51 protein-coding genes and 1 pseudogene are annotated in these 56015 nt (G+C 72.5%); 29 read left to right on the plus strand and 23 right to left on the minus strand.

Features of this window, described 5'->3' with window-relative positions; all coding sequences use genetic code 11:
* The first annotated feature begins 267 nt into the window (after nucleotides 1-267).
* The 4 genes from ABD126_RS35020 to ABD126_RS35035 all read left to right on the plus strand — a co-directional run bounded on the left by ABD126_RS35020 (nucleotide 268) and on the right by ABD126_RS35035 (nucleotide 4610).
* Nucleotides 268-2154, plus strand: a complete 1887-nt coding sequence (locus ABD126_RS35020; protein ID WP_343939237.1) for a primary-amine oxidase — start codon at nucleotides 268-270, stop codon at nucleotides 2152-2154.
* 129 nt (nucleotides 2155-2283) lie between these two features.
* Entirely contained in the window at nucleotides 2284-3177 is an 894-nt protein-coding gene (locus ABD126_RS35025; RefSeq protein WP_343939239.1) for a bile acid:sodium symporter family protein, read from the plus strand.
* A gap of 42 nt (nucleotides 3178-3219) precedes the next feature.
* Nucleotides 3220-4062, plus strand: coding sequence for an NAD(P)-dependent oxidoreductase (locus ABD126_RS35030; RefSeq protein WP_343939241.1), 843 nt, complete (start codon nucleotides 3220-3222; stop codon nucleotides 4060-4062).
* Nucleotides 4063-4100: 38 nt separating this feature from the next.
* Nucleotides 4101-4610 (plus strand): SMI1/KNR4 family protein, encoded by a 510-nt coding sequence (locus ABD126_RS35035; protein ID WP_343939243.1) that lies wholly within the window; start codon nucleotides 4101-4103, stop codon nucleotides 4608-4610.
* On the opposite strand, the gene ABD126_RS35040 is transcribed toward ABD126_RS35035, so the two are convergent.
* Both ABD126_RS35040 and ABD126_RS35045 read right to left on the minus strand, forming a co-directional pair.
* Nucleotides 4591-5625, minus strand: a complete 1035-nt coding sequence (locus ABD126_RS35040) for a medium chain dehydrogenase/reductase family protein (RefSeq protein WP_343939245.1) — start codon at nucleotides 5623-5625, stop codon at nucleotides 4591-4593. The genes ABD126_RS35035 and ABD126_RS35040 overlap by 20 nt on opposite strands.
* 122 nt (nucleotides 5626-5747) lie before the next feature.
* Entirely contained in the window at nucleotides 5748-6254 is a 507-nt protein-coding gene (locus tag ABD126_RS35045) for a DoxX family protein (protein ID WP_343939247.1), read from the minus strand.
* Nucleotides 6255-6353: 99 nt separating this feature from the next.
* Here ABD126_RS35045 and ABD126_RS35050 point away from each other — a divergent pair, with 99 nt between their 5' ends.
* Nucleotides 6354-6923, plus strand: coding sequence for a TetR/AcrR family transcriptional regulator (locus ABD126_RS35050; protein ID WP_343939249.1), 570 nt, complete (start codon nucleotides 6354-6356; stop codon nucleotides 6921-6923).
* Here the strand turns inward: ABD126_RS35050 and ABD126_RS35055 are convergent.
* Entirely contained in the window at nucleotides 6908-9286 is a 2379-nt protein-coding gene (locus ABD126_RS35055; RefSeq protein WP_343939251.1) for an ATP-binding cassette domain-containing protein, read from the minus strand. The genes ABD126_RS35050 and ABD126_RS35055 overlap by 16 nt on opposite strands.
* Before the next feature lie 120 nt (nucleotides 9287-9406).
* Entirely contained in the window at nucleotides 9407-10432 is a 1026-nt protein-coding gene (locus ABD126_RS35060) for an LLM class flavin-dependent oxidoreductase (RefSeq protein WP_343939400.1), read from the minus strand.
* Between the two features lie 130 nt (nucleotides 10433-10562).
* On the opposite strand from ABD126_RS35060, the gene ABD126_RS35065 reads away from it, so the two are divergent.
* Both ABD126_RS35065 and ABD126_RS35070 read left to right on the plus strand, forming a co-directional pair.
* Nucleotides 10563-10979 carry a DUF3995 domain-containing protein gene (locus ABD126_RS35065; protein ID WP_343939253.1) on the plus strand — a complete coding sequence of 139 codons (417 nt, stop codon included), beginning with the start codon at nucleotides 10563-10565 and terminating at the stop codon, nucleotides 10977-10979.
* Between the two features lie 10 nt (nucleotides 10980-10989).
* Entirely contained in the window at nucleotides 10990-11463 is a 474-nt protein-coding gene (locus ABD126_RS35070) for a GNAT family N-acetyltransferase (RefSeq protein WP_343939255.1), read from the plus strand.
* Here the strand turns inward: ABD126_RS35070 and ABD126_RS35075 are convergent.
* Both ABD126_RS35075 and ABD126_RS35080 read right to left on the minus strand, forming a co-directional pair.
* The gene (locus ABD126_RS35075; protein ID WP_343939257.1) at nucleotides 11438-12292 is read right to left on the minus strand and encodes a class I SAM-dependent methyltransferase; all 855 of its coding nucleotides are present in this window, start codon (nucleotides 12290-12292) and stop codon (nucleotides 11438-11440) included. The genes ABD126_RS35070 and ABD126_RS35075 overlap by 26 nt on opposite strands.
* Nucleotides 12293-12723: 431 nt before the next feature.
* Entirely contained in the window at nucleotides 12724-15768 is a 3045-nt protein-coding gene (locus tag ABD126_RS35080) for a discoidin domain-containing protein (RefSeq protein ID WP_343939259.1), read from the minus strand.
* A gap of 388 nt (nucleotides 15769-16156) precedes the next feature.
* Between ABD126_RS35080 and ABD126_RS35085 the strand changes: the two genes are divergently transcribed.
* Nucleotides 16157-18919, plus strand: a complete 2763-nt coding sequence (locus ABD126_RS35085) for a DUF4082 domain-containing protein (protein WP_343939261.1) — start codon at nucleotides 16157-16159, stop codon at nucleotides 18917-18919.
* On the opposite strand, the gene ABD126_RS35090 is transcribed toward ABD126_RS35085, so the two are convergent.
* A complete protein-coding gene (locus ABD126_RS35090; RefSeq protein WP_343939263.1) occupies nucleotides 18916-20130 on the minus strand; it encodes an MFS transporter in 1215 nt (404 codons plus the stop codon). The genes ABD126_RS35085 and ABD126_RS35090 overlap by 4 nt on opposite strands.
* Before the next feature lie 169 nt (nucleotides 20131-20299).
* On the opposite strand from ABD126_RS35090, the gene ABD126_RS35095 reads away from it, so the two are divergent.
* Together ABD126_RS35095 and ABD126_RS35100 are read left to right on the plus strand one after the other, a co-directional pair.
* The gene (locus ABD126_RS35095; protein ID WP_343939265.1) at nucleotides 20300-21910 is read left to right on the plus strand and encodes a hypothetical protein; all 1611 of its coding nucleotides are present in this window, start codon (nucleotides 20300-20302) and stop codon (nucleotides 21908-21910) included.
* A gap of 158 nt (nucleotides 21911-22068) precedes the next feature.
* A complete protein-coding gene (locus ABD126_RS35100; protein WP_343939402.1) occupies nucleotides 22069-22440 on the plus strand; it encodes a PGPGW domain-containing protein in 372 nt (123 codons plus the stop codon).
* On the opposite strand, the gene ABD126_RS35105 is transcribed toward ABD126_RS35100, so the two are convergent.
* The gene (locus tag ABD126_RS35105; RefSeq protein ID WP_343939267.1) at nucleotides 22418-23389 is read right to left on the minus strand and encodes a magnesium transporter CorA family protein; all 972 of its coding nucleotides are present in this window, start codon (nucleotides 23387-23389) and stop codon (nucleotides 22418-22420) included. The two genes, ABD126_RS35100 and ABD126_RS35105, sit on opposite strands and share 23 nt — an antisense overlap.
* A gap of 257 nt (nucleotides 23390-23646) precedes the next feature.
* Here ABD126_RS35105 and ABD126_RS35110 point away from each other — a divergent pair, with 257 nt between their 5' ends.
* Entirely contained in the window at nucleotides 23647-26178 is a 2532-nt protein-coding gene (locus tag ABD126_RS35110) for a phosphocholine-specific phospholipase C (RefSeq protein WP_343939269.1), read from the plus strand.
* Nucleotides 26179-26220: 42 nt separating this feature from the next.
* On the opposite strand, the gene ABD126_RS35115 is transcribed toward ABD126_RS35110, so the two are convergent.
* On the minus strand, nucleotides 26221-26763 hold the full coding sequence (locus ABD126_RS35115; protein ID WP_343939271.1) for a carboxymuconolactone decarboxylase family protein: 543 nt from the start codon (nucleotides 26761-26763) through the stop codon (nucleotides 26221-26223).
* Nucleotides 26764-26851: 88 nt separating this feature from the next.
* Between ABD126_RS35115 and ABD126_RS35120 the strand changes: the two genes are divergently transcribed.
* Both ABD126_RS35120 and ABD126_RS35125 read left to right on the plus strand, forming a co-directional pair.
* Nucleotides 26852-27448 carry a TetR/AcrR family transcriptional regulator gene (locus tag ABD126_RS35120; RefSeq protein WP_343939273.1) on the plus strand — a complete coding sequence of 199 codons (597 nt, stop codon included), beginning with the start codon at nucleotides 26852-26854 and terminating at the stop codon, nucleotides 27446-27448.
* Nucleotides 27449-27511: 63 nt separating this feature from the next.
* Nucleotides 27512-28687, plus strand: coding sequence for an MFS transporter (locus tag ABD126_RS35125; protein ID WP_343939274.1), 1176 nt, complete (start codon nucleotides 27512-27514; stop codon nucleotides 28685-28687).
* Here the strand turns inward: ABD126_RS35125 and ABD126_RS35130 are convergent.
* The gene (locus ABD126_RS35130) at nucleotides 28677-30326 is read right to left on the minus strand and encodes a cellulose binding domain-containing protein (protein ID WP_343939276.1); all 1650 of its coding nucleotides are present in this window, start codon (nucleotides 30324-30326) and stop codon (nucleotides 28677-28679) included. The two genes, ABD126_RS35125 and ABD126_RS35130, sit on opposite strands and share 11 nt — an antisense overlap.
* Nucleotides 30327-30369: 43 nt before the next feature.
* Nucleotides 30370-31302 carry a DMT family transporter gene (locus ABD126_RS35135; RefSeq protein WP_343939278.1) on the minus strand — a complete coding sequence of 311 codons (933 nt, stop codon included), beginning with the start codon at nucleotides 31300-31302 and terminating at the stop codon, nucleotides 30370-30372.
* 39 nt (nucleotides 31303-31341) lie between these two features.
* Between ABD126_RS35135 and ABD126_RS35140 the strand changes: the two genes are divergently transcribed.
* Nucleotides 31342-31830, plus strand: a complete 489-nt coding sequence (locus ABD126_RS35140) for a MarR family winged helix-turn-helix transcriptional regulator (RefSeq protein WP_343939280.1) — start codon at nucleotides 31342-31344, stop codon at nucleotides 31828-31830.
* A gap of 123 nt (nucleotides 31831-31953) precedes the next feature.
* Nucleotides 31954-33135, plus strand: coding sequence for an MFS transporter (locus ABD126_RS35145; RefSeq protein ID WP_343939282.1), 1182 nt, complete (start codon nucleotides 31954-31956; stop codon nucleotides 33133-33135).
* On the opposite strand, the gene ABD126_RS35150 is transcribed toward ABD126_RS35145, so the two are convergent.
* On the minus strand, nucleotides 33132-33740 hold the full coding sequence (locus ABD126_RS35150) for a mycothiol-dependent nitroreductase Rv2466c family protein (RefSeq protein WP_343939284.1): 609 nt from the start codon (nucleotides 33738-33740) through the stop codon (nucleotides 33132-33134). The two genes, ABD126_RS35145 and ABD126_RS35150, sit on opposite strands and share 4 nt — an antisense overlap.
* An 89-nt stretch (nucleotides 33741-33829) precedes the next feature.
* Nucleotides 33830-34720, minus strand: coding sequence for a LysR family transcriptional regulator (locus ABD126_RS35155; protein ID WP_343939286.1), 891 nt, complete (start codon nucleotides 34718-34720; stop codon nucleotides 33830-33832).
* Between the two features lie 99 nt (nucleotides 34721-34819).
* Between ABD126_RS35155 and ABD126_RS35160 the strand changes: the two genes are divergently transcribed.
* The 3 genes from ABD126_RS35160 to ABD126_RS35170 are packed head-to-tail and all read left to right on the plus strand — an operon-like array spanning nucleotide 34820 to nucleotide 36767.
* Nucleotides 34820-35140 (plus strand): DoxX family protein, encoded by a 321-nt coding sequence (locus tag ABD126_RS35160; RefSeq protein WP_343939288.1) that lies wholly within the window; start codon nucleotides 34820-34822, stop codon nucleotides 35138-35140.
* 23 nt (nucleotides 35141-35163) lie between these two features.
* A complete protein-coding gene (locus tag ABD126_RS35165; RefSeq protein WP_343939290.1) occupies nucleotides 35164-35652 on the plus strand; it encodes a hypothetical protein in 489 nt (162 codons plus the stop codon).
* Nucleotides 35653-35696: 44 nt separating this feature from the next.
* A complete protein-coding gene (locus ABD126_RS35170) occupies nucleotides 35697-36767 on the plus strand; it encodes a sigma-70 family RNA polymerase sigma factor (RefSeq protein WP_343939292.1) in 1071 nt (356 codons plus the stop codon).
* 1 nt (nucleotide 36768) lies between these two features.
* On the opposite strand, the gene ABD126_RS35175 is transcribed toward ABD126_RS35170, so the two are convergent.
* Nucleotides 36769-37713, minus strand: coding sequence for a S41 family peptidase (locus ABD126_RS35175; protein ID WP_343939295.1), 945 nt, complete (start codon nucleotides 37711-37713; stop codon nucleotides 36769-36771).
* A gap of 58 nt (nucleotides 37714-37771) precedes the next feature.
* Between ABD126_RS35175 and ABD126_RS35180 the strand changes: the two genes are divergently transcribed.
* On the plus strand, nucleotides 37772-38275 hold the full coding sequence (locus ABD126_RS35180; RefSeq protein WP_343939297.1) for an ArsR/SmtB family transcription factor: 504 nt from the start codon (nucleotides 37772-37774) through the stop codon (nucleotides 38273-38275).
* Here ABD126_RS35180 and rho read toward each other — a convergent pair.
* A pseudogene (gene rho / locus ABD126_RS35185) lies at nucleotides 38259-39377 on the minus strand (transcription termination factor Rho); the annotation flags it as partial. The gene ABD126_RS35180 and the pseudogene rho overlap by 17 nt on opposite strands.
* A gap of 256 nt (nucleotides 39378-39633) precedes the next feature.
* On the opposite strand from rho, the gene ABD126_RS35190 reads away from it, so the two are divergent.
* The 4 genes from ABD126_RS35190 (at nucleotide 39634) to ABD126_RS35205 (ending at nucleotide 43604) form a co-directional block, all read left to right on the plus strand.
* The gene (locus ABD126_RS35190) at nucleotides 39634-40908 is read left to right on the plus strand and encodes a sensor histidine kinase (RefSeq protein ID WP_343939301.1); all 1275 of its coding nucleotides are present in this window, start codon (nucleotides 39634-39636) and stop codon (nucleotides 40906-40908) included.
* Nucleotides 40905-41570, plus strand: a complete 666-nt coding sequence (locus tag ABD126_RS35195; RefSeq protein WP_343939303.1) for a response regulator — start codon at nucleotides 40905-40907, stop codon at nucleotides 41568-41570. The genes ABD126_RS35190 and ABD126_RS35195 overlap by 4 nt, the downstream gene beginning before the upstream one ends.
* Nucleotides 41571-41652: 82 nt before the next feature.
* Complete coding sequence (locus tag ABD126_RS35200) at nucleotides 41653-42534, plus strand: ABC transporter ATP-binding protein (protein ID WP_343939305.1); 882 nt, start codon at nucleotides 41653-41655, stop codon at nucleotides 42532-42534.
* Nucleotides 42534-43604, plus strand: coding sequence for an ABC transporter permease (locus ABD126_RS35205; RefSeq protein ID WP_343939307.1), 1071 nt, complete (start codon nucleotides 42534-42536; stop codon nucleotides 43602-43604). The genes ABD126_RS35200 and ABD126_RS35205 overlap by 1 nt, the downstream gene beginning before the upstream one ends.
* Before the next feature lie 60 nt (nucleotides 43605-43664).
* On the opposite strand, the gene ABD126_RS35210 is transcribed toward ABD126_RS35205, so the two are convergent.
* Nucleotides 43665-44144 carry an RrF2 family transcriptional regulator gene (locus ABD126_RS35210; protein WP_343939309.1) on the minus strand — a complete coding sequence of 160 codons (480 nt, stop codon included), beginning with the start codon at nucleotides 44142-44144 and terminating at the stop codon, nucleotides 43665-43667.
* A gap of 78 nt (nucleotides 44145-44222) precedes the next feature.
* Between ABD126_RS35210 and ABD126_RS35215 the strand changes: the two genes are divergently transcribed.
* A complete protein-coding gene (locus ABD126_RS35215; protein WP_343939312.1) occupies nucleotides 44223-44978 on the plus strand; it encodes an SDR family oxidoreductase in 756 nt (251 codons plus the stop codon).
* 345 nt (nucleotides 44979-45323) lie between these two features.
* On the opposite strand, the gene ABD126_RS35220 is transcribed toward ABD126_RS35215, so the two are convergent.
* On the minus strand, nucleotides 45324-46694 hold the full coding sequence (locus ABD126_RS35220) for a flavin monoamine oxidase family protein (RefSeq protein ID WP_343939314.1): 1371 nt from the start codon (nucleotides 46692-46694) through the stop codon (nucleotides 45324-45326).
* A 20-nt stretch (nucleotides 46695-46714) separates the two neighbouring features.
* On the opposite strand from ABD126_RS35220, the gene ABD126_RS35225 reads away from it, so the two are divergent.
* Nucleotides 46715-47272 carry a TetR/AcrR family transcriptional regulator gene (locus ABD126_RS35225; protein WP_343939316.1) on the plus strand — a complete coding sequence of 186 codons (558 nt, stop codon included), beginning with the start codon at nucleotides 46715-46717 and terminating at the stop codon, nucleotides 47270-47272.
* 129 nt (nucleotides 47273-47401) lie between these two features.
* The gene (locus tag ABD126_RS35230) at nucleotides 47402-48364 is read left to right on the plus strand and encodes a DMT family transporter (RefSeq protein WP_343939318.1); all 963 of its coding nucleotides are present in this window, start codon (nucleotides 47402-47404) and stop codon (nucleotides 48362-48364) included.
* Nucleotides 48365-48370: 6 nt separating this feature from the next.
* Here ABD126_RS35230 and ABD126_RS35235 read toward each other — a convergent pair whose 3' ends face one another.
* Nucleotides 48371-48925: a TetR-like C-terminal domain-containing protein gene (locus tag ABD126_RS35235; protein ID WP_343939320.1), complete on the minus strand. Its 555-nt coding sequence runs from the start codon at nucleotides 48923-48925 to the stop codon at nucleotides 48371-48373.
* On the opposite strand from ABD126_RS35235, the gene ABD126_RS35240 reads away from it, so the two are divergent.
* Together ABD126_RS35240 and ABD126_RS35245 are read left to right on the plus strand one after the other, a co-directional pair.
* A complete protein-coding gene (locus ABD126_RS35240) occupies nucleotides 48924-49169 on the plus strand; it encodes an FBP domain-containing protein (protein ID WP_343939322.1) in 246 nt (81 codons plus the stop codon). The genes ABD126_RS35235 and ABD126_RS35240 overlap by 2 nt on opposite strands.
* A gap of 68 nt (nucleotides 49170-49237) precedes the next feature.
* Nucleotides 49238-50098: an AfsR/SARP family transcriptional regulator gene (locus ABD126_RS35245; RefSeq protein ID WP_343939324.1), complete on the plus strand. Its 861-nt coding sequence runs from the start codon at nucleotides 49238-49240 to the stop codon at nucleotides 50096-50098.
* Here the strand turns inward: ABD126_RS35245 and ABD126_RS35250 are convergent.
* Nucleotides 49987-50394 carry a peptidase inhibitor family I36 protein gene (locus ABD126_RS35250; RefSeq protein WP_343939326.1) on the minus strand — a complete coding sequence of 136 codons (408 nt, stop codon included), beginning with the start codon at nucleotides 50392-50394 and terminating at the stop codon, nucleotides 49987-49989. The genes ABD126_RS35245 and ABD126_RS35250 overlap by 112 nt on opposite strands.
* A 74-nt stretch (nucleotides 50395-50468) precedes the next feature.
* Nucleotides 50469-51383, minus strand: coding sequence for a LysR family transcriptional regulator (locus tag ABD126_RS35255; RefSeq protein ID WP_343939328.1), 915 nt, complete (start codon nucleotides 51381-51383; stop codon nucleotides 50469-50471).
* Nucleotides 51384-51476: 93 nt separating this feature from the next.
* Here ABD126_RS35255 and ABD126_RS35260 point away from each other — a divergent pair, with 93 nt between their 5' ends.
* Nucleotides 51477-52400 (plus strand): NHL repeat-containing protein, encoded by a 924-nt coding sequence (locus tag ABD126_RS35260; protein WP_343939331.1) that lies wholly within the window; start codon nucleotides 51477-51479, stop codon nucleotides 52398-52400.
* 84 nt (nucleotides 52401-52484) lie between these two features.
* Here ABD126_RS35260 and yjfF read toward each other — a convergent pair whose 3' ends face one another.
* From yjfF to ABD126_RS35275, 3 genes are read right to left on the minus strand one after another with little or no spacing between them, the layout of a single operon-like run.
* On the minus strand, nucleotides 52485-53477 hold the full coding sequence (gene yjfF, locus ABD126_RS35265; RefSeq protein WP_343939333.1) for a galactofuranose ABC transporter, permease protein YjfF: 993 nt from the start codon (nucleotides 53475-53477) through the stop codon (nucleotides 52485-52487).
* Nucleotides 53477-54496 (minus strand): ABC transporter permease, encoded by a 1020-nt coding sequence (locus tag ABD126_RS35270; RefSeq protein ID WP_343939335.1) that lies wholly within the window; start codon nucleotides 54494-54496, stop codon nucleotides 53477-53479. Before ABD126_RS35270 ends, yjfF begins: the two co-directional genes overlap by 1 nt.
* The gene (locus ABD126_RS35275; protein ID WP_343939337.1) at nucleotides 54493-55992 is read right to left on the minus strand and encodes a sugar ABC transporter ATP-binding protein; all 1500 of its coding nucleotides are present in this window, start codon (nucleotides 55990-55992) and stop codon (nucleotides 54493-54495) included. The genes ABD126_RS35270 and ABD126_RS35275 overlap by 4 nt, the downstream gene beginning before the upstream one ends.
* Nucleotides 55993-56015 lie beyond the last annotated feature (23 nt).

Consider the following 56015-nt stretch of genomic DNA (forward strand, 5'->3'; position numbering starts at 1 on the left):
CGTATGGCCTGGCGGAGCCGACCACACTTTCCCGGGGTTGGTCGAAAAACTTTTGCTCGTTCCTCGCAAAACTTTTTGGCCCAACCCCGGGAAAGTGCGGTAGCCCTGCGGGCAGGCCATACGGGGAGGACGGAAAAGCCCAAAAGCAGGGCGCTGCGCGCCTGAAGGGCCTGGCGCTGCGCGCCATGCGGAGCCGTGCGCTGATACCCAAGTCCGGTACACGGCAACGCAAGACCGCGCGACCGCCGCTTCGAATACTCGGGGACCATGACCACACACCCCCTCGACCCCTTGACCGCGCCCGAGATCGCTCGGGTGCGCGCGGTGCTCGTCGCCGCCGGGCGGGTCGGTGCCACGACCCGGTTCCCGAGCGTGCTGCCGGTCGAACCGCCCAAGGACGCCGTGCGGCTGGGGTTGCCGGTGCCGCGGCGGGTGCGGGCGGTGCTGTTGGACACCGCCACCGGGGCGGTCGCCGAGGCCGTGGTGGACGTGACGGCGGGGGTGGAGGAGTCCTACCGGCCGCTGGACCCGGAGAAGCACGGGCAGCCGGCCGTGCTGTTCGAGGAGTACGACCGCAGCGCCGAGCTGGTCCGCGCCGACTCGCGGTGGCAGGCCGCGATGCGGCGGCGCGGGATCGAGGACTGGTCGTTGGCGTTCGTCGCGCCGCTGTCGCCCGGGTACTTCGACGAGCCGCTGCTGCGCGGGCGGCGGGTTCTCCGGGCGTTGACGTTCCTGCGCGACCACGTGGACGACAGCCCGTGGGCGCACCCCGTCGAGGGGCTGCTGTGCGAGGTCGACCTGATCGCGGGCGAGGTGCTCGCGGTGACCGACTCCGGTGACGTGCCGGTGCCCGTCGAGCACGGCAACTACACCGGCGTGGAGCCGCGCACGACGCTCAAGCCGATCTCCATCACCCAGCCCGAGGGCGTGAGCTTCACCGTCTCCGGCAGCGAGGTCACCTGGGAGGGCTGGACGTTCCGGATCGGGTTCAACGCCCGGGAAGGCCTGACGCTGCACCGGATCGCGTTCGGCGGCGACCCCGTGGTGTACCGGGCGTCGGTGGCCGAGATGGTCGTCCCGTACGGCGACCCCGAGCCGTGGCGCAACTGGATCAGCTACTTCGACGCGGGCGAGTACCTGCTGGGCAAGAACGCCAACTCGCTGCGGCTGGGCTGCGACTGCCTGGGCGTGATCCACTACTTCGACGCCGTCCTGGCCGACGACCACGGCCACCCGCTGTCCATCCCGCAGGCCATCTGCATGCACGAGGAGGACTACGGGGTGCTGTGGAAGCACACCAACATCCTCACCGGGGCGTCGGACGTGCGGCGGTCGCGGCGGCTGGTGGTGTCGTTCTTCAGCACGATCGGCAACTACGACTACGGCTTCTTCTGGTACTTCTACCTCGACGGGACGATCGAGCTGGAGGCCAAGGCCACCGGCGTCGTGTTCTGCGGGGCGGGCTCGGCCGGGCCGTTCGGGGAGCTGGTCGCGCCCGGTCTCGTGGCTCCCGTGCACCAGCACCTGTTCTGCGCGCGGCTGGACACCGAGGTCGCCGGTCCGCGCAACACCGTCGAGGAGGTCGACTTCGTCGGCGTCCCGACCGGCCCGGACAACCCGCGCGGCAACGCCTTCACCACCGAGACCACCGTCCTGGACCGCGAGTCCGCGGCGGCCCGCCTGGCCGACCCGCTGCGCGGCCGGACGTGGCTGGTGCGCGGCACGGCGGAGAACCGCCTCGGTCAGCGCCGCTCCTACCAGTTGGTGCCGAGGCCCGGTCCGGTGCTGCTGGCCCAGCCGGACGCCACGGTCGCGGCGCGGGCGGCGTTCGCGGCCAAGCACCTGTGGGTGACGCGGTTCCACGAGGACGAGCGCTACCCGGCGGGGGAGTACCCGAACCAGCACCCGGGCGGCGCGGGCCTGCCCCTGTGGAGCGCCCAGGACCGGCCGCTGGTGGACGAGGACGTGGTGCTCTGGCACGTGTTCGGTCCGACCCACCTGCCGCGGCCGGAGGACTGGCCGGTGATGCCGGTGGACTACAGCGGCTTCCTGTTCCGCCCGGTGGGCTTCCACGACCGCAACCCGACCCTGGACGTGCCCGACCTGTCCGGGTGCGCCCACTGCCCGCCGGGGGCGTGCCACTGCGGCCACTGACGGGTGCGGCCACTGACGGGTGCGGCTGTTGACGGGTGCGGCCGTTGACGGCTGTTCGGTAACGACCACTGTTCGGCGGACCGGACATGGAGGAGGATTCGCCCACTCGCTGCCGGAAAGGTGGTTCAGATGGGCACTGCGTTGACGAGTGTCGGACTCCCCGTCGCGCTCGCGGTGGTGATGTTCGGACTGGGGCTGTCGCTCACCGTCGCCGACTTCGCCCGCGTGCTGCGCGAACCGCGGGCCGTCGCGGTGGCGTTGGCGACCCAGTTGGTGCTGCTGCCGGCGCTGTGCTTCGGGTTGGTGTCGGTGTTCGACCTGGACCCGGTGCTCGCGGTCGGGATGCTGCTGCTCGCGGCCTCGCCCGGCGGCACCACGGCCAACCTGTTCAGCCACCTGTTCCGCGGCGACGTGGCGCTCAACATCACGCTCACCGCGGTCAACTCGGTGCTCGCCGTGCTGACCCTGCCGGTCGTGGTGAACCTGGCGCTGGCGGTGTACGCGCCGGCGGTCGGCGACGGTTCGGTGGGGCTGGAGTTCGGCAAGGTCGCGCAGGTGTTCGCGATCGTGCTGGTCCCCGTCGTGCTGGGCATGCTGGTGCGCCGCTGGTCACCCGCGTTCGCCGACCGCGCCGACCGGCCGGTGCGGATCGTGTCGGCCGTGGTGCTGGTAGCGGTGATCGCGGGCGCGCTGCTGGCCGAGCGGGAGAACCTGGGCGGCTACCTGGCCGACGTGGGCCTGATCGCGGCGCTGTTCTGCGCGGGCAGCCTGACCGCGGGGTACCTCCTGCCGCGGTTGGCCCGGGTGTCCTACCGGCAGGCGGTGGCGTCGGCGTTCGAGGTCGGCATCCACAACAGCACGCTGGCGATCACCATCGCGGTGACCGTGATGGGCAGCGAGCGGCTGGCCGTGCCGGCGGCGGTGTACGGGGTGATCATGTTCCCGATCGCGGCCGTGGCGGGTTGGCTGTTCACCCGGGCGCACGCCCCGGCACCCGCGAAAGATGCGGGTTCCGTGTCCTGATGGCAGATTCGTCGTTGCCGGACAAGGGATTGGGGTTCCACGGTGACGAAGTCTGTGGCGGTGCTGGGCACGGGGATCATGGGCGCGGGCATGGCGCGCAGCCTCCTGCGGGCGGGGCTGGACGTGGCGGTGTGGAACCGCAGCGCCGACAAGGCCCGGCCGCTGGGGGAGGAGGGCGCGCGGGTCGCCGACACGCCGGCGGAGGCGGTGGCGGGCGCGGACGTCGTGCTGACCGTGCTGTTCGACGCCGACTCGACCGCCGAGGTGGTGCGCGGGCTGGACCTGGCCGGCGCGGTGTGGGTGCAGTCGGGCACGGTGGGGCTGGAGGGCACCGAGCGGTTGGTGGAGCTGGCCGGCTCGACGCCGTTCGTGGACGCGCCCGTGCTCGGCACCCGCAAGCCCGCCGAGGAGGGCAAGCTGACCGTGCTGGCGGCCGGGCCGCGGGAGGTGCGCGACCGGGTCGCGCCGGTGTTCGAGGCGATCGGGTCGCGGACGGTGTGGGCGGGGGAGCGGCCCGGCGACGGCCACCGGCTCAAGCTGGCGGCCAACTCGTGGGTCCTGTCGATCACGGCGGCGACCGCGCAGGCCGTGGCGTTGACGCGCGGGTTGGGGTTGGCGCCGGAGGCGTTCCTGGACGTCATCGCGGGCGGTCCGACCGACAGCGGGTACGCGCAGGCGAAGGGTCGGGCGATGATCGCCGGCGACTTCACGCCGTCGTTCGGGATCGGCGGCGCGGTCAAGGACGCGGACCTGATCATGGAGGCCATGCGGGCGGCGGGCACCGACGACCGGCTGATGCGGGCGCTGCACGAGCAGTACCGCGTCGCCGCCGACCACCGGGGCGCCGAGGACATGGCCGCCGTGGTCCGCGCGTTCGGCACCTGATCGCGGGCGGCGGCGGCGCGGGCGGTTAACCTTCCCCGGTGACGGAAGACCGCCGGTTGCCACCCGCCCTCGCCGCCGTGGCGGAGTGCGCCTTCGACTACGACGACGGCATCGACTTCGAGCCGTACACCGAGTTCTCCTCCGTCGAGGACACCCGGTCGTGGATCCGGTCGTGGACCGGCAACCAGGAGCTGGACGGGTCCGAGTTCCGCGTGTTCGGGCAGGACGGCACCGGCGGCCTGGCCATGTTCTGGACGGTTCGCGAGGGTGCCGACCTGGTCGACCAGCCGGTGGTGTTCTTCGGGTCCGAGGGCGCGGTGGGCGTCGTCGCGCGGGACCTGGCCGCGTTCCTGTGGTTGCTGGCCGACGGGCTCGGGCCGATGGAGGTCGTCGAGCACGCCGACGCCGACCCGAACCCGAACGAGGAACTGCGGGACGTCGCGGAGAAGTTCGCGGCCGACCGCCGGCAGTCCGGGGTGGACGTGCTGGCCGACGTGCGCCGCGAGTTCCCGGACTTCGAGGCCACCGTCACCGCGTGGTGCCGGTAGGCGGGACGAGCACGACCTTCCCGGTGACCGTGCCGGACTCGGCGAGCGCGACCGCGCGGGCGACGTCGTCCAGCGGCACGCGCGCCGCGACCCGGGCGCGCAGCTTCCCCCGCGCCAGCAGGCCGAACACCTCGGTGAGGTCACGCCGCAGGGCCGCGCGGAAGGCGGCCTGGCGGCGCTTGCCCGCCCAGATGTTGAAGAACGTGGCGCGGTGGCCGTTGGGCAGGGCGTTCCACAGGAGCAGGCGGGCGAACAGCTTGAGCACCGGCAGGCGTGCCGAGCCCGGTTCGTCGCGGGTGGACGCCGTGCCGTAGGCGACGAGCGTGCCGCGCGGGGCGAGCAGCCGGAAGGAGTCGACGATGCCGGGCCCGCCGACGTGGTCGAACACCGCGTCCACGCCGTGGGGCGCGAGGTCTTCGATGCGCGCGGCGAGGTCGGGCGCGCGGTAGTCGACCGGGATCGCGCCGAGGTCGCGGACGGCGTCGTGGTGGCGGGGCGAGGCGGTGCCGATGACGGTGGCCCCGGCCAGGCGCGCGAGCTGGACGAGGGTCGAGCCGACGCCGACGTTCGCGCCGTGGACGAGGACGGTCTGGTCGGGGCGGACGCGGGCGACGTGGTGCAGCATCCGCCAGGCCGTGATCCCGTTGACCACGAACGCTTCGGCCTCGGCCGGGTCGACGCCGTCGGGGACGGGCACGAGGTCGGCGGCGTCGAGCAGCACGTGGTCCGCCCAACCGCCGACCTTGGTCAAGGCGGCGAACCGGCCGCCGGCGAGGTGTCCGGCGCCGGCCCCGGTCCGGACGACGGTGCCGACCAGATCGTACCCGGGCACGAACGGGAACGGCGGCTGGTCGTAGTACTTGCCCCGCCGCATCTGCTGCTCGGCGAACGACACCCCGCTCGCCTCGACCCGCACCACGACCTGCCCGGCGGCGGGGGAGGGCAGGTCGCGGTGGCGCAACTCCAGCCCGTCCGGTTCGACGGCTCCGGGCAGAACGACTTCAAGGGCACGCATCAGCTCTCCTAGTGTGTGGTCAGTCAATCACACTTCCCGCCGTGGCCGGGCGCAAGCGACCGGTTGAGGGGAAGGTATGAGTGATTGAACACTCACAGCCTGACGCGAGTCAAGCGATGGGGTCAGGCGGGCTGGTGGTCTGGGTTCGGGGAGGCCGCGGGTGTCGGGTGAGCGGCTGCTCGGCGGGCCTTGGCGAAGTGGATCACGATGCTCAGCGTGGCCGCCAGGAAGACCACCTGCATGAGCGTCCGAGGCAGCAGCGCATCCCCGAACGACGGCGAGATCCCCTTCATCGCCGCATACACATTCGCCGGGAACATCCCCACCAGCATCGCCGTCAGCCCGGCCGCCGCCCACAACGCGGTCCGTCGCCACAGGACCCCCACCGCCCCGGCCAACTCCAACACCCCGGTCACCGTCACCATCAACCCGGGCGCGGGAACCACCGGCGGCACCATCGCGATCAGCTGCTCCCGCATCCCGATGAAGTGCGCCAACCCGGTCGCCACGAACATCGCCGCCACCCCGCACTGCACCGCGAACGGCCAGGCGGGCACCCGCAGCCACCCCACCGCGCGCAAGCCGGCAAGCACGGCGGTAACCAGCACAAGGATCACGAACGGGGCCATGACGAACTCCTCCGACGTCCGGGCAACACGAACTAGACACTGACAAGATTGCCGCCGGCCAGCGAACTTGTCAATGTCTAGATCCGCTACGCTGCCCACGTGACCACGGACCGCCCCTACCACCACGGCGACCTCCGCCGCGCCGTCCTCGACGCCGCCCTCGACGTGATCGCCGAACACGGCCCCGCCGGCATCGGGCTGCGCGACCTCGCCCGTCGGGTCGGCGTCTCCCACGCCGGACCGGTCCACCACTTCAAGGACAAGGCCGGCCTGCTCACCGCCATCGCCGCCGAGGGCTTCACCCTCCTCGCCGACCGGCTGGAGGAGACCAAGGCCTCCGGCGGCGACTTCGTGGACCTCGGCACGACCTACGTGCGCTTCGCCATCGAGCACCGCGCGCACTTCGAGGTGATGTTCCGCCCCGACCTCTACCACGCCGACGACCCGACGGTCACCGCGGCGAACACGCGCGCCGGGGACGCGTTGCGGCACGGCGCCTCGGGCCACCCCGACCCGGAGACGGCGCTGGTCGCGGCCTGGTCGTTCGTGCACGGCTTCGCGACCCTGTGGAACACCGGCGCGCTCGACCGGCCCGGTGTCGAGCCGGTCGAGCTGGCCGGGTCGGTCGCCCGGTCGCTCTTCCGGACGACCCGTCAGGCGCCCACGTAGTCCGCCAGGTGCTCGCCGGTCAGCGTCGCGCGCCCGGCGACCAGCTCCGCCGGCGTCCCCTCGAACACGACCTTCCCGCCGTCGTGGCCCGCGCCCGGACCGAGGTCGATGATCCAGTCGGCGTGCGCCATGACCGCCTGGTGGTGCTCGATGACGATGACCGACTTGCCCGCGTCCACCAACCGGTCCAGCAGTGCCAGCAGCTGCTCGACGTCGGCCAGGTGCAGGCCGGTCGTCGGCTCGTCCAGGACGTAGACGCCGCCCTTGTCGCCCAGGTGCGTGGCCAGCTTGAGCCGCTGCCGCTCACCGCCGGACAGCGTGGTCAGCGGCTGCCCCAGCGACAGGTACCCGAGCCCGACGTCGGCCAGCCGCCGCAGGACCGCGTGCGCCGCCGGGGTCTGCGCCTCGCCGGACCCGAAGAACTCCTCCGCCTCGGTCACCGACATCGCCAGCACCTCGCTGATGTCGCGCCCGCCCAGGTGGTACCGCAGCACCGACGCCTGGAAGCGCTTGCCCTCGCACTCCTCGCACGTCACCGCGACCCCGGCCATGATCCCCAGGTCGGTGTAGGTGACGCCGGCGCCGTTGCAGGTCGGGCACGCGCCCTCGGAGTTGGCGCTGAACAGGGCCGGCTTCACGCCGTTGGCCTTGGCGAACGCCTTCCGGATCGGCTCCAGCAGCCCGGTGTAGGTGGCGGGGTTGCTGCGCCGCGAGCCGCGGATCGGGGTCTGGTCCACCGACACCACGCCGTGCCCGGCCGGGATCGACCCGTGCACCAGCGAACTCTTGCCCGAGCCCGCCACTCCGGTCACCACGACGAGCACGCCCAGCGGGATGTCGACGTCCACGTCGCGCAGGTTGTGCCGGGTCGCGCCGCGGATCTCCAGCACGCCGGTGCGCTCCCGGACGGTGTCCTTGAGCTTGGCGCGGTCGTCCAGGTGCCGGCCGGTGATGGTGTCGCTGGCCCGCAGGCCCTCCACGGTGCCCTCGAAGCACACCGTGCCGCCCGCCGCGCCCGCGCCCGGCCCGAGGTCCACGACGTGGTCGGCGATCGCGATGGCGTCCGGCTTGTGCTCCACGACCAGCACGGTGTTGCCCTTGTCCCGCAGGCGCAGCAGCAGGTCGTTCATCCGCTGGATGTCGTGCGGGTGCAGGCCGATGGTCGGCTCGTCGAACACGTAGGTGACGTCGGTGAGCGACGACCCGAGGTGCCGGATCATCTTGACCCGCTGCGCCTCGCCGCCCGACAGCGTCCCCGCCGGCCGGTCCAGCGACAGGTAGCCCAGCCCGATCTCGGCGAACGAGTCGAGCGTGTGCCGCAGCGCCGCCAGCAGCGGAGCGACCGACGGCTCGGACAGCCCGTTGACCCACTTGGCCAGGTCGGTGATCTGCATGGCGCACGCGTCGGCGATGCTGATCCCGGCGATCTTGGACCCGCGGGCGGCCTCGCTCAGCCGCGTGCCGTCGCACTCGGGGCAGGTGGCGAAGGTGATGGCCCGGTCCACGAACGCGCGGATGTGGGACTGCATCGCCTCCTTGTCCTTGGCCAGCATCGACTTCTGGATCTTGGGGATCAGGCCCTCGTAGGTCAGGTTGATCCCGTCGACCTTGATCTTCGTGGGCTCCTTGTAGAGCAGGTCGTGCAGTTCGCGCTTGGTGTACTTGCGGATCGGCTTGTCCGGGTCGAAGAACCCGCAGCCGCGGAAGATGCGGCCGTACCAGCCGTCCATGCTGTAGCCGGGGATGGTCAGCGCGCCGTCGTTGAGCGACTTGGTGTCGTCGTAGAGCGCGGTCAGGTCGAAGTCGGTGACCGACCCCATGCCCTCGCAGCGCGGGCACATGCCGCCCAGCCGGGAGAACGTCGCCTTCTCCGCCTTGGTCTTCGCGCCGCGCTCGACCGTGATCGCGCCGCTGCCCTTCACCGACGCGACGTTGAACGAGTACGCGGCGGGCGAGCCGATGTGCGGCTTGGCCAGCCGGCTGAACAGGATGCGCAGCATGGCGTTGGCGTCGGTGGCGGTGCCGACGGTGGAGCGCGGGTCGGCCCCCAGCCGCTGCTGGTCCACGATGATCGCGGTGGTCAGGCCGTCGAGCACGTCCACCTCGGGCCGCGCGAGCGTCGGCATGAACGTCTGCACGAACGTGCTGTAGGTCTCGTTGATCAGCCGCTGCGACTCGGCGGCGATGGTGTCGAAGACCAGCGAGGACTTGCCCGAGCCGGAGACGCCGGTGAACACGGTCAGCCGGCGCTTGGGGATCTCCAGGCTCACGTCCTTGAGGTTGTTCACACGCGCGCCGTGCACGCGGATCAGGTCGTGCCCGTCGGCGGGGTGCGGCGTGGTCTTCCCCTTGGACTTGCTCATCGTCTCTCCATCTGCTCCGGCTCGCGTCAAGCTCGCGGACGCCAGGCTATATATGCGCAGATGGCGACGCTTCTCGAATCCTGACCGGCTCGGACCCCGGCCGGCTCGGACCCGGGCCGGTCAGCCCAGTTCGGCGCGCACGAGCGGCAACACCTCGGTGCCGAGCAGTTCGATGGCCTCCATGACCAGCTTGTGCGGCACGCCCGACCAGTCCATCTGCATGGCGTACCGGTTCGCGCCGACCAGCCTGCCGACGGTGATCAGCCGCTCGGCGACCTCCTGCGGGCTGCCCGCGAAGATGGACCGCGCGCCGGCGGTCCACGCGTCGTACTCGGCCCGCGACGGCACGGCCCAGCCGCGCGCCCGCGCCCCGTACTTCATGGTCTCCAGCCAGTACGGGTAGAAGGAGTCCTTGGCGTCCTGCGAGCGGCGCGCGATCAGCCCGATGGCGCTCATGGTGACTTCGAGGTCGGTGTGGCCACCGGCCTCGCCCGCCCGGCGGTAGAGGTCCACCAGCGGCGCGAACCGCTCGGGCTCACCGCCGATGACCGCGTACACCACGGGCAGCCCGAGCAGGCCGGCGCGCACCGACGACTCGGGGTTGCCGCCGGTGCCGACGGAGATCCGCAGCCGCTCGCCGTACGGGCGCGGGAAGACGTGGGCGTTCTCCAGGGGCGCGCGGAAACGGCCCGCCCAGGTGATCGGGTTCTCCCGGTCCAGCCGGAGCAGGAGGGCGAGCTTCTCCTCGTACAGCTCGTCGTAGTCCTCCAGGTTCGCGCCGAACAGCGGGAAGGACTCGGTGAACGACCCGCGCCCGGCGAGCAGTTCGGCGCGGCCCCGGCTGAGCTGGTCGAGGGTGGTGAACTGCTGGTAGACCCGCACCGGGTCCTCGGTGCTGAGCACGGTGACCGCGCTGCTGAGCGTGATGTCGGAGGTCACGCTCGCGGCGGCGGCCAGGACCGTGCCGGGGTTGGAGATGGCGTACTGCTCCAGGTGGTGCTCGCCCAGGCCGTAGAAGCCCAGGCCCAGCTCGTCGGCGAGCTTGATCCGCTCCAGTTGGTGGGCCAGGGCGTCGGCGACGGGCACCTGCGTGCCGGTGGCCGGGTCCGGGTTGCGGTCGGCGAAGCTGTAGACCCCGAGCTGCATGCTGGTTGACACGGGAACATTCTATCACCGGATAGTTGAGAGTTCAGCTAAGACGCCTCTCAGGAACCGTACGCTAGCGTATGGCCAGTTTCCGTACGGTGGCGTACGGAATGGTTCTGTGAGGTGTGGCATGACGGTGTTGGCCCTGGTCACGGCGCTGGTGCTGGTCGCGGTCGGCGTTCTGCACGTGCTGTGGATGTTCTCCACGTGGCCGTTGAAGACGCGGGAGGAGTTCGCCGCGCGGGTGGTGAACGTGCCGGTGGAGCGGTTGCCGTCCGCGCCGTTGACCGGCGCCGTGGCCGCCGCTCTCGGGCTGGCGGCCTACCTGGTCGCCGGGCGGGCGGGCCTGCTGGGCGTGCCGGGGCCGGGGTGGGTGCCGGTGGTCGGCACGGTCGTGGTGGCGGCGGTGTTGCTGCTGCGCGGCGCGGCCGGGTTGGTGTCGTCGTTGCGCGAGGACAGCGCGTACGCCCGGCTCGACGTCCGCGTCTACTCGCCGCTGTGCCTGGCTTTGGCCGCTTCCACCGCGCTGGTCGCCGTCAGCGGCTAGGGTCGCCCGCGTGGTGGAGCTGCGACCCGCGACGGCCTCGGACGCGCCCGCGGTGGCCGGCATCTGGCACCGCGGGTGGGCCGACGGGCACCTGGGCCACGTGCCGGACGAGCTGGTGGCGGCGCGCACCGAGCAGTCGTTCGCCGACCGCGCCGCAGCCCTGGTGGACCGCACCGTCGTGGCCACTGTGGACGGTGCGGTGGCCGGTTTCGCGATGGTGCACGGGGACGAGGTCGAGCAGGTCTACGTGTCCGCCGACCACCGGGGCGGCGGCGTGGCCCACGTGCTCCTGGCCGAGGCCGAACGCCTGGTGTCCGCCCACCACGACACGGCGTGGCTCGCCGTGGTCGCCGGCAACACCCGCGCCCGCCGCTTCTACGAGCGCCGGGGCTGGACCGACGAGGGCCCGTTCACCCACCGGGCCCCGGGCGGCGTCGACGTCCCCGCCCACCGCTACGTCAAGCGGCTGCGCCCGACGCCGTGAGCAGGAACGCCGGCGACGACCAGTAGTCGAACAGGGGCGTCAACCGGACGTCGGTGAACCCGGCCCGCCCGACCTGCGCGGCCCACGAGGTGGCCGGCTGCTCCCAGGTGGACCTCTTGGCCCCGGGCAACAACTGCCCGGTCAACACCGGCATCAGGAAACCCTGGGCCACCAGCTCGCGGTCGTCGCCGTACTCGGCCAGCCCCCGCTCGTAGGTCTCGGCGAGGAAGGCCAACCGCTCCTCGTCGTCGAGGTCCGGGACGTCGAACTCCACCACCGCCAACGCCTTCACCCGAGGCGCGAGCCCCTTCAACACCCCGTCCCGCTCCTCGTGCGGCAGGGCGTGCAGGGCGAACGTCGACTGCGCCAGGTCGAACTCGGCCCGCTCGCGCTCCAGGAACTCCTGGACGCCGAGGTTCCGAGCCTCCACCGAGACGTTCTTGACGCCTTGAAGCCCCCGAACCGCCCCGCTCAACAGGGCCTCCGACGGCTCGACCAAGGTGACCTGCCGAGGCAGCTCGCGAGCAGCGTGCAGCGAGGGCACCAACGCCCGCCCGTCCCCGCAACCCACGTCGAGCAACCGAACGGGCCGCTCCTCGTCGTAGACCCGGCCCAGCGCCCGACCGACCGCTTTGTAGAGGCCGACGTTGCCGCCGCCGTCGATGAACGCCTTGAACGCGGCGGGCTGGTCGTACACGGTGCCGTCGGCATCACTGGCGAGGTAGGCCGCCAGGGCCCGATCCAACTCCCCCTGCCCTCCGGCAGCCACCTCCCGCGCCCGCTCCCGTTCCCCCCGGGTCAGCGCGCGCAACGCGTCGATGATCGTCACGCGTCCAGCTTGACACGCACACCCGAACTTGTCGTACCCAAGTGAGACAATGGAACCGGGGGCCGGAGGCCACACCCGCGCAACAGGACCACTGCCATCACCAAGCCACCACCGGCCGCCCCACCGCGCACCCCCACCCACCGCCGCCACCCACCCACCGCCGCCACCCACCCGCCGCGCAAACCCGCCCGCCGCCCGCCCGCCCGCCGCGCAAACCCGCCCGCCGCCCGCCGCCGCCCGCCCGCCCGCCGCCCGCCCGCCGCGCAAACCCGCCCGCCGCCCGCCCAGCCCGCGCCGCACGATCCCACCCGCCGCCGCGACCCGCGCGAGCCCGCCCGCCCCCGCATTCGGCGCGAACCAGCCGGCCGAGCCCGCGCGAGCCCCACCACCCCCGGCAGGACCCGCGCGAGCCCGTCACCAGCCCAACCCCCTCACCACCCGCTCAACCCGGCCCCGTACGGGTACAACGGACTCCCATACCCCGTGGGCACCGACCGCCCGGCCTCGATGTGCCCCCGGATCTCCGCCCGCTGCCCCGCCGTGGCCCCGAGGTCGTACGGCAGGTCCCAGTGCTCGACGGTGTCGGCCGGAACATCCGTCCCACCCGGCCGCAGAACATCCGACAACGCCCGCGGCAACTGCCAAGGCAACTTCCCGCTCGGCGCGTAATCCCCGAACAACAGCGAAGCGGTCGCCGGCCCCATCTCCTCACCACCCCGGTACGGCACCACGATCGCACTCGCCAACTCGTGCCACTCGGTGATCACATAAGGCCGCGGCATCACCAGCACGACGACCACCGGCACCCCCTGCGCCCGGAACCCCCGGATCAGCGCCAACTGGTCCGCCGGCAGGTAAGGCTGCTCCTTCACCCAATCGGTCGCGTGCGTGTACGACGCCTCCCCGACCGCCACCACCGCCAACTTCGGTGAAGGCCCGCTGTCCCGGTACACGTTCACCCCGACCCGGGCCGCCCGCGACCGCACCGCGTCCAGGATCGTCTGCGACCCGTACTCCTGGTGGAAGTAGCTGGTCCAGATGCAGCACCCGGCGGTGTCCGCCGCCCGCGGCCCGGCGACCACGACGTTGTCCCCGGCGTTCAGCCGCACCGGCAGCACCCCGTCGTTGCGCAGCACCGTCATCGCCTCGCGCGACGCCTGGTTCGCCAGCGCCGCGTACTCCGGCTTGTGGAACCGGTACGGCCCGTTCACCGGGTCCCCGTACGGGTTCTCGAAGATCCCGAGCTTGAACTTCAGCCGCAGCACCCGCCGCACGGCATCGTCGATCCGCGCCGCCGGCACCTCGGCGGTGAACCGCGCCAGCGAGAACCCGGCCGCGCCGGGGTCCGCCCCGCCCAGCACGTCCGACCCGGCGTTCGCCGCGCCGATCCACGACCCCGACGGCAGCCAGTCGGTCGTGATCAGCCCGGTGTACCCGAGGTTCTGCCGCAGGTAGGCCAGGATCTTCGCGCTGTCGCCCGCGCCCGGACCGCCCGGGTCCAGCAGCGAACTGCCCGCGTACCCGGGCATGATGTTCACCGCGCCGGCCTCCATCGCCGCCCGGAACGGCAGCAGGTGGTACTTGATCGTCACCTCGTCGAACACGATCAGCGCCTCGCCGCCCGCGCCCTCGCCGGGCCAGTGCTTCACCGTCGCCAGCACCGACGCCGGGTTCAGCTCCGGACCGCCCTGCAACCCGGCGACCAGCGCCCGCACCTGCGCCGCCGCCACGTCGGCGTTCTCGCCGTTGCCCTCCTGGATGCGCGGGTAGATCACCTTCGTGCCGACCTCGGCCAACGGCCCGAGCACGCCGCGCGTCCCGACCTCCAGCTGCTCGCGGCGCTGCATGTCGCCCAACCGGTAGTCCAGCGGGTAGTTCCTGGCCGCCGCCAGCGCGCTCTGCAACGGGTAGGTGGTCTTGTACCCGGCGATGGTGTCGCCCGCCGACACGAACGGGATGCCCAGCCTGGTCCCCGACGACGCCAGCAGCGCGTTGTGCAGGTCCTGCGCCTCGGCGGGCCCGAAGTGCCACCCCGCCCCGGGGAACGCCTGCGCGTTGTAGAACAGCTGGAAGGCCTTCTCCTCGGCCGTCATGCGCCCGAGCAGGTCCTCCACCCGCGCCTCGACCGGCCGCCGCCAGTCCTCGTACGGCTCGATCGCGCCGTTCTTGTTCAGGTCACGGCTGCCGTTGACGATCCGGATGCCGTCCTCGACCGTGGACAGTTGCGGCAGGTACAAGCTGAACGTGCGGATCACGGACGCCTGTGTGCCGCCGGACCCGTCCACGGCCACGACGAACCACTTGTAGGTCCACCGGTCGGCGATGTCCCAGGTCGGGGTATAAGTGGTGCCAGTGGGTTCCGCGACCTTCGTGTAGAGGTCGATCAGGTTGCCCGACGCGGTGAAGTCGTAGTCGGTGCGGCTGAGGTTGAGCCACACCTGGTACCGCGTCGCGCCCGGCACCGCGGCCCACGAGAACGCCGGGCGGCGCGTCGAGGTGACCATGGCGTTGTCGGCCGGGGCGGTCAGCGTGAACCGGCCGGTGCCGGCGGGGGCCTTGGTCGGCGGCGACAGCAGCGGGGGAGTGGTGGCAGAGGTGTCCACCGTGCCGAAGACCTGCAACTCCCACAACGAGATCCCGTACCCGGTCGCCCGCGTGACGCCGAACAGCCGGAGGTAACGGCCCGTGCCCTGGACGGTCAGCCGTTCCGTGCCGCCCCTCGCCGTGGTCGTGCTGTAGGCCGTGGTCCAGGTGGTGCCGTCACCGCTCAGCTCGACCCGGTAGGCCGACGCGTACGCGCCCTCCCACACCAGCACCACCTCGCGGACCGTCGCGACACCGCCGAAGTCCACCCGCAGCCACTGGTTGTCGGCGAACTGGCTGGACCAGCGGGTCGTGGTCCGGCCGTCCAGCGCGGCGGCGGGGGCGTTGCCGCCCTCCCACGTCGACGCGGTGACCTGCTTGTACCGCGAGATCGGGGTGCCGGCGTCCGGCGTGGTGGTCCCGTAGACGCGGAATTCCCACAGCGAGTAACCCCAACCGGTGGCCCGCGTGGTGCCGACCAGGCGGACGTGCCGGCCGGCGCCCGACACGGCGACGTCCTGGCTGCCGCCCGTGCCGCCGGTCGTCGTGTGGATGGTGGTCCACGTGGCCGCGTCCGGCGAGATCTCGATCCGGAACGCGCTGGCGTAAGCGCTCTCCCACTGCAACGCCACGCGGCTGAGCACGGCCGGCGCGCCGAGGTCCACCTGCAACCACTGGGGATCGCTGAACGCGCTGGACCACCGCGTCCCGGTGTTGCCGTCGGTGGCCGCGGACGCGGGCGTGCCGGCGTTCTCCACGGATGACGCCGTGGTCGGTTTCCCTTGCGAGAGCAGCGCTTCCGCCTGCGCCCGCGCGCCGGTGGCGGTGCACAGCGTGGTGAGCAGGAGTGCGGCGAGGAGAGCGGTCAGGAGTGATCTCGGGCGCGCGGCCATGGCGACTCCAGGCGGGACGGGCGGATGGGAGAGCGCTCCCACTCAGCGAACCGCCGTCCACCCGGCCCCGTCAAGGTCGCGCGGAACCGGTTTCGGGACGGCGTGGACGCTGTCCCGGCCCGGGTCGCCGGTTACCGCAATTCGGCGCTCCCCGCACTCCTCGGGGCGCGGGGCGCGGACCAGCGCGAATCCCGGTAAGCCCTCACCCGCACGGCGGCGCCGCACGGCCGTACGGCCGACGCCGGGGTGGGACGTGCGGGCGCGGACGGATGGCGCAATTCCTTGTAGGACAACGGTTTTCCGGCAGTAGGCCGGTAACGGGGGCCGGGCGGCGGCCGATGGGCGGCGTGGAACAGCCGGGGGAATCCCGGCGGGAAGGCGGGAAACCATGGCGCTGTCCGGTGCGGCCCGGCGCGGGACCACGTGGCTGCCGGTCCTGCTGCTGCTGACCGCCCTCCTGGTCGGGCACCCCGCGCCGGCCGTGGCCGCGCCGGCGGTCGCGTTCACCGACGTCCCGGGCGGCGCGGTGGTCGGCACGAGCTACGAGTTCGGCGGCACGGCGGACGCGACCGCGGTCGAGGTCTCCACCGACGGCGGCGCGCGCTGGCACTCCGCGCCGCTGCGCGCGGGGGAGTGGCGGCACGCGTTCACCCCGACCGCGTCCGGCCCGGCCGAACTGCGCGTCCGCGCCTACGACGCCACCGGCGCCGTCTCCACCGCCTCGGCGACCGCCGCCGTCGCCCCGCGCGCGTGCCCGTGCGGCCTGTGGACCGACGCGGACCGGCCGCGCGTCCCGGACGTGTCCGACGGCGCGGCCGTGGAGCTGGGCGTGCGGTGGCGGGCCGCGTCGGACGGTTACGTGCGCGGCGTCCGCTTCTACAAGGGCGTCGACAACACCGGCACCCACACCGGCAGCCTGTGGACGGCGTCGGGCGGCCTGCTCGCGACCGGCACGTTCCGCGACGAGACCGCCGAAGGCTGGCAGACGCTCGTGTTCGCGCAGCCGGTCGCCGTCCCGGCGGACACCACGCACGTCGTGTCCTACCTGTCGCCCACCGGCCACTTCTCCGCCGACACCGACTACTTCACCGACTCCGCGCGCCACCTCGAACCGCTGACCGGCCCGCGCGGCGGCGTGGAGGGCGCCAACGGCGTGTTCCGCACCGGTCCCGGCTTCCCGAGCCGGGGCTCGCGCAACACGAACTACTGGGTGGACGTCCTGTGGGCGCCCGAGCCCGGCGCGGACACCCGCGCCCCCGAGGCGACCACGACCGACCCGGCCGCCGGCGCCGGCAGCGTCCCGCTCGGCCAGGTCGTCAGCGCCACGTTCGACGAGGTCGTGGACCCGGCCACGGCGACGGTGACCGTGACCGGCCCGACCGGCGCCGTGCCCGGCACCACCTCCGTCACCGGCACGACCGTCCGCTTCGTCCCCGCGACCGCCCTGGCCCCGGGCGCCGCCTACACCGCCACGGCCCACGCCGTCGACGCCTCCGGCAACCAGGCCCCGCCGCACAACTGGGTGTTCACCACGGGCCGCCCGCGCGCGGCGACGTGCCCGTGCACCGTGTGGGACGACTTCGCCCGCCCCGCCGAACCCGCCACCGCCGACACCGCTCCGGTCGAGCTGGGCGCCAAGGTCCGGTTCGCCGGCCGGGGCGAGGTGCTGGGCGTGCGCTTCTACAAGGGGCCGGGCAACACCGGCACGCACACCGGTTCGTTCTGGTCGTCCACGGGCCTGTTGCTGGCGACCGGCACTTTCACCGACGAGACGACGACCGGGTGGCAGACGCTGACGTTCCTGAACCCGGTGAGCGTGCAGGCGAACACCACCTACGTCGTGTCGTACTTCGCGCCGAACGGCCGCTACGCCGTCACGCCCGACTTCTTCGCCCGGGAAGCCGGTTACGGCCCGATCCGCGCCCTGTCGTACGGGACGGACGGCCCCAACGGCGTGTACCGGTACGGCGGCGGTTTCCCGTCGGACACCTACCACCGCTCGAACTACTGGGTGGACGTGGTCTACCGCAACGGCCTCAACGGCGACACCACCGCGCCCGTCCTGGAGTCCCGCGCGCCCGAGTCCGCGACCGTCCCGCAGTCCGGCGTGGTTTCCCTGACCTACAACGAACCCATGGACCCGGCGTCCCCACGGGTGTGGCTGACCGACCCGGCCGGCGCGACCCTGCACGGCACGACGACCCTGTCGGACGACCAGAGGACCATAACGTGGCGTCCGACGGCACTCCTGTCGCCAGGCACCCGCTACACCGTCACCGCCATCGCCGCCGACGTGAACGGCAACGCCTCGCCCACGACCACGTGGTCCATCAATACCGACTCGACGCCCGTGTGCCCGTGCTCGCTCTTCAGCGCGGCCACGGTTCCCACGGTCACTTCGGCCGCCGACAACGGTTCTTATGAGCTGGGTGTCCGGCTCAAGGTCGCGTACAACGGTCACATCACCGGCGTGAAGTTCTACAAGGGTGCCGGGAACACGGGCACACACACCGGTTCGCTGTGGTCGTCGTCCGGCGCCCTCCTGGCCACTGGCACGTTCACCGACGAGACCGCGGCCGGTTGGCAGACGCTTTCCTTCGCCACCCCCGTCCCGGTCCGAGCCGGCACCACGTATGTCGCCTCGTACACCGCGCCCCACGGGCACTACTCGGTGGACCACGAGTACTTCCAGTCCCAGGCCGTGACATCGCTGCCGCTGACCGCGCCGCGCAACGCGTGGGACACGCCGAACGGCGTCTACGCGGTGGGCGGCGGCTTCCCGACCACGGTGCACCAGGGCAACAACTACTGGGTGGACGTGACCTACACGTTCAGCGGCGACCGGACCGCGCCGAGCGTCCAGGGCCACACCCCGCTGTCGGAGGCCCAGGAGGTGGACCCGTCGGCCCCGCTGACCGCCACCTACGACGAGCCGATGGACACGAGCGCGACGACCTTCACCGTGCTGGACGCCGCCGGAACGCCCGTCCCCGGCACCCTGACCCGCACGCCGGACGGTCACACGGTGGTCTGGACCCCCACGGCTCCTCTGGCCGGGAACACCAGACACACCGCCACCGCCGCCGCCCACGACGAGACCGGCAACCCGGCGCCGACGTTGACCTGGACCTTCACCACCGCGTCGAGCTAGGCCCCGCCTGGCCGGGTCCGGGTCGGCTCGGCGTTGGTCGGCACCAGTGTCGACAGCGCCGCCACCCCGAGCCCGGCCAGGCTCAACGCCACCCCGACCCACGCCGTGGCGGTGTACCCCCAGCCCCACGCGATCGCCAGACCGCCCAACCAGGCCCCGGCCCCGTTCGCGATGTTCAGCGCCGAGTGGTTGGAGGAGGAGGCCAGCGAGGGCGCGTCGGGCGAGGCGTCCATCAACCGCACCTGCAACGCCGACGCCAGCACCTGCGTCACGAACCCGAGGAGCAGCACCGTCCCGAACGCCGCCGCGGGCACGTGCGCGGTCAGCCCGAACAGCCCCAGCACCGCCGTCACCGCGATCAACGAGCCGAACACCGACCCGGACACCGAGCGGTCCACGAACCGGCCGCCCAGCGTCGCGCCGAGCGTCATGCCCAGGCCGAACGCGGCGAGCACCCACGGCACCGCCGCGTCCGGCAGCCCGGCGACCTCGGTGGTGAGGGGGGAGATGTACGAATAGACGGCGAACATGCCGCCGAACCCGATCATGCCCGTGACCAGCGTGAACCACACCTGGGGACGTCGGAACGCCCGCAGTTCCGCTCGGATGGTCGCATCATGTGGCGCGGGCATGTGCGGCAACCACTTGGCCAGGGCGAGGGCCGTGACGGCTGCGATCACCGCGACCGCGAGGTACGCCGCGCGCCACCCGATCTGTTGCCCGGCGGCGGTGGCCAGCGGCACGCCGACCAGGTTCGCCACCGTCAGGCCGACCATCACGCGGGCGACGGCGGTGCCCCGCCGCTCCGGCGGGACGAGCGCCGCGGCCACCACGGCGGCGATGCCGAAGTACGCGCCGTGCGGCAGCCCGGCGACGAACCGGGCGACCAGCAGGGCCGTCGTCGAGGGTGCGAGCGCCGACAGGGCGTTGCCGACGGCCAGGGCGATGGTGAGCCCGATGAGCAGGCCCTTGCGGGGCAGGCGGGCGGCCAGGCCGGCGATCAGCGGCGCGCCGACGACGACGCCGAGCGCGTACAGGCTGATGGCGTGGCCGGCGGTGGGGATGGAGATGTCGAAGGTGTCCGCCACCTGCGGCAGCAGGCCCATCGTGGCGAACTCGGTGGTGCCGATGCCGAAGCCGCCGAGCGCCAACGCGCCCATCGCGGCGGTGGTGCCCCTGGTGCGGGCGGGCGGCGTCGCCGTGACCGTCATCGCGGTTGCGCTCCTCGTCAGGTGTCCCGCGTCCACGCTGACCGCGACCGGTGGTTGGCTGCTGAAACGATTCTATCGGCCGTTCGGGCGCGTCCCGACGTGCGGTCACTCACAGCCGCGTGCCCGTCAATCCACGCTTGGAGCGGGCGAGGGCAATAGGGTTTGCGCCGTGCCCATCGCATTCGACACGACCGGCTTCCGGCAGCACGACCAGAGCACGTGGTTCCACCCGGCGACGGGGGACCAGGTGAGCCTGACGTACTTCGACGTGGTGCCGGACCTGCCCGCGCCGTTGGAGGACCCGGCGCGGTTGCGGCACGACCTGGCCGTGATGACCGGTGAGGTGGGGTGCCTGGTGGAGGCGCACGTCGTGCCGCTGGGCGGGGTGCCGGCGGTGTTCCAGGTGGTGAAGGTTCCGCTGCCGAACCAGCCGACCGGTCAGGTCTTCATCGCGTCCCTGACCGTGCCGCGGGCGACGTGCAGCGCCGTGTTGAAGTTGCGGGCCGCAGAGCGGGGCGTGACCGGAACCCGCGAGGCCGTCCTGATGGCCCGCCTGGGCTTCGACCGCTGGGTGCAACCACATCCCTACGCACCGCAGTCGCAAGGCCGCCTCCCGTACCACGCCGGCGACGACCCCCGCTGGGACGCGGAGTTCCCGGACCACCCGCTGACCCGGGTCCGGGCGTGGGCGCACCACATCATCCGCACCGCCCAGGTGGACCCCCGCTTCGCCGCCCTACCCCCCTTCCACCCGGCCCCGCCCGCCGCTCCCGCTCCGCCCGCCGCTCCCACTCCTCCATCGGCGGAAGCCCCCACGGCCCGAACCTCGGAAGGCCCGACGAGGGTGATCACAACCCGCCCGGCCGAGTCCCCGACGGTGCACCTCAAGGACGCTCCAGTCGGCTCCGCCCCGGCCGGCTCGGCCCCAGCCGCGACCGCCCCGGCCGGCTCCGACCCGGCTGGCTCCGGCCCAGTCGGCTCCGGCCCAGTCGGCTCCGGCCCGGCCGGCTCCGCCCCGGCCGGTTTCGCGCCCTCCGGCCCGGACGCGCGCCCGGCGACCCCGGTGCCCACCGCGGACCAGTCCGTCACCACGGTGCTCTCCAAGCCGGTCCCCGCCGTCGGGTCCACCATCACCACCGTCGTGCCCGGCATCCCGATGGCCGGCTACCTGCCGCTGTGGATCGACGGCGAGTGCACGTTCTGGCGGATGCCCGACCCGAACGCGGTGCTGGGCAGGCTGGGCCACGGCGTCCTCGCCCGGACCCCGTTGGCGGAGAACAGGTTCCGCGACGTCGTGGGCCTGGACCGGGAGTCCGGGACGCTGACCCTGTTCTCGCGGTTCCGCGGTGAGGACGGCGGTGTCCCGGCGGAGATCGTCCGGCTGGAGCCGGTCGGCGGGCAGGAGGCGCACGAGGCGTTGACGGCGGAGACGTTGGCCGAGGCGTTCAGGTGGGTCGGCCGGGTGAACGCGGCGGCGGCGGAGCGCGGCGAGTACGTGGCTGTCGAGCGGGCGGCGAACACGGACGTCCTCAGTGAGCCGTACGTCCTCATGGTGGTCCAGGAGTTCGAGGGCCGGCGCATCTCGGTGGTGCAGACCGCGCCCGTGCCGGGTCCGGAAGTGCCGGTCTGGCAAGGGAACCCGTCGATGAACAGCCCTGCGTCCCCCGAAACGATCGAGGCCGGCGGTCTGCTGGCGATGTACGCGATGGACCACTGGGGCGTGCACCCCCTGCACCTGTCCCTGACCTTCGGCCCGACCCCCAAACTGGTCTGCGATTAGCCCCCTCGCCAACGGGGGAACGTGGCCGAACCGGGCCTTGATCGCCGGGGACTCCGCAGTGCGCGCCGTGGTCGCGGGCTCGTGCGTCCCGACGGATACTGGGCCGAGGACGGCGAGGGGAGTGGTCTGGCGTGGCCGGCTCGGTCAAGCGGGTGACGATGGCGATCGTCGGCGCGGTGGTGCTGCTGGTCGGCCTCGCGTTGCTGGTCCTGCCCGGTCCCGGCCTGCTGCTGGTGCTCGCCGGTCTGCTCGTCCTGGCGGCCGAGTTCCCCGCGTTGGAGCGTTACGTCGATCCCGTCCGCGACCGGGCGATGAAGACCGCCGAGGAGAGCGTCTCGTCGCCGTGGCGGATCGTCGCGACCGTCCTGGGTGGCGCGGTGCTGGTCGGGCTGGGCGTGCTCTGGGGAGTGCGCGACGACCTGCCGCTGGGTGGCTGGAGCACCGGGTCGAGCCTGATCCTCTCCGGGGTGGTCATCTGGGGCCTGGTGGTGTGGAGCTACCTCCGGGTCAGAGCCAATCGCGGCGCTTGAACAACGCGTAGAGCCAGCCGGAGAGCAACACGATCGCCGCGGTGGACACCCAGAACCCCCACGACTGCTCCGACCCCGGGTACGGCACGTTCTGGCCGTAGAAGCCGGTGATGGCGGTCGGGACGGCGATGATCGCGGCCCACCCGGTGACCTTCTTCATGATCAGGTTCAGCCGGTTGCCCTGGATGTTGAGCTGGGTCTCGCGGATCGTGGCGACCATCTCGCGCAGGGACTCGGTCCACTCCGACGCGCGCAGCACGTGGTCGTAGACGTCCTGGTAGTACGGGAACATCGACTCGTCCACCACCGAGTGGTCGCGGCGCATGAGGGCGTTGACGACCTCGCGCATCGGCAGCACGACCCGGCGCAGCGTCACCAGGGACTTGCGCAGGGCCAGGGCGCGGCGCTGCACCTCGCGCTCGTTCGGGTGGTCGGCGAAGACCAGGTCCTCCAGCGCCTCGATCTGCTCGTCCAGCGCCTGCACGGCCTCGAAGTGGCTGTCCACGACGCTGTCGAGCAGGCCGTGGGCGAGGTACCCGACGCCGTTGCCGGCCAGGTGCGCCGACCGGTCCCAGCGGGCGGTGAGGGCGTCCACGTCGAAGCTGTCGTCGGGCCGCACGGTCACCAGCGCGCGTTCGGTGAGGAACGCCGCCAGCTCCGAGGTGACCAGCCGCCCGGACCGCTCGTCCAGCCGGACGGCGTAGGCGGACAGGAAGCAGTGGGTGTCGTATTCGTGCAGCTTGGGGCGTTCGTGCGGGTGGAGGGCGTCCTCGACGGCGAGTTCGTGCAGGTCCAGCTCGTCGGCGAGGGCGGCCAGCTCGCGCTGCGACGGGCCGGCCAGGTCCAGCCACACGACCGCGTCCGGGTCCCGCAGGTGGGCGGCGGACTCGGTGATCGGGAAGTCCTCGGCGGTCAGGACGCCGTGGCGGTACAGGCGGGTGCGTGCCATGCGTCCCACGGTAGCGGCGCGGCGAGCCTGGTCCACAGTGGACACGGTGCTCCGCGCCCGTTCAGGAGGTGGGAGCGGTGGAACTTCCGGTTGCGCCGCTGGTCGCGGTTCCTGTCGCTGCGGGTGCCGCTCGCGGAGGTCGCCTGACCGGTAATTGACACCTGCTTGTCCACTATTGCTCGCTAAACGTCACCTCTGCTTAACTTCGCGCATCCAGCATCGCCCGCACCGCCCTGCGCTTGGCCGAGGAGATGTGCATGAAGCGTCGTGACCTGCTCAAGGCGGCGGCTGCCGGTTCCGGGCTCGCCCTGCTGCCCGAGAGCCTGCGCCGCGCCCTCGCCGCCGAAGCGCCGACCGGCGGGCTGGAGACCATCGGCCACGTCGTGGTCTTCATGCAGGAGAACCGGTCCCTGGACCACTACTTCGGCACCCTGCGCGGCGTGCGCGGGTTCAACGACCCCACCGCGATCCGCCTCCCCAACGGCAACCCCGTGTTCCGCCAGCCCAACGGCGCCGGGCACGTGCTGCCCTACCGCGTGGACGACGAGTTCATGGCCGGCACCCCGCACGGCTGGTCGGACGGCCACGCCGCCTGGAACAACGGCCGCCACGACCAGTGGGTCCCGCAGAAGGGCGTGCGGACCATGACCTACCTGGACCGCGCCGCGCTGCCGTTCTACCACGCCCTGGCCGACGCCTTCACCATCTGCGACGCCTACCACTGCTCGGAGGCGGGCCCCACCAACCCCAACCGGTTCTACCTGTTCTCCGGCACGATCGGCTACGAACCCGGCACCACCAAACGGGCCATCGGCAACGACAGCTGGCAGAACCCCGGCCACACCGGCTACACGTGGACCAGCTACGCCGAACGCCTCCAGGCCGCCGGCAAGTCGTGGCGGGTCTACCAGGAGTGGGACAACTACGGCGACAACTCGCTCGACTACTTCGCGTCCTTCCTCGCCGTGGGCCGCAAGGCGTTGGCGCCGACCAAGGACTCGGCGGGCAAGCCGTACACCAAGCTGGAGTACTTCTACTACGCGCTGGCCTCGGCGTCGGCGGCCCGGCAGGCCGAGCTGCTCGCCCAGTTGGACCAGGGCCTGGCGACCCTGACCGCCGCCGAGCGCTCCCTCTACGACCGGGGCCTGGCGCGGGAACGGCCGGGGCGGCTGGCGGCGGCGTTCAAGGCCGACGTGGACGCGGGCCGGCTGCCGGCCGTGTCGTGGGTGGTCGCGCCCGAGTCGCAGAGCGAGCACCCCGACTGGGGACCCAACACCGGCGCGGAGCTGGTCAAGCAGGTGCTCGACGCGCTGGCGTCCAAGCCCGAGGTGTGGAACAGGACGGTGTTCCTGCTCAACTACGACGAGAACGACGGGTTCTTCGACCACGTCCCGCAGCCCGCGCCGCCGGTGTCCACTTCGGACGGCCTGTCCACGGTGGCCACCACCGACGAGATCTACCTCAGCGCGCCGATCGGGCTGGGCCAGCGGGTGCCGATGCTGGTCGTGTCGCCGTGGAGCCGTGGCGGCAAGGTGTGCTCGGAGGTGTTCGACCACACGTCGGTGCTGCGGCTGCTGGAGAAGTGGACCGGCGTGGCCGAGCCGAACATCTCGCCGTGGCGGCGGGCGGTGTGCGGGGACCTGACCTCGGCGCTGGACACCACCACGGCCACCGCGCCCTACCCGTCCCTGCCGACGCCCGTGCCCACCGACGGTCCGCGCCCGACCTCGCCGACGCCCCCGGCGGTGCAGGTGATGCCCGTGCAGGAGGCGGGCGTGAAGGTGGCGCGTCCGCTGCCTTACCGCCTGACCGCGTCGGGCCGGGTCACGGCGGACAAGTTCTGGATCGACTTCGCCAACACCGGCACCGCCGGCGCGCACTTCTACGTCTACGCCAACGCTTTCCGCACCGACGGCCCCTGGCGGTACACGGTGGAGGCGGGCAAGACCCTGTCGGACTACTGGCAGGCCGGCACGCCCACCGGCGCCTACGACCTCAACGTGGTCGGGCCGAACGGTTTCCTGCGCCGCTTCGCCGGCAACCGCGCCGCCGCGACCACGGCCGGCAACCCGAACCCCGAGGTGGGGCTGCGCGAGGACGGCGGCCAGGTGTGGCTGACCATGACCAACACCGGCGGCAAGGCGTGCACGCTGACCGTGACCACGGTCAACCGCGGCGGCGGCCCGTGGACCTACACCGTGGACCCCGGCGCGACCAAGGAGGACTGGTTCTCCGTCGGCGGCGGCATGAACGGCTGGTACGACCTCGCGGTGACCGGCCCGGACGGGTTCGCCCGCCGCTTCGCGGGCCACGTCGAGACCGGCGCGGAGAGCACCACCGACCCGGTGCTGGGCTCCGCCCCGCTGCCGCGCACGGTGAGGTTCGTGGACAGCCAGGAGACCTCCGGGGAGAACGGCGCCGGCGCCAACGCCGCCGACGGCAAGCCGAACACCCACTGGCACACCAAGTGGACCGGCACCCCGGACCCGTTGCCGCACGAGATCCACCTCGACCTGGGCACGACGCGCACCCTGACCGGCGTCACGTACCTGCCCCGCCAGGACGGTGGCGCGAACGGCCGGATCGGCCGCTACGAGCTGCACGTCAGCGCGGACGGCGCGAACTGGGGGACGCCGGTGGCGACGGGCGCGTTCGCCGACGACGCCACCCCCAAGACGGTCCGCCTGTGGCCGACCACGACCCGCCACGTCCGCCTGCGCGCCCTGACCGAAGCCGGCGGCCGGGGCCCGTGGACGTCGGCCGCCGAGGTGGTCCCGCTGGGCTGGTGACCGGGCCGGCCGGCCCACCGGGACCGGCCGGCCCGCGGTGCCTCAGCCGACGTAGCCCTGGGTCAGGATGCGGGTCACCGAAGCCTGGTAGGCCGACCGGTCCTCGGGCGCGAGCGTGCCCAGGCCGTCCACGTACCGGTTGAACATGCAGAACGCCGCCGCGATGAGGACCGTGTCGTGGATCTCCACGTCGGTCGCCCCCTCGGCGCGGGCGGCGTCGACCAGCTCGCCGGTCACCTTGCGCCCCGACTCCTGGACCGCTTCGGCGATCCGCAGCAACGCCCGCAGCTTGGCCGGGATGGGGGCCGTCGCCGGGTTCGCGCACACCTGTTCCACCAGGTCCATGCCCTCGTCCAGCTGGGCGGCGGCGAAGGCGGCGTGGGAGTTGTGGCAGAACGTGCACTCGTTCAGGCCCGACACGTGCGCCGCGATCAGCTCGCGCTCGCCCGGCGACAGGCTGTTCGGGGCGCGCAGCAGCACCTCGGCCAGCGCGCCGAGCGCCGCGCCGGTCTCCGGTCGGTACGCCATGAGGCCGATGATGCCCGGCTGCCGGGTCTCGTCCAGACCCAAGTCGATGTGTGCCATGGGGCAACGGTAACGGCGTTCCGGTGCTGAATTGGTGCTCAACCTCCGGTATTGGACCGAACGTTTCAGAACTGCTAGCGTCACGGGCGTGGCCCGACCGAAGAACTTCGACGAGGAGCGCGCCCTGGACGCCGCCATGCGCGCGTTCTGGGTCAACGGCTACCACGCCACCTCCACCCAGGACCTGTGCGACGCCACGGGTTTGGGCCGCAGCAGCATCTACAACACCTTCACCAGCAAGCACGAGCTGTTCACCCGCGCGCTCACCCGCTACCTGGAGGCGATGACCGCCCGTCAGCTCGAAGTCCTGGAGGACTCCGCGAAGTCGCCGCTGGAGCGCATCCGCGCGTTGTTCGACCTGCTCCTGGCCGGGGAGGAGGAGAACCGGCGCGGCGACCGGGGCATCGGCTGCCTGACCGTGAACACGGTCGTGGAGCTGGGCGGCGCCGACCCCGCGACCGCCCGCCTGATCGAGCGCGACCAGGACCGCCGGATGACCGCGCTGCGGGCCGTGATCGCCCGGGGCCAGCGCGACGGCGAGATCCGCGCGACCCGCGACGCCGACCAGTTGGCCCGCTTCCTCAACTCGGTGGTCGCCGGGATCCGGGTCGCGGGGCAGTCCGGCGCGGACCGGGACGTGCTGGCGGGCATCGCCGCGACCGCGCTGGACGCCCTGGTCGCCTGACCGCACACCGACTCCTTCGCGCTGCCCGAATTGTGTACTGATCAATCCAAAATGGGGGACACCGTGCCACGTGCCGTGTACGTCGTCGCCATCGGCGTCTTCGCCATGGTGACCAGCGAGTTCGTCGTCGCCGGCCTGATGCCGCAGATGGCCGCCGGGCTCGACGCCACCATCCCGCAGATCGGCTACCTGATCACCGCGTTCGCCGTCGCGATGACCTTCGGCGGCCCGGTGCTGGCCGTCGCCCTGATGCGGCTGCGCCCGAAGCGGGCGCTCATGGTGCTGTTCGCGGTCTTCGTGCTGGGCAACGCCCTGGCCGCCGCCGCGCCCACCTACGCCGTCATGGTGGTCGCCCGGGTGCTCACCGGCGTCACCACGCAGGCGTTCTTCGGCGTCGCGATCACGTTGTGCTTCCAGCTCACGCGGCCGGAGGTGAGCGGTCGGGCGGTCGCCGTCGCGCTCAACGGCCTGATGCTGGGCACCCTGCTCGGCCTGCCGTTCTCCACCCTGATCGGCGAGCACCACGGCTGGCGCGCCGCGTTCTGGGTGATCACCGGCATCGCCGTGCTGGCGGCGGTCGCGACCGCGCTCGGCGTGCCGGACGTGGACCGCGCCCACGACAGCGGCAACCTCAAGGAGGAGTTGACCGTCTTCCGCAGCCCGAGGCTGTGGCGGGTGCTGTCCACCAGCACGCTGGTGATCGGCGCGACCTTCTCCGCGTTCAGCTACTTCAACCCGATCCTCACCCAGGTCACGGGCTTCGCGACCAGCACGGTGCCGTGGCTGCTCATCGCCTACGGCGCGGCCACGCTGGTCGGCAACACGGTCGTGGGCAGGCTTGCCGACCGCCACACGCTGCCCGTCCTCGTCGTCGGGTTGGCGCTCAACACCGTGTTCCTGGCCGGGTTCGCCCTGCTGGCGGACGCGAAGGCGCCGGCGGTCGCGGCCATGCTGGGGATCGGCCTGGTCGGCGTGACCATGAACCCGGCGATGGCGACCCGCGTGCAGCGGGCCGGCAACGCGCGGTCGCTGGTGAACACCGTGCACACGTCGTTCATCACGCTCGGGATCATCATCGGCTCGTCCGTCGGCGGCCTGCTGATCACGGTGTCCGACCTGCGCGCGCCGCTGTGGCTGGGCGCGGCGATGGCCGTGCTGGGGCTGGTGACCCTGGTCCCGGACCTGCGCGCCGGCCGGCCGGTCGAACGGGACCGGCCGGCCGCCGAGGTCATGGTGTGACCGGGATGTTGGTCAGCCCGACGGTCGCGCGGGTGACCGTGTTGGACGCGTGGACCACGTTGGGCAGGCCGGAGCACTTGGACGTGGACGTGATCCTGATGGCGTACTGGCCGACCCCGCCGAGGTCGGAGCGGTTGCCGCGCCACACGTTCCCGCACCCGTTGGGGGACGACGGCGTGGTGGACGGGTTGTGCGTCTCGTAGCCGTTGGCGAACGTGCCGGGCGAGGTGAAGGCGCCGGTGTTGTCCTCGACGAGGTAGCGCATGCCCTTCACGTCCACCCACGAGTCCGCCGAGTTCTGGCCGGAGATGCCGCGGCCGTCGAAGGTGTTGCCGCGGATCACGCCGTCGGACGTGCCTTCCTTGACGTCGATCGGCTCGGCGGCGACGTTCGGCCCGATCCGGTTGCCCAGCACCTGCACGCGGTCGCTGCGGTCCACACCGCCGGAGTTGCCGTGGCAGGCCCAGTTCGAGCCCGCCGAGCCGATGTAGACGCCCTCGCCGTAACCGGGCTGCACCAGCCCGGTGTCGGTGATGGTGGAGTCGCGGATGACGCTGTCGGCCGAGGACCGGCGGAAGTGCACCGCCTCCTCGTCCACGTGGTGCACCGACACGCCGGAGATGGTGGTGTGGTGGGAGTTGTCGGCGACGATGCCCTTCTTGGACTCCCGCACGGTGAACCCGGTCAGGTTCCAGTGCGGGGCGTCGTGCAGCCACAGGCCGTAGCCGGGGTCCCAGCCCGGGGTGGGGGTGGGGCAGCTCGGCGCGTTGCCGGACGGGCCGTCGTTGACCAGGACGGCGTCGGCCGGGCCGGTGAGCGTGATGGGCGCGGACGCGGTGCCCGGCCGGGTGGCGGCGAACGCGCCGCGGTAGACGCCGGCGGCGAGGCGGATCGTCTGGCCCGGCACGGCGTTGGCCAGCGCCGCCTGGAGTTGCGCGGCGGTGGAGACATCCACTGTGGACCCGTTGGGGGTGCTGGTGGTCGCGGTGGCCGGCGCGCTCGCCGCGGACGTGTTGCCCGCCGCGTCGCGAGCCCTGACGGTGAACGTGTAGGTGGTGCCGGCGGCCAGTCCGGTGACGGTGGCGCTGGTCGTGGTGGCGGTGGCGACCACGGTCGTGCCGTTGAGGACCTGGTAGTCGGTGACGCCCACGTTGTCGGTGGAAGCGTTCCAGGACAGGGAGATCGAGCCGGTCGTGACCCCGGTGGCCGCGAGTCCGCCGGGAGTGGTCGGGACCTGCGTGTCCGGGGCCGGGCCGCCGCCCGAGCAGGGCGCGCCGTTGACGGTGCAGCCGGTGGGCAGACCGGACCCGGCGACGTTGAAGCCGAAGCTCGCCGTGCCGCCGGGCGCGATGCGGCCGTTGTAGGAGGCGTTGGTGAACTTGTAGTGCTGGCCGGAGCGGGTGAGCACCGAACTCCACGAGCTGGACACGCTCGACCCGGCGGGCAGGTCGAACTCGACGGTCCAGCCGGTGCTCTCGGACGTGCCGGTGTTGGTGATCGTGTACTTGCCGCCGTAGCCCGAACTCCACACCGATTCCTGGCTGAACGCGGCGGACAGGCTCGCGGCCTCGGCGGAGGCGCTGGTGGTCGCGGCTATGCAGAACGCGACGGCACCCAGAACCGACAGACGTGTGCGCATGCTGAAGAACCCTTCGCGGGCAAGGGGCTTCGAGTGTCGCGGCTTACACCCGTTGGTCCGGACCTTTATAGGCGGCAGCCCGATCGCGCGTCAACGAAACCCCACCGGCTTTCACGTGCGTGAAAAGGCGGCGGACCCCGGGTTGGCCGAGCAGCACGCCGGTCAGCACGAGCGCGAGACCGGCGAACTGGTGCGCGGTGAGCGGTTCGCCGGCCACGACCATGCCCAGCAGGACGCCGGTGACCGGGTTCAGCAGCCCGATCAGCCCCACCGCGCCCGCGTCGAGGTGCCGCAGACCGGTGAACCACGCCGCGAACGCGACCGCCGTGGCGACCACGGCCACGTAAGCGAACGCGGGGGCGTTCGAGAACGTCACCGGCGGGAGCGGGCCTTCCACGGCCAGCGCGGCGACGAGCAGGACCAGTCCGCCCGCGACGAGTTGCCACGACGTGACCGACAGGACGTTCGCCGTCGCGCCCCACTTCTTGGTCAGCACGTGCCCGAACGCGGACATCAGCATGGCGGCGCCGGCGGCGGCCAGCCCGAGCGGGTCGAACGAGTCGATGCCCGCCGCGAACACCAGGACCACGCCGCCGATCCCCACCACCGCGCCGGCGACGGACAGGACGTGCGGCCGTTCCGCCAGCGCGACCCACGCCAGCGCCATCATCGCCGCCGGGGAGAGCGCCATGACCGTGGCCGCCAGGCTCGTCGGTAGGAGTTGCGCGGAGAGGTAGACCAGGGCGAAGAACGCGCCCATGTTCAGCGTCCCCAGCACGAGCGAGCGCCACCACCAGTCACCGCGCGGTGGTTCGCGGCGCACGGCGAGCAGGAGGAGCCCGGCGGGCAGCGCGCGCAGCGCCGAGCCCCACAGCGGTTGGTCGGCGGGCAGGAAGTGGTGGGTGACGTAGTAGGTCGAGCCCCAGGCGATCGGCGCGACGGCCGTGACGGCCGCCCACCGGGAAGTAGCTTCCACGGAAGACAATATAGCTTCCGTGGAAGGTATAGTGGCGCGGTGACCGATCGCGTGGCCCGCATCCAGGCGGAATGGGCGCGGGAACGCCCCGACGTGGACGTCTCGCCGCAGGCCGTCATCGGCCGCCTGCACCGGCTCGCCGCCGTGCTGACCGAGCAGCTGGCGGTGGTCTACCGGCGGCACGGGCTGGGCGAAGGGGAGTTCGACGTGCTCGCGGCCCTGCGCCGGGCGGGTCCGCCCCACGAGCGCGCGCCGGGCGAGCTGGCCCAGCACACCATGGTCACCACGGGGGCGATCACCAAGCGCATCGACCGGCTCGAACGCGACGGCCTGGTCACGCGCCGGTCCGAGGGGTCCGACGGGCGGCGGCGGGTGGTCGCGCTGACCGAGGCCGGGCTGCGGGTGATCGACACCGCGTTCACCGAGCACATGGCCAACGAGCGGCGGCTGCTGGACCTGGTCGAGCCGCGGGACGCCCGTGCGCTGGAGCGCATCCTGGGGGACTGGCTGCGGCACTTCGAGGGCTGAAGTCCCAGCGCGTGGAAAACCGCCCCCGAGATCGTGAGCCATGCGAATATCCTCCTGACTCTCGGGGGGGGGGGGGGGGGGGGGGGGGGGGGGGGGGGGGGGGGGGGGGGGGGGGAGTGGTCGGTGAGCGTCGCGGTCGACGAGGTGCCCGGTGACCTGCGGATGGCGCGCCGGCTGTGGCCGTTGATGCTGGCCTCCTCGGTGTCGCTGCTGCCGTACACGGTGTTCGGCACGTTCCTGGTCCGCATCGCGCACGACGCCGACACCAGTGCGGCCGTCATGGGCGGCCTGCGCGGGCTCGGCGGCCTCGCCGCGCTCGCGGCTGGCGCGGTGCTCGCGCCGCTGCTGGACCGGGTGGCGCGGCTGCGGGCGGCGGCGCTCGGACTGGTCGCGCTGGCCGTGGCGTCGCTGGTGGGCGCGCTGGGGCAGTTCGCGGCGATGGCGGTGTTCTGCGCCCTGGTCGGCGCGGCGATGGCGGTGGTGCACCCGGCGCTGACCGCGTCGGCGGCCGACCGGTTCGGCGACGGACCGGCCGCCGGGCGCGCCGCGACCCTGGTCACGGCGACCGGCGCGCTCACCGTGATGCTGGCCGCGCCGGTGGTGGCGTTGCCCGCGCTGCTGTGGGGGTGGCGCGGCGACCTGGTGGTGACGGCGGTGCTGGCGCTGGCGTTGGCGGTGGTGTTCTGGGTGCGGCCCGGACGCGTGCTGCCGACCTCGACGCTGGGGTACCTGGCGTCGTACCGGGCGTTGAAGGGCTTGCGGCCGTTGCTGGCGGTGGCGTTGCTGCGGACGGCCGCGTTCATGGGGTACCTGTCCTACCTCGCGGTGATCTACGACGCCCGGTTCGGGTTGTCGCCCAGCGCGTTCGCCCTGGTGTGGACGTTGAGCGGGGGCACGTACTTCTTCGGCAACCTCATCGCCGGGCGGGTCGTCGGGTCGGGGCGCGTGCGGGCGCACCACGTGGTGTTCTGGTCGTTGGCGGTGTCCCTGGTCGCGATCGTGGCGATCTACTTCACGGTCCTGCTGCCGGTGGCCGTGGTGCTGACCGGTGTCCTCGGGTTGTGCCACTCGGCGACGGCGGCGTGCGTGATCACGTTGATGGTCCGGCACAGCGGCGAGGCGCGGGGGACGGCGCTGGGCGTCACGGGGGCGGCGGTCAACCTGGGCACGTTCGCGGGCGCGGCGGCGGGCGGCGTCGGGCTGGGGGTCGCGGGCCTGCCCGGGGCGGCGGCGGTGTTCGGCGGGATCACGCTGCTGTCGCTGGTGCCGGCCGGGATGGTGTGGCGGTCGGAGCGGTCCCGCTAGACGGGCTTGCGCGTCCGGCCGCGCTTGAGTTCGAAGAAGCCGTCGGTGGCGGCGAGCAGGGCGATGCCGTCCCAGAGCCGGCCGGCGGCTTCGCCCCGCGGCGCCGGGCTGAGGACCGGGCCGAAGAAGGCGTTGACCGTGCCGTCGTCGCCGTGGAGGTGCAGGGCGGGGACGCCGAGGTCCTCGGCGAGCGGTTCGAGCGCCTGCCGGTTGGCCGTGCGGAGGAGGTCGTCCAGGTCGGTGCGGTGGGCGGCGTCGGCGAGCGCGCGGGGCAGGCCGACCGCGTCGAGCGCGGCCCGGTTGAGGGCGTCGTCCACGGGGTGCTTGTCGAGGTGGATGCGCGTGCCGAACGCGGTGTAGAGGTCGCGGACCACTCCTTCGCCGTGGGCTTGTTGAGCTGCGGCCACAACCCGGGCGGGTCCCCAGCGCGCGTCGAGCCACCGGCGGTACCAGGGATCGACCTCGCGGCCCTCGTTGTGCAGGGCGAGGCTGAACACGCGGAACCCGACCCGAACCGGGCGTACCCGTTCGACTTCGAGCACCCACCTCGACGCAACCCACGCCCACGGGCACACGGGGTCGAACCAGAGGTCCACTGTCGTCACTTCACTGCTCCTTGCTCGTCGGTGTCCCGACTCTAGGTCAGGATTGGTCCGATCACGGGAGCCAAGTTCGACATGATTCGTTGGGCCACTCAGTCGCCGATCCACTGTGGACACGACTGGACGAAGGCCCGCACCGCCGGGTGCTGCGGGATCGTCTTGGGCCAGGCCACGCAGACCCGGGTCGGGCTCACGCCGGTCACCGGGCGGTAGGTGATGCCGGGGCGGGGGTAGAAGCGGGTGGCTGATTGCGGGGCCAGGGCTATGCCGTAGCCGTTCGCCACCGCTTGCAACCAGGCGTCCGGTTGGTCGGTCACGGCGCCGATCGTGGGTGGCGTGGGGCGGTGGTCGGTGCCCAGCCAGTAGTCGCGCCACTCGCCGGTTTCGGCCGGGGCCGCTACGAACGGTTCGTCCCACAGCTCCTCGAACGCGATGGTGTCCCGGGTCGCGAGGCGGTGGTTGGACGGGAGGACCACGTACCTGGGTTCGGTGAGGAGAACCCGCAGGTGGTACGCGTCCTGGTCGGGGAACGGCAGGCGCAGCAAGGCGACGTCCGCCTCCCCGGTGGACAGGCCGGCCGTCGGCTCCGACCAGGGCGCCTGGCGCATCTCCACCCGCCAACCCGGGCACCGGCGGCCGAACGCCTTGATGATGTCCGGAGTGGCCTCGTTCGCGGCGCTGGCGATGAACCCCACTCGCAGCACCTTCGCCGCCCGGCCGGCGGTGGCCTTAGTGGCACGCAGGACGTCGTCGCACAGGGCCAGCAGGGCGGGGGCCCGGTCGGCCAATGCCCGGCCGGCTTCGGTGAGGGTCATGCCCGCGCGCGAGCGGGTGAACAGCCGCACGGACAGGTCGGTCTCCAAGCGTCGGATCTGCTTGGTCAACGCCGGCTGCGACACGTACAGGCGCTCCGCCGCCCGGGTCAGGCTGCCCTCCTCGGCGACGGCCAGGAAAGCCCGCACCAAGCGCGTGTCCACGTCCATTCCGTCAGGTTATAGAAGCTGCTATTGGACGGTGCCGAGACGGGAGGTGAGGGTGGGGAAGACAAGAAGAGGGGGTTGAACGTGTCTACCGCTTATGTCGTGGTCACGGTCGTGACTGCCGTGGCCAACCTCGCCGCCGCCGGGGTCGATTACGCGCGCAGCCGGTGGGTGCTCGCGAACATGGCCAAGTACGGCCTGCCGGCGTCCTGGATCGTGCCGCTCGGCGTGATCAAGACCGCCGGCGCGCTGGGGCTGCTCGCCGGGCTGGTCGTGCCGTGGCTCGGGGAGGCGGCGGCGGTCGGGCTGGTGCTCTACTTCGTCGGCGCGGTCGGGGTGGTCGCGCGGGCCCGGCAGTGGCGGGACCTGCCCTACCCGGCGGCGTTCCTCGGGCTCGCCGTGGCGTCGCTGGTGCTCGCCTGACGGGCTGTTGGCATACTGCCCCGATGATCGAAACCGCGTCGATGGCAGGTTTCCTTGCCGCGCATGGCATCTGGAGCGTCTCCGAGGGCGAGGCGCTCATCCCGATCTTCGCCTACGAGAACCCGCTGGGTGAACGGTTCCTGGAGCGGATGGTCGCGGACGACATCGCCGAGGGCGCGCGGGCCGCGCAACGGGCGTTGGAGGACAACGAACAAGGCGCCACCCGGGCGGTGATGGTCGTGGACGCCTACGTGCACAAGGAGTCGGGTCCGGTCGACGCGCTGTTGGTCGAGGCCGTCGAGTACGGGCTCGCGCCGCGCTCGCTGACCGTCGCCGTGCTCTACCGGCCGGCCGACCAGCCCGGCGGGTTCGCGGTGTTCAGCCCCGAGTTCCAGGGCTTCGACGGGGACGACGCCGAGTTCGAGCGGGTGGCCGACGCGTTCTTCGCCGGGGTCGAGTCCCACCACGACGCGAGCGAGGTGTGGGCCGCGCACCACGTCCGGACGGTGTGATTCCCGGCCGACGCGGTTACCCCAGTCGTGGGAGGTGACCGACGATGACACGGCACCGGCGCGCCGAGCCCGCCGAACGCGACGACGAACCGGACCTGGTGCGTCAGTACCTGCGGCAGATCTCCGCGACGCCCCTGCTGGACGCCGCGCAGGAGGTCGTCCTGGCCAAGCGCATCGAGGCCGGGGTGTACGCGGAGGGACTCCTCCGCCGCCACGGCGGAGGCGACCGCGCCGGCCGCGACGACCGCGCCGGCCGCGACGACCGCGCCGGCCGCGACGACCGCGACGACCGCGCCAGCCGCGACGACCGCGCCAGCCGCGACGACCGCAACGACCGCCGCGACCTGCCGCCCGGACGCCGCCGCGACCTGGAGGCCCTCGTCCGCGAGGGCCAGGCCGCGATGGACCACATGATCCGCGCCAACCTGCGCCTGGTGGTGTCGGTGGCGAAGAAGCACTACCACCGCGGCCTGCCGCTGCTGGACCTGGTCCAGGAGGGCAACCTGGGGCTGATGCACGCGGTGGAGAAGTTCGACTACGCCAAGGGGTACAAGTTCTCCACCTACGCGACCTGGTGGATCCGGCAGGCCATCGAACGGGCCATCGCCACGCACACCCGCACCGTCCGGCTGCCCGTCCACGTGGTCGAGGAGATCGGCAGGCTGGGCAAGCTGGAGCGCAAGCTGCACCTGAGCCTGGGCCGCGACCCCACCGTCGAGGACCTCGCCGAGGCGGCCGGGATGACCCCCGAACGGGTCGCCGACCTGCGCCGGATCGGCCGAGAGGCGATCAGCCTGGACACCCCGGTCGGCGACGACGGCGAGACCCGCGTCGCCGACCTCATCCAGGACACCGACGTGCTGTCCGCGCCGGAGGTCGCCGAGCACCGGGCCTTGGCCGAGGAGCTGCGGGCCCTGGTGGACACCCTGCCGCCCCGCGAAGCGCTCATCATCACGCTGCGCTACGGCCTGCACGGCGGTGACCCGTGCACACTGCAACAGGTCGCGGACCGCGTCGGCGTCACCCGTGAACGCATCCGCCAGCTCGAACGCCAGGCCATGGCCGCCCTGCGCGCCCCCGAACGGCACGATCCGCTGCTGGCCTGGGCGGGCTAGGTCAGCAGCACAGCCGGGCGAGCGCCCGACGGGCCTCGGCCAGTGACGGGGAGTCACCGCCACGGCGGTCCAACTCCGCCAGGGCCTCCCGGTGCGCGCGGTCCAGGGCTTCGTCGGCGGGCACGGCGATGTCCGGCCGCACCCCGACCAGCTCCCAGTTCGTGCCGGACACGGGGTTGATCGCGCGGGCGGTGGGGATGGTGGCCTCCAGGTGCGGGTGCACCGTGAAGCCCCGGCGCGGGTGCGCGCCGCCGCCGGTGGTCTCGCCGACGATGGTGGCGCGCTTGAGCTGTTGCAGGTCGTACGACAGCTCCTCGGCCGCCGAGAACGTCGCCGCGCTGGTCAGCACGTACACCGGCTTCGCGGGGTCGAACCGGGCCCCCGGCACCACCGGTGAACTCCAGAACTGGTGGTAGGACTCGTCCTCGCGGTGGTACATGGTGTTCAGGTGCGTCGGCTCGGCCAGCAGGTGGCCGCACACCAGGGCCACGGTGTGCGGGTCGCCGCCGCGGTTGCGCCGCAGGTCGATGATGAGCGCCTCCGCCCGCGAGACCAGCGTGAACGCGGCGGCCACCACGTCCGCGCACATCCCGACCGGGAACAGGTACGGCGCCAGTTCCAGGTGCGCCACGCCGCCGGTCAGCCGCCGCAGGCCCGGCACGCCGCCCATGGCCAGGTCGAACTCGCGGCGGATCTGGTGTTCGGAGGCCGCGTCGTCGCCCTCGGGCACCTCGTCGACGTGGTGTTTGAGCCGCAGGTGCCGGTCCCCGTTGACCGACTGGAGGTCTTCGGTGACGAGCTTGCCCAGCTCCTCGGGCGTCGTCGCGGTGGCGTAGTGGTCGGTGCGGCCGGCCAGGAAGGCGTCGAGCTGCGCGGCGACGTCGGGGAAGACGTAGTGCTCGACCAGCAGTTCACGGGTCCGGGTGACGATCGAGGTGGTGTCCATGGCGGGGAGTAGACCAGCGGGCTTGCGAAAGCGTCAAGAGAGTTAGACACTTTCTCCCGTGGACGACTGGTTGGAGATCGGCAGCCCCGAGCAGTTCAAGGCGCTGTCCCACCCGCTGCGCCAACGCCTGCTCTTCGCGCTGGGCCGCGAACCCGCGACGATCAGCCAACTCGCCGTGTCGCTGGACGCGCGGAAGGGCAACGTCGGCCACCACCTGAAGGTGCTGCGCGAGGCCGGACTGGTGCGCGTGGTCGAGACGCGGAAGGTGCGCGGCGGGACCGAGCAGTACTACCAGCGCGCGGCGAAGCGCATGTCCTACACCACTTCGCCGGTCGAGCACACGCAGGCGGTCTTCGGCGCGGTCGCGGAGGAGGTGTCGCGGGCGGCGGAGCAGCCGCTGGTCGTCCTGCGCCACCTGCGGCTGACCCCGGAGGTCGCGGCGCGGATGGCCGAGGTGTTGCGGGACGTGGTGGACGGGGCACAGGACGCGGGGGAGGGCGAGGCCGTGCACGGCGTGCTGGTCGCCCTGTACCGCCAGCCCGGTGTCACGCCGGGCGGCTGAGCTGGGCCAGGAACTCGGCGTTGGTGCGGGTCTTGCGCAGGCCGTCGAGCAGGACGTCCATCGCGTCGCGGCCCTCCAGCACGCGGCGCAGGGTGCGGGTCACGGCCAGTTCCTGCGGGGACAGCAGGAGTTCGTCCTTGCGCGTGCTGGACTGGTCGACGTCCACCGCGGGGAACACGCGGCGCGCGGCGGTCTTGCGGTCCAGCTTCAGCTCCGCGTTGCCGGTGCCCTTGTACTCCTCGAAGATCACCGTGTCGCCCGCCGACCCGGTCTCCACCAACGCGGTCGCGAAGATGGTCAGCGAGCCGCCGCCCTCGATGTTGCGGGCCGCGCCGAGGAACCGCTTGGGCGGGGTCAGGGCGCTGGAGCTGATGCCGCCGGTGAGGATGCGGTCGTGCGACGGGGCGGCGAGGTTGTAGGCGCGGCCCAGGCGGGTCAGCGAGTCGAGCAGCACCACGACGTCCCGGCCGGCTTCGACCAGCCGCTTCGCGCGTTCGATCGCGAGTTCGGCGGACGCGATGTGCTCGGCGGGCGCGCAGTCGAACGTGGACGCCACCACCTCGCCGGGCACCGACCGCTGGATGTCGGTCACCTCCTCGGGCCGTTCGCCGACGAGCACGACGATCAGGTGGCACTCCGGGTTGTTGCGGCTGATGGCGCGCGCGATCGCTTGCAGCACAGAGGTCTTGCCCGCCTTCGGCGGTGCGACGACGAGGGCGCGCTGGCCCTTGCCGACCGGCATCACCAGGTCGATCACGCGGGTCGTGAGGTCGTGCGGGTCGTGCTCCAGGCGCAGCCGCTCGGTCGGGTGCAGCGGCACCAGGTCGGCGAAACCGGGGCGGCGCAACGCCTTCGCGGGGTCCTCGCCGTTGACCGAGTCGACCTCGACCAGCGGCGGGAGCTTCTGCCTGCCGGTGGGCGCGCCGGCCGCGCCGGTCACCAGGTCGCCGCGGCGCAGGCCGTGGCGGCGCAGCAACGCCTGCGGGACGACCACGTCCGCGGGGCCGGGCGTGTACCCGGTCGTGCGCAGGTAGGCGGTGTCGTGGTGGATGTCGAGCACGCCGGCGACGGGCGTCCGCGGCTCGGTTTCGTGTTTGCGGGTAAGGGTTGCGGTCATGGTTGAGTGTCCTTTCCGGACAGATGCGCGCACTGCGGCGCGGAGGTGGAGGCGAACCGTGCTGTGCAGGGCCACGCTGTGGAGGTTCACGCTGTGGGAACCGCACTGTGGGGAACCGCACCGGGGGTTCGAGCCTTGGTGGAGATCGTCCCGCGGGAGGCTGGGCCAACATCCGCTGGGTGGACCTCCCCACCGTACCGCACGGTCCGCGCGCCGGCAACATCGGTTACCGTTCCGCACCGTGAGGACCCCCGACGCGTGGAGCCACTGGCGCCGACCCGGGCCGACCGCCGCGCAGCGCCGCCACGACGTGTGGCTGGCCGTCGCCGTGCTGGTCGGCGCGGGCGCGGTGACCCTGCTGGTGCGCAGCATGGGCGCGTACGCGCAGAACGTGACGGGCCCCTCCCTGGTCGAGCACCTGCTGTGGGGCGCGGCGGTCAGCCTGCCCCTGGCGGTGCGGCGGCGGTTCCCGATGACGGTGCTGCTGGCGGTCAGCGTGGCGTTCCTCGCGGGGCAGTCCCGGCAGGTCGCGGACAACCTGGTGCCGTCCATCGCCCTGTTCACCGCGATCTACACGGTCGGCGCGTGGAGCCAGGACCGCGGGCGGGCACGGGTGGCGCGCGTCGGCGTCATCGTCGTCATGTTCGGGTGGCTCGGGTTCAACCTGGCGCGGTTCATGCTGCGGCCGGAGCCGCCGCCGTTCGAGGGCGCGGTCGGGCCGCTGGACCCGGTGCTGGCCTCGGTGCTCTACGGGGTCGCGTTCAACGTGCTGTTCTTCCTGTCCGCCTACTACTTCGGCGGCACGGCGTGGCTGTCCGCGCGGCGCAAGGAGGAGTTGGAGCACCGGGCGGAGGAGCTGCGGCGGTCGCAGGAGCAGAACATGCGCGGCGCGGTCGTCGCCGAACGCGTGCGCATCGCCCGCGACCTGCACGACGTGGTGGCGCACCACGTGTCGGTGATGGGCGTGCAGGCGGGCGCGGCGCGGCGGGTGCTGGACCGGGACGTCGAGCTGGCCCGCTCGACGCTGCGCACCGTGGAGGACACCGCCCGGACCGCCATCGGGGAGCTGCGCGGGCTGCTGGGCGTGCTGCGGGCCGAACCGGCGGAGCCGGCGCTGGGCGAACCCGTCGCCCAGACCTCCTCGCCGGGCCTGGACCAGGTGCCGGAGCTGGTGGAGCTGGCCCGCTCGGCGGGGCTGACGGTGGCGCACGGCACGTACGGGGACCCGCGGCCGGTGCCGGAGGGCGTGGCGCTGTCGGCGTACCGGATCGTGCAGGAGGCGTTGACCAACGTGGTGAAGCACGCGGGGGCGGGCGCCGCGGACGTGCGGGTGCGGTTCCTGGAGAAGGAGCTGGAGGTCGAGGTGACCGACGACGGCCGGGGCGCCCCGACGGCCGGGGGCGGGGGTTTCGGGTTGGTGGGCATGCGGGAGCGGGTCGCCGTGCACGGCGGGACGCTGGAGGTGGGACCGCGCCGCGACGGCGGGTACCTGGTGCGGGCGAGGTTCCCGGCATGACGGTGCGCGTGGTGCTGGTGGACGACCAGGACCTGGTGCGGGCGGGGTTCCGGGTCATCCTCGGGACGGAGGAGGGCGTCGAGGTCGTCGGCGAGGCGCGCGACGGCCTGGAGGCGGTCGAGGTGGTCGGGCGGCTGCGGCCGGACGTGGTGCTGATGGACGTCCAGATGCCCGGCGTGGACGGCTTGGAGGCCACCCGGCGCATCCTGGGTCCCAGCGGGGCGGACAGCCCGATCAGGGTCGTGATCCTGACGACGTTCGACCGCGAGGACTACCTGTTCGAGGCGCTGCGGGCGGGGGCCAGCGGGTTCCTGCTGAAGAACTCCTCGCCCGAGGACCTGGTGGACGCCGTGCGCGTGGTGGCGCGGGGCGACGCCCTGCTCTCGCCGGAGGTGACGCGCCGGGTGATCGCCCGGTTCACCGCGCCGTCGGTCGCCACGCCCACCGCCCGGCCGTCGGCGTTGACCGACCGCGAGTTCGAGGTGCTGGTGCACCTGGCGCGCGGCGCGAGCAACGCCGAGATCGCGGCGGCGCTGTACCTGGGGGAGACGACGGTGAAGACGCACGTGTCGCGCATCCTGGCCAAGCTGGGGCTGCGGGACCGCACGCACGCCGTGGTGTTCGCCTACGAGCACGGGATCGTCGCGCCCGGCCAGGCGTGAGCGGGGTCCTCCTCGCGGAGGACCCCCGGAGTCGATCTCGCGCCGGACGTGCGGCGGCGGCGCGCCGCCTAGCGTTGCGGTCATGTTGACAGTGACGTCGATCAGCCGGAGCTTCGGCGATCACCGGGTCCTCGACGACGTGTCGTTCGAGGTCCGTCCCGGGCGGATGACCGGGTTCCTGGGGGCGAACGGGTCCGGCAAGACCACCACCATGCGCATCGTGCTCGGGGTGCTCGCCGCGCACGGTGGCGCGGTCCGCTGGGACGGCGCGCCGGTGACCGGCGAGGTGCGGCAGCGGTTCGGGTACATGCCCGAGGAGCGCGGCCTCTACCCGAAGATGGGCGTGGCCGAGCAGATCGCGTGGCTGGGGCAGTTGCACGGGCTCGACCAGGCCGCCGCGCGCCGCAACACCGCGCGCCTGCTGGAGCAGTTGGAACTCGACGGGCGGGCCAAGGACAGGCTGGAGGAGCTGTCGCTGGGCAACCAGCAACGCGCGCAGGTCGCCGCCGCGCTGGTGCACGACCCGGTGCTGCTGATCCTGGACGAGCCGTTCTCCGGCCTGGACCCGATCGCCGTGGAGACCGTGCTGGGCGTGCTGCGCGAGCGCGCGGCGGGCGGGGTGCCGGTGCTGTTCTCCAGCCACCAGCTCTCGGTGGTGGAACGGCTGTGCGACGACGTGGTGATCATCTCCGGCGGCCGGATCGCCGCCGCGGGCGACCGCGACGAGCTGCGCTCCCGGTACGGGACCACGCGGTTCGAGGTCGTGGTCGCCGGGGACGCCGGCTGGGTGCGGGACGTGCCCGGGGTGCGCGTGGTGGACGTGGACGGGCCGCGAGCGGTGTTCGAGGTCGACGACGAGGGCGCGGACCAGGTCGTGCTGGAAGCCGCGCTGCGCAAGGGAACGGTCCGCAGCTTCACCCCCGTCGTGCCCACGCTCGAAGAGATCTTCATGGAGGCGATCTGATGGACCGGCGGCGGTTCGTGAGCGCGACGCGGCTGGTGGCCGAGCGCGAGGTCAAGACCCTGGTGCGCACCAAGGGTTTCTGGATCGGCTTCGCGGTGATCGTGCTGGGGTTGTTCGCGATGTCGATCCTGCCGACGGTGTTCGGCGGCGACCGGACGAAGGTCGCGGCCGTGGGCACGGCGGCGACGGAGGCGTTGGCGGGCAGTGACCTGGACGTGCGGACGGTGTCCGATGTGGACGCCGCTTCGGCCCTGGTGCGGTCGGAGGAGGTGGAGGCGGCGGTCGTGCCGTCGGGCGACGGCGTGAAGGTGCTGGCGCTGGACGACCCGCCGACCGACGTGGTGGCCGCGCTGCGCACCGCGCCCCGGGTCGAGCTGCTCGACCCTCAAGCGGTGGGGCAGGGGCAGAAGACGGTCACGGTCATGGTGTTCGCGGTGGTGTTCCTGATCTTCGGCATGGGCGGCGCGGCGATCGCGACCAGCACGGTGGTGGAGAAGCAGACCCGGATCGTGGAGATCCTGGTGGCCACGGTGCCGGTGCGGGCGTTGCTGGCGGGCAAGATCGTGGGGCACACGGTGTTGACGCTCGCGCAGGCGGTGGTGCTGGCCGTGCTGGCGCCGATCGCGTTGCGGTTGGGCGGGCACCAGGAGTTGTTGGCGGTGGTGGCGCCGGCGCTGGGGTGGTTCGTGCCGTTCCTGGTGCTGGGGTTCCTGCTGCTGGCCGGGATGTGGGCGGTCGCCGGGTCGGTGGTCAGCCGGCAGGAGGACCTGGGTTCCAGCATGGGGTTGGTGGTGATGTTGGTGATCGGACCGTACTTCGGGGTGATGACCTTCTCCGACGACGCGACCGTGATGCACGTGCTGTCGTACGTGCCGTTCACGTCGGCGATCGCGATGCCGGTGCGGATGTTCGCGCAGCAGGCGGCGGCGTGGGAGGCGTTGCTGGCGATGGGGTTGCTGGCGGGGACGGTGGTGCTGGTCGTGCTGCTGGCGAGCCGGATCTACTCGGGCTCCCTGCTGCACACCGGCGGCAAGCTCGCGCTGAAGAAGGCGTGGGCGCGGGAGGAGTAGGCGGGTCGCTGCGTGTGGCGCCGGCGCGGGAGTCCGCGCCGGCGCTTTCTCTTTTGTCGGCTACTTGCGGCCGGTGAGGGCGATGCGGGAGCGGGTGCGGGCCGGGGCGGTCGGGGGCAGTTCGGCCAGGACGTCGGCGAGGGAGACCGCGGCCAGGCTCTGCCGCCACGCGTCGTGCGCGTCGGCCATCTTGCGGGCGAGGATGCAGGTGTCGCGGCAGTCCTCGGCGGGCAGCGCGCCCTTGCCGCGTTGCCGGATCTCCTGGCACTCGTAGGGCGAGGCCGCGCCGTCGACGGCTTCGACGATGTGCAGCAACGTGATGTCGGCGGCGGGTCGGCCGAGCCGGAACCCGCCGCGCGGCCCGGTCGTCGCCGCCAAGACGCCCGCCTTGACCAGGGCCTGGAGCTGTTTGGCCAGGTAGGGCGCGGGCAGGTCGTAGTACTCCGCGAGCTGTGCCGCCGACGCCGTGGCGCCCGGTTCCAGCTGCGCCAGCGTGGTGGCGCAGTGCAACAGCCATTCGGTGCTCACCGGCAGCTTCACGGGTGAAGTGTATCGCAGATATTGCGGATCTCTTTAGTCCGAGATAGCTTTGCGGGCACACCGAGAGGGGATGGACTCATGCGGATCGCAGTCGCCGGGGCGACCGGCAACATCGGGGCACTGACCGTGGCCGTGCTGGAGCGCGCCGGGCACGAGGTCGTGGGGATCAGCCGGGGGTTGGGGGTCGACCTGATCACCGGTCAGGGTCTGGACGCGGCCCTGGCGGGCGTGGACGCGGTGATCGACGCGACCAACGGCCCGACGCTGGACCGCGAGGCGCTGGTCGAGTACTTCGCCACCGCCACCACGAACCTGCTCGACGCCGAACGGCGGGCCGGCGTGCGCCACCACGTGCTGCTGTCGATCGTGGGCATCCACGACATCGAGGGCAACGCGCACTACTACGGCAAGCGCGAGCAGGAGCGGCTGGTCCGGGAAGGCGGGGTGCCGTGGACCATCGTGCCCGCGACGCAGTTCCACGACTTCGCGGCGATGGTGGCGAGCTGGGCCGAGCAGGACGGGGTGGCGGCCATCGCGCCGCTGCTGGTGCAGCCGGTCGCGCCCGCGGACGTGGCGGAGTTCCTGGCCGAGGTGGCGACGGGCGAGCCCCGGGGCCTGCACCCGGGCCTGGCCGGTCCCGACCGCCACGACCTGGTGGACATGGCGCGGCGGACCCACCAGGCCGTGGGGCGGGAGGTCAGGCTCGTGCCGACGTGGGACGGGGTGTTCGGGGTGGAGATGAGCGGGAACGCCCTGCTGCCGGGGCCGGGGGCGCGGATCGCGCCCACCACTTTCGAGCAGTGGTTGGCCACGCAGCGGCCGGCGGGCGCGTGACCTGGTAGAACGGGGTGTGGGGTGGGTCGGCCGAGCATCAACCGATCGAGTGACATGCAGGATCGGGAACCGATCGGCCGGTCCCGCGTCCCGTGTATGGAGAGGTCGCGCGGGCCACGGCGACCCGGCGCGACGGCCTGCCCGACGGCCGGCTGGTTGAGGTGGCCGGATGGGTCGTGAGGTGGCCGGGCTGGTTGAGGTGGCTCGATGGGTCGTGAGGCGGCCGGGCTGGTTGAGGTGGCCGGATGGGTCGTGAGGCGGCCGGGCTGGTTGAGGTGGCCCGATGGGTCGTGAGGCAGCCGGGTTGGTTCAGGTGGCCCTGGGGTGTGAGGTAGCCGGGTTGCGTCAGGCGGTGAGGACCTCGCGGGCGGCCCGCCGGCCCGAGCGGATCGCGCCTTCGAGGTAGCCGGGCCACGCGGCGGACGTCTCGGTGCCCGCCCAGTGCACGCGACCGGCGGGCGTCGGCGGGTGCCGGGTGGCCGCGTACCTGCCGGGGCGCGGCAGGGCCGAGTAGCCGCCCAGGACGTGCGGGTCCTCGTGCCAGGACTTCTCGTGCCAGTCGACCGGGGTCAGGGCCGCCGGGCCGAAGGCGGTCGCGGCGGTGCGCAGGACGGTCGCCCGGCGGTCGGCCGTGGACAGGCTCGCCAGGTGCTCCGCGCGGCGGCCCGGGACCAGGAAGCCCAAGTGGCCCGGACCGCCCGAACCGTGCGAGCTGCCCGAACCGTCCGAACTGCCCGAACCGTGCGAGCTGCCCGAACCGTGCGAGCTGCCCGGACCGTCCGGGTCGTCCGGGTCGTCCGGCGGGGAGACGTCGAAGACGGCGGGAACCGGCCCGGTCAGGGCGATCACCTCGCCGCTCAGGCCCGCGTCGCGCCAGAACGGGCGCTCGTAGACGGCGATCGCCTTGTAGATCGTGCCCATCGCGGTGTCGCGCTCCACCTCCGCCCGGCTCGGCGGCAGCGGCGGGGTGTGGCGGATGCGGGCGGACACCGGTGGTGGCACGGCGATGATCGCGTGGTCGGCGGTGAGCGGGCCGGTGGGGGTCGTGATCACCACCGACGTCGGCGTGCGGGTGATCGCCGTGGCCGGGCGGGACAGGTGGACGTCCAGGGTGCGGGCGAGGCGTTCGGCCAGGGCGCCCGCGCCGCCGGTGATCAGGGACGCCTGGGCCGTGCCGAGCATCGAGCGCAGGCCGCCGGACGACCTGACCGCCGACGCCCACGCCTGCCTGGTGACCTGGTCCACGTCCGCCGCGATCGCCTCGGCCACCACGACCTCCAGCAGGCGGCGGGCGGCGGCGCCGGGCAGGCGGGTCGACCAGTCCGCGATGGTGGTGTGGTCGTCGGAAGTGGGCAGGGACAGGCGCAGCAGGGCCGCGCCGGTCACGAGCAGGGGCAGCCACGCCCGGGTCGGGCGGTCGCCGTCGAGGATCAGGCGCTTGCCGGCGGTGGGCGTCGGGAACGTGGTGACGCCGTGTTCGGCGGCCAACGTGGACAGTTCGGTGTGATCGGGGCCCAGCCACATCCCGCCCAGGTCCACGGGCGAACCGAGGGCCGACAGCACGGTCGACGCGCGCCCGCCCACCCGGTCGGCCGACTCCACGACCGTCACCTCCACGCCCGCCCGCGCCAACTCGCGCGCCGCCGTCAAGCCCGCGAACCCCGCCCCCACCACGACGACCTTCATACAACAAGCGTTGCACAACGTACGTTGCATGACAAGGTAGGCTCCCGGCCGTGCCCCGCCAGGTAGACCACGCCGCCCGCCTCGCCGCCGTGACCGACGCGGTCGTCGCGATCGCCGCCGAACGGGGCTTCGCCGCCGTCACCATCCGCGCCGTCGCCGACCACCTGGGCGCGTCCACCTCCGTCGTCACCCACTACGTCCCCCACCGCGACGACCTGCTCCGCCTCGCCGTCCGCCGCGAACTCGCGGTCCGCCGCGCCCAGGCCGAACGCGCGATGGCCGCCGCGCCCGACCCGCTGTGGGCGCTGGTCCGGTGGGCGGTGGCCGACACCGGGGACCGGGTGCACCGGTTCTGGCTGTCCCTGCTGATCGCCGCGCCGACCGAACCCGTGCTGCGCGCCGAACTGGACGGGTTCAACGCCTGGTGGGACGACCACCTGCGCGGCCTCGTCCGGCGGTCGGGCGTCGCGGAACCGGAGGTCGTCGCCGACACCCTCGACGTCGTGGTCGACGGCCTGGTCACGGCGGGCTTCGAAGACCTCGCCCCGGCCCGCCGCGACCGCGTCCTCATCCGCGTGTGGAACGCACTGGGCCTCGCAGCCGGGTGATCTGCGGTCCGGCGGCGAACACGGCGATCACCGGGTCACAGATCGCGCGATCCACGCCGAACGCCTACCGCGACGCCTGCGCCGCCACTAAGTGGACACTGTGTCCACTTAGTGCCTAGCATGGCGGGCATGTACCTCGCGTTCCTCGCCTCGGCGCTGCTCGTCGGCACGCTCCTCGCCGTGCAGGCCTCGGTGAACCTCCAGCTCAACCGGGCGGTCGGCACGCCCTACGGGGCCTCGACGCTCCAGCTCTCGGTCGCCGCGGGCCTCCTGGCCGTGGTGGCGGTGGTGACCGGCAGCCTCGGCGCGCTGGGCGGGATCGGGGACGCGACGTGGTGGCACCTGCTCGGCGGTCTGGCCAGTCCGCTCTACATCACCAGCGGCATCCTCCTGATCCCGCGGCTCGGCGCGGTGACCACCGTCGGCCTGTGGGTCACCGGCCAGATGCTGGCCTCGCTCGTGCTCGACCTCGGCGGTCACCTCGGGGTGAAACGGGTGCCGCCGAACCTGTTGGTCGTGGTCGGCGCGGCGGCCGTCGTCGTCGGCATCTCCGTGGTGGTGCGCGGGCAGAACCGGGCGATCAAGGCCGGACCCGGCACCGCCACACCCGCCGACACCCGCCCCGCGCTGAGCGGCCAGACCGGCTGGCTCGTGCTCGGCGTCGTCGCGGGCGGGGTCCTGCCGGTGCAGGGCGCGGTCAACGCCGAGCTGCGCGGCGACCTCGGCGCGCCGTTCGCCGTGGCGCTGATCAGCTTCGCCGTCGCGGTGGCGGCCATCGCGGTCGTGCTCGCGGTCCTGGTGGCTGCGGGCAGGACGCCCAAGCCGGGGTTCGACGGGTTGCGCGGCATGCCGTGGTGGGGCTGGCTGGGCGGCGCGTGCGCGGCGGCCTACGTGACGGTCACCTTCCTGCTCATCCCGGAGATCGGCGCGGCGACCACGGTGGCGTTCACCGTGACCGGCCAACAACTCGCGTCCGCCCTCATCGACCACCACGGCCTGTTCCGCCTGCCCCGCCGCCGGCTCACCACCGCCCGCCTGGCCGGCGTCGCACTCCTCATCGCCGGCTCGGTGCTGGTCCAGATCGCGAAGTGAGTCGGATCAGGCGGAGGGCCAGTCGGTGAGCACGGCGTGCAGGGCGGTCAGGGTGGCTTGCCAGGAGGTTTCCGACGGGCGGGGTGTGTGGCCGAAGCTGCCGGACAGTTCCAAGTGGACGTAGCCGTGCAGGGTGGGGTGCAGCATCCGCACCGCGTCCGTCTGGTCCGGCTCCTCGACGTCGTACCCGCGCAGGATCGCCCTGGTCAGGTCCGAGTGGCGGCGGGCGGCGTTCACGGCGGGGGAGTCGCGCGGGATGTCCGTGCGCATCGCCGCGTAACGGCCCGAGTGTTCGTGGGCGTAGGCGCGGTACGTGGTGGCGAACGCGATCAGGGCGTCCTCGCCGGCTCGACCCGCCAGGGCCGCCGCGGCTTGGTCGGCGAGTTCGGTCAGGGCCAGGGTCGCCACTCTCAGCTTCAGGTCCTGGAGGTTGCGGACGTGGGAGTACAGGCTGGCGTCCTTCACGCCGAAGTGGCGGGCCAGGGCCGAGACGGTCACCGCCTCGAAGCCGATCTCGTCCGCCAGGTCGGCGACCCCGCACGGGACTGCCCGCCGCACCATGTGCGCCATCTGCCTGACCACCCATCCGGGTGATGGTGTGTCGCTGATGACCGCGCGCGAAGCGGGCAAGGAGGGGCAGCTCGGTAACTCCGTCGGCATCTACCTCTGCGCCGACCTCGCCTGCTCGCTCTACCTGCGCGGGAAGCGGGACGCGGGACCCGGCGGGCGGATCCACGAAGCCTGTCGGTGGCGGAGAAGGCCGCGCGCACGACCGCGCACCTCGGCGCGTTCCTCGAACGGGTGATGCACTGACACCCCGCCTCCCGGCCGTGCCACAGTGGCCTTGGACACGGACCTGCCGGGGGGTGCGGGATGTGGCTGTTCAGACTGCTGGGGCCGGTGCGGCTGGAACGGGACGGGGAGGACGTCCCGATCGGCGCGCCGCAGTTCAAGGTGGTGTTGGCGACGCTCGCCGCGCACGCCGGTGCGGTCGTCCCGCCCGACCGCCTGGCGGAGGAGCTGTGGGACGTGCCGCCGGCGTCGGCCACCGCGCAACTGCACGGGATCGTCTGGCGGTTGCGCCGGGTCCTGGGACGCGACCGGATCGCCACGGCGCGGCCCGGGTACGTGCTGCGGGCGGCGGAGGCCGAGCTGGAACCCGAGGTGTTCCGGCGGGACGTGGCCCGGGGGCGTGAGCTGCTCGCGCGCGGGGACGTCGAAGCCGGCGCCGATCGGCTGCGAGAAGCGTTGGCGCGGTGGCGCGGACCGGCGTTGGTCGAGGTCCGGGGCGCGGCGCACCTCGCGGCGCGGCTCGACGAGGAGCGCATGGCGGCCTGGGAGGACCGGGTGGACGCCGATCTGGCGCTGGGCCGGGACGTCGTCGGCGAACTGACCGCGCTGGTCGCGCAACACCCGGTGCGGGAACGGTTCCGGGGTCAGCTGATGACCGCGTTGGCGATGTCGGGGCGGGTGGTGGAGGCGCTCGACGCGTACGCCGCGTTCCGCGGGATGTTGGTGCGGGAACTCGGGGTCGAGCCGTCCGAGTGGTTGCGCGACCTGCACACCGGCATCCTGCGCGGCGCCGCGGCCGGGCGTTCCCACCCGGCCGCGGCGCTCTGCTGTCAGGGGCAGGGGCGCAGCGACGTCACCTTGTCGCGGTGCTCGGGCAGCAGGTCGCCCTGGAACCCGGGACCGACGATGAAGATGAGCTGGTTGAACCCGGCGGCGTCGTAGTAGCACCAGTCCTGGCCGGTGCGGTTCCAGACGCTCTTGGTCCGGTTGTTCATGCCGCGCGGGCCGGACGAGTCGCCGAGGTCGCCGTCGCCGGTGGCGAAGTGCGCGAACGGCCGGCCGCCGCCGAGCCCGGCGAAGATGCACGACCGGTCGGCCGGGCAGTCGCCCCACGCCTTGGCGGACGCGTCGGACTGCTGGACGCCCCGGTACACCGCGTCCTGCGCGGTGGCGGGCGTGGTGGACAGCGCCCCGGCGACGGCCAGGCCGCCCAGGACGGTGAGAAGCTTGCGGATCACTGGTGGTTCCCCCTCGTGTGGCTCGGTGTTTCTCTGCCTGGCAACCACTCTGGCGAACCGTCCTATGTAGTTTCTCAGTGCAAGCATGAAGCCGCGCCGGCGGAGCGGTCCCACCTCTCGGTGGGCGCGGAGCGCGGTTCCCGGACCAGGTCCACGAGCAGGCGCAGCGCCGGCGACGCGGAGTCCCGGCGCCACACCAGGTCCAGGCCGACCGACTGGGGTTCCGCGAAGCGCAGCGCGGTGGTGCCGGGCGCCCGGTGCGCGCCCACGGTTTCGGTCACCACGGCGAACGTCTCGGCGGTCAGCTCGTCGAACCGCCGCCAGCCCGGCATGCGCGAGTCCCGCACCACCGTGCCGGGGTGCAGCGCCGACAGGACCGTGGCGCGCCACGACGGCAGGTGCCGAGGTGACAGGAGCAACTCGCTCCCCTTCAGGTCGGCGGGCGTCACCTTGTCCAGAGTGGACAGCCGGTGCTGATCGCTCACCACGACGACCAGGTCTTCGCGGTGCACCGTCCAGCGGTCCAGGTCGGGGTCGTCGGGGAGGCTTCGGGACAGGGCCGCGTCGAACCGGCCCGAGCGCAGCCCTTCGGCCAGTTCCGCCGACCACGCCTCGGTGGTCTCCACGCGCAACCCCGGGTAGCGCCGCGACACCACGTCCACCAGGTGCGGCACGGCCGCGAAGGACGCGCTGACCACGTGCCCCAGCCGGACCGTGCCGAACTCGCCCCGCCCCGCCGCGCGCGTCAGCTCGGCCAACCGGTCGGCCTCGCCCAGGATGCGCCGGGCCGAGGCCACGAACACCCGTCCCGCGTCGGTCAACGCCGTGGGCCGCCGGGTGAACAGCTCGACGCCGAGGGTCCGCTCCAGCTGCCCGACCTGCCGGCTCAACGCGGGCTGCGCGACGTGCAGGCGGTCGGCGGCCCGCTGGAAACCGCCCTCGTCGGCGACGGCCACGACGTAGCGCATGAGCCGCAGGTCGATCGACATGCCCACAGGGTATGTCGCCAGGTCCACGCGGTATTGGAGTCGCCCCGGCCGCACCGGTGAGACTTCCGCCCACAGACCACCAGGGGAGGATCCATGCGCAGACGCGCTGTGTTGGCGGCGGTCGCCGCACTCGGGGTTTCGGTGCTCGTGCCGGGGACGGCGGGGGCGACCGCGTTCCCCACCCGGTTCCCGCTGCCCGACGGGTTCATGCCGGAGGGCATCGCGATCGGCCCGTGGCCCACCGCGTACTTCGGCTCGCGCGCCGACGGGTCGATCCACCAGGTGGACCTGGCCACCGGCCGGGGCCGGGTGCTCGCGGCCGGGCCGGGCACGCCGTCGCTGGGGCTCAAGGTGGACCCGCGGCGGGCACGGTTGTTCGTCGCCGGCGGCACGGGCGGCGACCTGCGCGTCCTCGACGCCTTCTCGGGTCGCACCATCACCAGCTACAAGCTGTTCGAGGGCGAGTCGTTCGTCAACGACCTCGTGATCACCCGGGACGCGGTGTGGGTCACCGACTCCGACGAGCCGACCCTGTACCGGTTGCCGCTGGGCCCGTGCGGTGAGCTGCCCCGGCCCGACCAGGTCACCCGCGTGCCGCTCACCGGCGAGATGGAGGACATCCCGGACGTCGCCAACGCCAACGGCATCGTCACCACGCCGGACGGCGAGGGCCTCGTCATCGGCCAGACCTCGACCGGCAAGCTGTTCCGGGTGGACCACCAGGGCGTCACCAAGGAGATCGACCTGGGCGGCGTCGTCCTGACCCGCAACGACGGGCTGCTGCGCGAGGGCCGCAACCTCTACGTGGTGCAGAACCGGGTCAACCTGTTCACCAAGCTGGAGCTGAGCGCCGACGCGTCCAGCGCCCGGGTGGTGGTCCAGCTGACCGATCCCCGGTTCGACGTGCCCGCGACCGTCGCGGCCTGGGGCAACCGCTTCTACCTGGTCAACGGCCGCTTCAGCACCCCGCCGACCCCGACCACCACCTACGACGCCATCGCGCTCGACAAGTTCTGACAGTGACGCCACCGCGCTGGTCGGCGCGGTGGCGGCCCGGCTCGCCCCCCGAGGGCGTGCACGACCGCCACCGCGCCGACCGGCTCACGCCGACGAGCGCCGCACGATGAGCCTGTGCAGGACGATGAACGCCAGCAGCAGCGCCCCGATCACGATCTTCGTCCACCACGAGTTCAGCGTGCCGTCGAAGCTGATGATGGTCTGGATCGTGCCCAGCACCAGCGCGCCCACCACCGACCCGAGCACGTAACCCGCGCCACCGGCCAGCAACGTCCCGCCGATGACGACCGCCGCGATGGCCTCCAACTCCATCCCGACCGCGTGCAACCCGTACCCCGACGCGGTGTAGAACGAGAACACCAGACCGGCCAACGACGAGCAGAACCCGCTCACCACGTACACGCCGACCTTGGTGAACCCGACCTTCAACCCCATCAGCCGCGCCGACGGCTCGCTGCCGCCCAACGCGTACACGGTCCGCCCGAACCGGGTCAGGTGCAGCACGTACATCGCCGCCACCAGCACCGCCACCGCGATGAGCACGTTGTTCGTGATCGACACCCCGCCGCCCAGGGCGATGCGGTCCATGCCCAGCGCCCGGTAGCCCTTGTCCTTGATGCTGATGGACTCGATGCTGATCACGAAGCACAGCCCGCGCGCCAGGAACATGCCCGCCAGCGTCACGATGAACGGCTGCACGTCGAACTTGTGGATCATCAAGCCCATCAGCAGCCCGAGCACCGACCCGGTCAGCAGCACCACCACGACCACCAGCGGCACCGGCCACCCGGCCTTCACCCCGGCGGCGGCGATCATCGTCGACAGCGCCAGCACCGACCCCACCGACAGGTCGATGCCGCCGGTCAGGATCACGAACGTCATGCCCACGGCCAGCACGATCAGGTGCGCGTTGTCGATGAACAGGTTCGTGAACACCTGCCCGGAGGCGAAGTTGTCGAACGACACCGATCCCGCGCCGAACGTCAGCACGAACAGCGCGAACGTCGCCACCACCGGCAGGTGCCGCGCCGGCACCCGCCCGACCGACAGCGCCTTGGGGAAAGTCTGGGCGGCCATCAGCTCGCCACCTCCTGCGGCTTCAACACTTCCGCGACCGGCCGGGTGGGTCGCCGCCGGAACAGCGACTGCACCTTCGGCGACTGCACCAGGATCACCAGCACCACCACGACGGCCTTGAACACCAACGTGATCTCCGGCGCGATCCCGGCCGTGTAGACGGTCGTGGTCAACGTCTGGATCACCAGCGCGCCCAGCAGCGTCCCGGTCAGCGAGTACCGCCCGCCCGCCAACGACGTGCCGCCGATGACCACGGCCAGGATGGCGTCCATCTCGATCCACAACCCGGCGTTGTTCGCGTCCGCCGCGCTCACGTTCGAGCTGATCATCAACCCGGCCACGCCCGCGCACAGCGCCGCGAACACGTACACCGTCCAGATGATCGTCCGCGACTGCACGCCCGCGAGCCGGCTGGCCTCCGGGTTCACCCCGACCGCCTCGATCAGCAGGCCCAGCGCGGTCTTGCGGGTCGCCACCGCCACCAGCGCCAGCACCGCCACGCTGATCAGGATCGCCAGCGGCAGCAGCACGAAGCCCGCGCCCACCGACCGGTAGGTCTCGTTGTTCACCGTGATGATCTGGCCGTCGGTCACCAGCATCGCGATGCCGCGCCCGGCCGTCATCAGCACCAACGTGGCCACGATGGGCTGAATCCGCAGCACGGCGACCAGGAACCCGTTCCACAGCCCCAGGACCAGGCACAGCCCCAGCGAGATCGCCATGCCCACCAACGCCGTCGTCGCGCTGCCCGGGTCACCCGACCCCGCGATGTACTCGCAGGTCACCGCGGCGGCGATGGCCACGACAGCGCCCACCGACAGGTCGATGCCCCGGGTCGCGATCACCAGCGTCATGCCCAACGCGATCAGCAACGTGGGCGCGCCGTTCTTCAGGATGTCGATCACGCTGCCGTACAGGTGCCCGTCCTGCATGCGGATCGAGAAGAACGACGGCGTCACCACGACGTTGAGCACCAGCAACGCCACGAGCGCGCCCAGGGGCCACCACAGCCGGTTCACGCGGCGGCCCTCCCGCCCGCGATGTGCGCCATGACCTCGTCCACGTCCGCGCCGCGCAGCTCGGCGACCTTGCGCCGGTCCCGCAGCACCACCACGCGGTCGGACACCCGCACGACCTCCTCCAACTCGGCGGAGATGAACACCACCGCCACCCCCTCGGCCGCCAGCTCCGCCACCAGCTTCTGGATCTGCGCCTTCGCGCCCACGTCGATGCCGCGCGTCGGCTCGTCCAGCACCAGCAACCTCGGCTTGGTCACCAGCCACCGCGCGAGCAGCACCTTCTGCTGGTTGCCGCCGGAGAGGTTGCGGATCGGCGTGTCCGGCGTGGCGGGCCGGATGTCCAGCATCGCCACGTACTTCTCCACCAGCTCGTCCTTGGTGCGCCGGGACAACGGCCGCGTCCAGCCGCGCGAGGCCTGCAACGCCAGCACCAGGTTGTCCCGCACGCTCAACTCCGCCACCAGGCCCTCGGCCTTGCGGTCCTCCGAGCAGAACCCGATGCCCGCCGCGATCGCCTGCCGCGGCCCGCGCAGGTGCAGCGGTTTGCCGTCGAACTCCAGCGTGCCCGAGTCGGCCTTGTCCGCGCCGAACAGCAGCCGCGCCAGCTCCGTGCGCCCCGACCCGAGCAGCCCGGCCAGCCCGACCACCTCGCCCGCCCGCACCTCCAGGTCGAACGGCTCCACCGCGCCCTTGCGCCCCAGGCCGGTGGCGCGCAACAGCACCGGCCGGTCGTCCACCGGGTGCGCCTGCCCCTCCAGCTCCTCCAGCACGCGCAGCTCCCGGCCCAGCATCGCCGACACCAGGTCCAGCCGGCCCAGCTCGGCCGTGCGGTACTCGCCGACCAGCCGGCCGTTGCGCAGCACCGTCATCCGGTCGGAGATCTCGTAGACCTGCTCCAGGAAGTGCGAGACGAACAGGATCGCCACGCCCTCGTCGCGCAGCACGCGCATGATCCGGAACAGCTCCGCGACCTCGCTCGCGTCCAGGCTGGACGTCGGCTCGTCCAGGATCAGCACCTGGCACTCGACGGCGACCGCCCGCGCGATGGCCACCAGCTGCTGCACCGCGATCGGGTGCTCGGCCAGCACCGAGCCCGGGTCGATGGTCAGGCCCATGCGCTCCAGCAGCTCGGCCGCCCTGCGCCGGGTCGCGCGGCCGTCGATGCGGCCGAACCGGCGGGGCTCGCGGCCCAGCAGGATGTTCTCCGCGACGGTGAGGTTCCCGCAGAGGTTGACCTCCTGGTAGACGGTGCTGATCCCCGCCTCCTGCGCCTGGCCGGGGCCGCTGAACGAGACCTCCGCGCCGTTGAGCCGGATCAACCCGGTCGGGCGGTGCACGCCGGTGAGCGCCTTGATGAGGGTGGACTTGCCGGCGCCGTTCTCGCCCATCAGGGCGTGCACCTCGCCGGGGAACAGCCGGAAATCGACGCCTTGCAGCGCCTTGACGCCGGGGAACTCCACGGAGATGCCCCGCATGTCGACGACCGGTTCGGTCATGGATCTGCCTTCGTGGGTGCGTC

Source organism: Saccharothrix mutabilis subsp. mutabilis, from assembly GCF_039521145.1.
GTDB classification, from domain to species: Bacteria; Actinomycetota; Actinomycetes; order Mycobacteriales; family Pseudonocardiaceae; genus Actinosynnema; species Actinosynnema mutabilis.

What these genes read in the sequence shown, in the direction of transcription:
- ABD126_RS35200 (WP_343939305.1), top strand. Translation starts at nt 41,653, where the DNA reads ATGTTGACAGTGACGTCGATCAGCCGGAGCTTCGGCGATCACCGGGTC.
- ABD126_RS35055 (WP_343939251.1), bottom strand. Translation starts at nt 9,286, where the DNA reads ATGAGCAAGTCCAAGGGGAAGACCACGCCGCACCCCGCCGACGGGCAC.
- ABD126_RS35090 (WP_343939263.1), bottom strand. Translation starts at nt 20,130, where the DNA reads ATGACGGTCACGGCGACGCCGCCCGCCCGCACCAGGGGCACCACCGCC.
- ABD126_RS35020 (WP_343939237.1), top strand. Translation starts at nt 268, where the DNA reads ATGACCACACACCCCCTCGACCCCTTGACCGCGCCCGAGATCGCTCGG.
- ABD126_RS35195 (WP_343939303.1), top strand. Translation starts at nt 40,905, where the DNA reads ATGACGGTGCGCGTGGTGCTGGTGGACGACCAGGACCTGGTGCGGGCG.
- ABD126_RS35215 (WP_343939312.1), top strand. Translation starts at nt 44,223, where the DNA reads ATGCGGATCGCAGTCGCCGGGGCGACCGGCAACATCGGGGCACTGACC.
- ABD126_RS35060 (WP_343939400.1), bottom strand. Translation starts at nt 10,432, where the DNA reads ATGCAGCTCGGGGTCTACAGCTTCGCCGACCGCAACCCGGACCCGGCC.
- yjfF (WP_343939333.1), bottom strand. Translation starts at nt 53,477, where the DNA reads ATGGCCGCCCAGACTTTCCCCAAGGCGCTGTCGGTCGGGCGGGTGCCG.
- ABD126_RS35110 (WP_343939269.1), top strand. Translation starts at nt 23,647, where the DNA reads ATGAAGCGTCGTGACCTGCTCAAGGCGGCGGCTGCCGGTTCCGGGCTC.
- ABD126_RS35245 (WP_343939324.1), top strand. Translation starts at nt 49,238, where the DNA reads ATGTGGCTGTTCAGACTGCTGGGGCCGGTGCGGCTGGAACGGGACGGG.
- ABD126_RS35220 (WP_343939314.1), bottom strand. Translation starts at nt 46,694, where the DNA reads ATGCAACGTACGTTGTGCAACGCTTGTTGTATGAAGGTCGTCGTGGTG.
- ABD126_RS35130 (WP_343939276.1), bottom strand. Translation starts at nt 30,326, where the DNA reads ATGCGCACACGTCTGTCGGTTCTGGGTGCCGTCGCGTTCTGCATAGCC.
- ABD126_RS35240 (WP_343939322.1), top strand. Translation starts at nt 48,924, where the DNA reads ATGTGCGCCATCTGCCTGACCACCCATCCGGGTGATGGTGTGTCGCTG.
- ABD126_RS35165 (WP_343939290.1), top strand. Translation starts at nt 35,164, where the DNA reads ATGATCGAAACCGCGTCGATGGCAGGTTTCCTTGCCGCGCATGGCATC.
- ABD126_RS35170 (WP_343939292.1), top strand. Translation starts at nt 35,697, where the DNA reads ATGACACGGCACCGGCGCGCCGAGCCCGCCGAACGCGACGACGAACCG.
- ABD126_RS35080 (WP_343939259.1), bottom strand. Translation starts at nt 15,768, where the DNA reads ATGGCCGCGCGCCCGAGATCACTCCTGACCGCTCTCCTCGCCGCACTC.
- ABD126_RS35040 (WP_343939245.1), bottom strand. Translation starts at nt 5,625, where the DNA reads ATGCGTGCCCTTGAAGTCGTTCTGCCCGGAGCCGTCGAACCGGACGGG.
- ABD126_RS35115 (WP_343939271.1), bottom strand. Translation starts at nt 26,763, where the DNA reads ATGGCACACATCGACTTGGGTCTGGACGAGACCCGGCAGCCGGGCATC.
- ABD126_RS35155 (WP_343939286.1), bottom strand. Translation starts at nt 34,720, where the DNA reads ATGGACGTGGACACGCGCTTGGTGCGGGCTTTCCTGGCCGTCGCCGAG.
- ABD126_RS35205 (WP_343939307.1), top strand. Translation starts at nt 42,534, where the DNA reads ATGGACCGGCGGCGGTTCGTGAGCGCGACGCGGCTGGTGGCCGAGCGC.
- ABD126_RS35260 (WP_343939331.1), top strand. Translation starts at nt 51,477, where the DNA reads ATGCGCAGACGCGCTGTGTTGGCGGCGGTCGCCGCACTCGGGGTTTCG.
- ABD126_RS35025 (WP_343939239.1), top strand. Translation starts at nt 2,284, where the DNA reads ATGGGCACTGCGTTGACGAGTGTCGGACTCCCCGTCGCGCTCGCGGTG.
- ABD126_RS35255 (WP_343939328.1), bottom strand. Translation starts at nt 51,383, where the DNA reads ATGTCGATCGACCTGCGGCTCATGCGCTACGTCGTGGCCGTCGCCGAC.
- ABD126_RS35230 (WP_343939318.1), top strand. Translation starts at nt 47,402, where the DNA reads ATGTACCTCGCGTTCCTCGCCTCGGCGCTGCTCGTCGGCACGCTCCTC.
- ABD126_RS35085 (WP_343939261.1), top strand. Translation starts at nt 16,157, where the DNA reads ATGGCGCTGTCCGGTGCGGCCCGGCGCGGGACCACGTGGCTGCCGGTC.
- ABD126_RS35045 (WP_343939247.1), bottom strand. Translation starts at nt 6,254, where the DNA reads ATGGCCCCGTTCGTGATCCTTGTGCTGGTTACCGCCGTGCTTGCCGGC.
- ABD126_RS35105 (WP_343939267.1), bottom strand. Translation starts at nt 23,389, where the DNA reads ATGGCACGCACCCGCCTGTACCGCCACGGCGTCCTGACCGCCGAGGAC.
- ABD126_RS35175 (WP_343939295.1), bottom strand. Translation starts at nt 37,713, where the DNA reads ATGGACACCACCTCGATCGTCACCCGGACCCGTGAACTGCTGGTCGAG.
- ABD126_RS35065 (WP_343939253.1), top strand. Translation starts at nt 10,563, where the DNA reads ATGACGGTGTTGGCCCTGGTCACGGCGCTGGTGCTGGTCGCGGTCGGC.
- ABD126_RS35100 (WP_343939402.1), top strand. Translation starts at nt 22,069, where the DNA reads ATGGCGATCGTCGGCGCGGTGGTGCTGCTGGTCGGCCTCGCGTTGCTG.
- ABD126_RS35275 (WP_343939337.1), bottom strand. Translation starts at nt 55,992, where the DNA reads ATGACCGAACCGGTCGTCGACATGCGGGGCATCTCCGTGGAGTTCCCC.
- ABD126_RS35235 (WP_343939320.1), bottom strand. Translation starts at nt 48,925, where the DNA reads ATGGTGCGGCGGGCAGTCCCGTGCGGGGTCGCCGACCTGGCGGACGAG.